54 protein-coding genes and 2 tRNA genes (2 of these 56 cut by a window edge) are annotated in these 54,683 nt (G+C 67.0%); 19 read left to right on the top strand and 37 right to left on the bottom strand.

Annotated elements, in window-relative coordinates:
- Nucleotides 1–2,922: the 5' portion of a formate dehydrogenase subunit alpha gene (locus EOHIBHHM_RS13525; RefSeq protein WP_497251423.1), read on the bottom strand. The gene continues 336 nt to the left of window position 1, outside the view; the window shows 2,922 of its 3,258 coding nt (coding positions 1–2,922); the start codon lies at nucleotides 2,920–2,922; its stop codon lies off the left edge, out of view.
- 238 nt (nucleotides 2,923–3,160) lie between these two features.
- Here EOHIBHHM_RS13525 and EOHIBHHM_RS13520 point away from each other — a divergent pair, with 238 nt between their 5' ends.
- Together EOHIBHHM_RS13520 and EOHIBHHM_RS13515 are read left to right on the top strand one after the other, a co-directional pair.
- Entirely contained in the window at nucleotides 3,161–5,281 is a 2,121-nt protein-coding gene (locus tag EOHIBHHM_RS13520) for a hydrogenase iron-sulfur subunit (RefSeq protein ID WP_497251421.1), read from the top strand.
- Entirely contained in the window at nucleotides 5,281–5,910 is a 630-nt protein-coding gene (locus tag EOHIBHHM_RS13515) for a TorD/DmsD family molecular chaperone (protein WP_497251419.1), read from the top strand. The genes EOHIBHHM_RS13520 and EOHIBHHM_RS13515 overlap by 1 nt, the downstream gene beginning before the upstream one ends.
- A gap of 12 nt (nucleotides 5,911–5,922) precedes the next feature.
- On the opposite strand, the gene EOHIBHHM_RS13510 is transcribed toward EOHIBHHM_RS13515, so the two are convergent.
- From EOHIBHHM_RS13510 to EOHIBHHM_RS13485, 6 genes are all read right to left on the bottom strand, one after another.
- Complete coding sequence (locus EOHIBHHM_RS13510; protein WP_497251417.1) at nucleotides 5,923–6,090, bottom strand: hypothetical protein; 168 nt, start codon at nucleotides 6,088–6,090, stop codon at nucleotides 5,923–5,925.
- 64 nt (nucleotides 6,091–6,154) lie between these two features.
- Nucleotides 6,155–6,493 (bottom strand): hypothetical protein, encoded by a 339-nt coding sequence (locus EOHIBHHM_RS13505; protein WP_497251415.1) that lies wholly within the window; start codon nucleotides 6,491–6,493, stop codon nucleotides 6,155–6,157.
- A complete protein-coding gene (locus tag EOHIBHHM_RS13500) occupies nucleotides 6,490–6,633 on the bottom strand; it encodes a hypothetical protein (protein WP_497251413.1) in 144 nt (47 codons plus the stop codon). Before EOHIBHHM_RS13500 ends, EOHIBHHM_RS13505 begins: the two co-directional genes overlap by 4 nt.
- 1 nt (nucleotide 6,634) lies before the next feature.
- Entirely contained in the window at nucleotides 6,635–6,895 is a 261-nt protein-coding gene (locus EOHIBHHM_RS13495; RefSeq protein ID WP_497251411.1) for a hypothetical protein, read from the bottom strand.
- 54 nt (nucleotides 6,896–6,949) lie between these two features.
- A complete protein-coding gene (locus EOHIBHHM_RS13490) occupies nucleotides 6,950–7,696 on the bottom strand; it encodes a DUF7124 domain-containing protein (RefSeq protein ID WP_497251409.1) in 747 nt (248 codons plus the stop codon).
- A complete protein-coding gene (locus EOHIBHHM_RS13485; RefSeq protein ID WP_497251407.1) occupies nucleotides 7,689–9,497 on the bottom strand; it encodes an aldehyde ferredoxin oxidoreductase family protein in 1,809 nt (602 codons plus the stop codon). Before EOHIBHHM_RS13485 ends, EOHIBHHM_RS13490 begins: the two co-directional genes overlap by 8 nt.
- Nucleotides 9,498–10,078: 581 nt before the next feature.
- Here EOHIBHHM_RS13485 and EOHIBHHM_RS13480 point away from each other — a divergent pair.
- A complete protein-coding gene (locus tag EOHIBHHM_RS13480) occupies nucleotides 10,079–10,249 on the top strand; it encodes a hypothetical protein (protein WP_497251405.1) in 171 nt (56 codons plus the stop codon).
- Nucleotides 10,250–10,252: 3 nt separating this feature from the next.
- Entirely contained in the window at nucleotides 10,253–10,453 is a 201-nt protein-coding gene (locus EOHIBHHM_RS13475) for a hypothetical protein (RefSeq protein ID WP_497251403.1), read from the top strand.
- Nucleotides 10,454–10,645: 192 nt separating this feature from the next.
- Here the strand turns inward: EOHIBHHM_RS13475 and EOHIBHHM_RS13470 are convergent.
- The 5 genes from EOHIBHHM_RS13470 to EOHIBHHM_RS13450 all read right to left on the bottom strand — a co-directional run bounded on the left by EOHIBHHM_RS13470 (nucleotide 10,646) and on the right by EOHIBHHM_RS13450 (nucleotide 13,033).
- Nucleotides 10,646–10,720, bottom strand: a tRNA-Val gene (locus EOHIBHHM_RS13470).
- Nucleotides 10,721–10,768: 48 nt separating this feature from the next.
- On the bottom strand, nucleotides 10,769–11,029 hold the full coding sequence (locus EOHIBHHM_RS13465; RefSeq protein WP_497251401.1) for a DUF7553 family protein: 261 nt from the start codon (nucleotides 11,027–11,029) through the stop codon (nucleotides 10,769–10,771).
- A 241-nt stretch (nucleotides 11,030–11,270) separates the two neighbouring features.
- Nucleotides 11,271–11,804, bottom strand: a complete 534-nt coding sequence (locus EOHIBHHM_RS13460) for a cob(I)yrinic acid a,c-diamide adenosyltransferase (RefSeq protein WP_497251399.1) — start codon at nucleotides 11,802–11,804, stop codon at nucleotides 11,271–11,273.
- Nucleotides 11,801–12,040 (bottom strand): glutaredoxin family protein, encoded by a 240-nt coding sequence (locus EOHIBHHM_RS13455; protein ID WP_497251397.1) that lies wholly within the window; start codon nucleotides 12,038–12,040, stop codon nucleotides 11,801–11,803. Before EOHIBHHM_RS13455 ends, EOHIBHHM_RS13460 begins: the two co-directional genes overlap by 4 nt.
- Nucleotides 12,041–12,097: 57 nt before the next feature.
- The gene (locus EOHIBHHM_RS13450) at nucleotides 12,098–13,033 is read right to left on the bottom strand and encodes a DMT family transporter (protein ID WP_497251395.1); all 936 of its coding nucleotides are present in this window, start codon (nucleotides 13,031–13,033) and stop codon (nucleotides 12,098–12,100) included.
- A gap of 236 nt (nucleotides 13,034–13,269) precedes the next feature.
- On the opposite strand from EOHIBHHM_RS13450, the gene EOHIBHHM_RS13445 reads away from it, so the two are divergent.
- Nucleotides 13,270–13,434 (top strand): DUF7838 family putative zinc beta-ribbon protein, encoded by a 165-nt coding sequence (locus EOHIBHHM_RS13445; RefSeq protein WP_170864765.1) that lies wholly within the window; start codon nucleotides 13,270–13,272, stop codon nucleotides 13,432–13,434.
- Between the two features lie 418 nt (nucleotides 13,435–13,852).
- On the opposite strand, the gene EOHIBHHM_RS13440 is transcribed toward EOHIBHHM_RS13445, so the two are convergent.
- From EOHIBHHM_RS13440 to gcvT, 10 genes are all read right to left on the bottom strand, one after another.
- Nucleotides 13,853–14,710 carry a DUF58 domain-containing protein gene (locus tag EOHIBHHM_RS13440; protein WP_497251393.1) on the bottom strand — a complete coding sequence of 286 codons (858 nt, stop codon included), beginning with the start codon at nucleotides 14,708–14,710 and terminating at the stop codon, nucleotides 13,853–13,855.
- The gene (locus EOHIBHHM_RS13435) at nucleotides 14,707–15,690 is read right to left on the bottom strand and encodes an AAA family ATPase (protein ID WP_497251391.1); all 984 of its coding nucleotides are present in this window, start codon (nucleotides 15,688–15,690) and stop codon (nucleotides 14,707–14,709) included. Before EOHIBHHM_RS13435 ends, EOHIBHHM_RS13440 begins: the two co-directional genes overlap by 4 nt.
- Nucleotides 15,683–16,594: a DUF7502 family protein gene (locus EOHIBHHM_RS13430; protein WP_497251389.1), complete on the bottom strand. Its 912-nt coding sequence runs from the start codon at nucleotides 16,592–16,594 to the stop codon at nucleotides 15,683–15,685. Before EOHIBHHM_RS13430 ends, EOHIBHHM_RS13435 begins: the two co-directional genes overlap by 8 nt.
- Nucleotides 16,591–17,187, bottom strand: coding sequence for a chromosome partitioning protein (locus EOHIBHHM_RS13425; protein ID WP_497251387.1), 597 nt, complete (start codon nucleotides 17,185–17,187; stop codon nucleotides 16,591–16,593). The genes EOHIBHHM_RS13430 and EOHIBHHM_RS13425 overlap by 4 nt, the downstream gene beginning before the upstream one ends.
- Nucleotides 17,184–19,574, bottom strand: a complete 2,391-nt coding sequence (locus EOHIBHHM_RS13420) for a VWA domain-containing protein (protein ID WP_497251385.1) — start codon at nucleotides 19,572–19,574, stop codon at nucleotides 17,184–17,186. The genes EOHIBHHM_RS13425 and EOHIBHHM_RS13420 overlap by 4 nt, the downstream gene beginning before the upstream one ends.
- Nucleotides 19,574–21,373, bottom strand: coding sequence for a DUF7408 domain-containing protein (locus EOHIBHHM_RS13415; RefSeq protein WP_497251383.1), 1,800 nt, complete (start codon nucleotides 21,371–21,373; stop codon nucleotides 19,574–19,576). The genes EOHIBHHM_RS13420 and EOHIBHHM_RS13415 overlap by 1 nt, the downstream gene beginning before the upstream one ends.
- Nucleotides 21,374–21,511: 138 nt before the next feature.
- On the bottom strand, nucleotides 21,512–22,930 hold the full coding sequence (gene gcvPB, locus EOHIBHHM_RS13410) for an aminomethyl-transferring glycine dehydrogenase subunit GcvPB (RefSeq protein WP_497251381.1): 1,419 nt from the start codon (nucleotides 22,928–22,930) through the stop codon (nucleotides 21,512–21,514).
- Nucleotides 22,931–24,262 (bottom strand): aminomethyl-transferring glycine dehydrogenase subunit GcvPA, encoded by a 1,332-nt coding sequence (gene gcvPA, locus EOHIBHHM_RS13405; protein ID WP_497251379.1) that lies wholly within the window; start codon nucleotides 24,260–24,262, stop codon nucleotides 22,931–22,933. It lies immediately after the preceding gene.
- A complete protein-coding gene (gene gcvH / locus EOHIBHHM_RS13400; RefSeq protein WP_497251377.1) occupies nucleotides 24,259–24,642 on the bottom strand; it encodes a glycine cleavage system protein GcvH in 384 nt (127 codons plus the stop codon). The genes gcvPA and gcvH overlap by 4 nt, the downstream gene beginning before the upstream one ends.
- Nucleotides 24,639–25,757 (bottom strand): glycine cleavage system aminomethyltransferase GcvT, encoded by a 1,119-nt coding sequence (gcvT, locus tag EOHIBHHM_RS13395; protein WP_497251375.1) that lies wholly within the window; start codon nucleotides 25,755–25,757, stop codon nucleotides 24,639–24,641. The genes gcvH and gcvT overlap by 4 nt, the downstream gene beginning before the upstream one ends.
- 482 nt (nucleotides 25,758–26,239) lie before the next feature.
- Here gcvT and tuf point away from each other — a divergent pair, with 482 nt between their 5' ends.
- Nucleotides 26,240–27,505, top strand: coding sequence for a translation elongation factor EF-1 subunit alpha (gene tuf, locus EOHIBHHM_RS13390; protein ID WP_497251373.1), 1,266 nt, complete (start codon nucleotides 26,240–26,242; stop codon nucleotides 27,503–27,505).
- A 220-nt stretch (nucleotides 27,506–27,725) separates the two neighbouring features.
- Here tuf and EOHIBHHM_RS13385 read toward each other — a convergent pair whose 3' ends face one another.
- Nucleotides 27,726–29,474 carry a cation:proton antiporter gene (locus EOHIBHHM_RS13385; protein ID WP_497251371.1) on the bottom strand — a complete coding sequence of 583 codons (1,749 nt, stop codon included), beginning with the start codon at nucleotides 29,472–29,474 and terminating at the stop codon, nucleotides 27,726–27,728.
- A gap of 330 nt (nucleotides 29,475–29,804) precedes the next feature.
- Nucleotides 29,805–31,391, bottom strand: a complete 1,587-nt coding sequence (locus EOHIBHHM_RS13380) for a S8 family serine peptidase (RefSeq protein ID WP_497251369.1) — start codon at nucleotides 31,389–31,391, stop codon at nucleotides 29,805–29,807.
- Nucleotides 31,392–31,554: 163 nt separating this feature from the next.
- On the opposite strand from EOHIBHHM_RS13380, the gene EOHIBHHM_RS13375 reads away from it, so the two are divergent.
- A complete protein-coding gene (locus tag EOHIBHHM_RS13375) occupies nucleotides 31,555–32,010 on the top strand; it encodes an NYN domain-containing protein (RefSeq protein ID WP_497251367.1) in 456 nt (151 codons plus the stop codon).
- A 122-nt stretch (nucleotides 32,011–32,132) separates the two neighbouring features.
- Here EOHIBHHM_RS13375 and EOHIBHHM_RS13370 read toward each other — a convergent pair whose 3' ends face one another.
- The 4 genes from EOHIBHHM_RS13370 to EOHIBHHM_RS13355 all read right to left on the bottom strand — a co-directional run bounded on the left by EOHIBHHM_RS13370 (nucleotide 32,133) and on the right by EOHIBHHM_RS13355 (nucleotide 34,944).
- Nucleotides 32,133–33,029 carry an alpha/beta fold hydrolase gene (locus tag EOHIBHHM_RS13370; protein WP_497251365.1) on the bottom strand — a complete coding sequence of 299 codons (897 nt, stop codon included), beginning with the start codon at nucleotides 33,027–33,029 and terminating at the stop codon, nucleotides 32,133–32,135.
- A gap of 67 nt (nucleotides 33,030–33,096) precedes the next feature.
- Nucleotides 33,097–33,501, bottom strand: a complete 405-nt coding sequence (locus EOHIBHHM_RS13365; RefSeq protein ID WP_497251363.1) for a DUF4864 domain-containing protein — start codon at nucleotides 33,499–33,501, stop codon at nucleotides 33,097–33,099.
- 101 nt (nucleotides 33,502–33,602) lie between these two features.
- Complete coding sequence (locus tag EOHIBHHM_RS13360) at nucleotides 33,603–33,914, bottom strand: DUF7977 family protein (RefSeq protein WP_497251361.1); 312 nt, start codon at nucleotides 33,912–33,914, stop codon at nucleotides 33,603–33,605.
- Entirely contained in the window at nucleotides 33,904–34,944 is a 1,041-nt protein-coding gene (locus tag EOHIBHHM_RS13355; protein WP_497251359.1) for a zinc-binding dehydrogenase, read from the bottom strand. Before EOHIBHHM_RS13355 ends, EOHIBHHM_RS13360 begins: the two co-directional genes overlap by 11 nt.
- Nucleotides 34,945–35,084: 140 nt before the next feature.
- Between EOHIBHHM_RS13355 and EOHIBHHM_RS13350 the strand changes: the two genes are divergently transcribed.
- From EOHIBHHM_RS13350 to EOHIBHHM_RS13340, 3 genes are all read left to right on the top strand, one after another.
- Nucleotides 35,085–35,795 carry a MogA/MoaB family molybdenum cofactor biosynthesis protein gene (locus EOHIBHHM_RS13350; RefSeq protein ID WP_497251358.1) on the top strand — a complete coding sequence of 237 codons (711 nt, stop codon included), beginning with the start codon at nucleotides 35,085–35,087 and terminating at the stop codon, nucleotides 35,793–35,795.
- A 77-nt stretch (nucleotides 35,796–35,872) separates the two neighbouring features.
- The gene (gene ilvD, locus EOHIBHHM_RS13345; protein ID WP_497251356.1) at nucleotides 35,873–37,627 is read left to right on the top strand and encodes a dihydroxy-acid dehydratase; all 1,755 of its coding nucleotides are present in this window, start codon (nucleotides 35,873–35,875) and stop codon (nucleotides 37,625–37,627) included.
- 159 nt (nucleotides 37,628–37,786) lie between these two features.
- The gene (locus EOHIBHHM_RS13340; protein WP_497251354.1) at nucleotides 37,787–39,472 is read left to right on the top strand and encodes a potassium channel family protein; all 1,686 of its coding nucleotides are present in this window, start codon (nucleotides 37,787–37,789) and stop codon (nucleotides 39,470–39,472) included.
- A gap of 104 nt (nucleotides 39,473–39,576) precedes the next feature.
- Here EOHIBHHM_RS13340 and EOHIBHHM_RS13335 read toward each other — a convergent pair.
- The 4 genes from EOHIBHHM_RS13335 to EOHIBHHM_RS13320 all read right to left on the bottom strand — a co-directional run bounded on the left by EOHIBHHM_RS13335 (nucleotide 39,577) and on the right by EOHIBHHM_RS13320 (nucleotide 42,319).
- Nucleotides 39,577–39,647: transfer RNA gene (locus tag EOHIBHHM_RS13335), tRNA-Pro, on the bottom strand.
- A gap of 103 nt (nucleotides 39,648–39,750) precedes the next feature.
- Nucleotides 39,751–40,617 (bottom strand): RNA-guided pseudouridylation complex pseudouridine synthase subunit Cbf5, encoded by an 867-nt coding sequence (locus EOHIBHHM_RS13330; RefSeq protein ID WP_497251352.1) that lies wholly within the window; start codon nucleotides 40,615–40,617, stop codon nucleotides 39,751–39,753.
- 2 nt (nucleotides 40,618–40,619) lie between these two features.
- A complete protein-coding gene (gene cmk, locus EOHIBHHM_RS13325) occupies nucleotides 40,620–41,198 on the bottom strand; it encodes a (d)CMP kinase (RefSeq protein ID WP_497251350.1) in 579 nt (192 codons plus the stop codon).
- A gap of 200 nt (nucleotides 41,199–41,398) precedes the next feature.
- Entirely contained in the window at nucleotides 41,399–42,319 is a 921-nt protein-coding gene (locus EOHIBHHM_RS13320) for a DUF106 domain-containing protein (RefSeq protein WP_497251348.1), read from the bottom strand.
- Between the two features lie 455 nt (nucleotides 42,320–42,774).
- Between EOHIBHHM_RS13320 and EOHIBHHM_RS13315 the strand changes: the two genes are divergently transcribed.
- Complete coding sequence (locus tag EOHIBHHM_RS13315) at nucleotides 42,775–43,344, top strand: hypothetical protein (protein ID WP_497251346.1); 570 nt, start codon at nucleotides 42,775–42,777, stop codon at nucleotides 43,342–43,344.
- 258 nt (nucleotides 43,345–43,602) lie between these two features.
- Here EOHIBHHM_RS13315 and EOHIBHHM_RS13310 read toward each other — a convergent pair whose 3' ends face one another.
- Entirely contained in the window at nucleotides 43,603–44,229 is a 627-nt protein-coding gene (locus tag EOHIBHHM_RS13310; protein ID WP_497251344.1) for an adenylate kinase, read from the bottom strand.
- Nucleotides 44,230–44,469: 240 nt separating this feature from the next.
- Here EOHIBHHM_RS13310 and EOHIBHHM_RS13305 point away from each other — a divergent pair, with 240 nt between their 5' ends.
- The 7 genes from EOHIBHHM_RS13305 (at nucleotide 44,470) to EOHIBHHM_RS13275 (ending at nucleotide 50,174) form a co-directional block, all read left to right on the top strand.
- A complete protein-coding gene (locus tag EOHIBHHM_RS13305) occupies nucleotides 44,470–44,616 on the top strand; it encodes a hypothetical protein (protein ID WP_497251342.1) in 147 nt (48 codons plus the stop codon).
- Nucleotides 44,616–45,611 (top strand): YeiH family protein, encoded by a 996-nt coding sequence (locus EOHIBHHM_RS13300; RefSeq protein ID WP_497251340.1) that lies wholly within the window; start codon nucleotides 44,616–44,618, stop codon nucleotides 45,609–45,611. The genes EOHIBHHM_RS13305 and EOHIBHHM_RS13300 overlap by 1 nt, the downstream gene beginning before the upstream one ends.
- A 95-nt stretch (nucleotides 45,612–45,706) precedes the next feature.
- Nucleotides 45,707–46,120, top strand: a complete 414-nt coding sequence (locus tag EOHIBHHM_RS13295; protein ID WP_497251338.1) for a DUF7975 family protein — start codon at nucleotides 45,707–45,709, stop codon at nucleotides 46,118–46,120.
- A gap of 145 nt (nucleotides 46,121–46,265) precedes the next feature.
- Nucleotides 46,266–46,709, top strand: a complete 444-nt coding sequence (locus tag EOHIBHHM_RS13290; protein ID WP_497251336.1) for a universal stress protein — start codon at nucleotides 46,266–46,268, stop codon at nucleotides 46,707–46,709.
- A 52-nt stretch (nucleotides 46,710–46,761) separates the two neighbouring features.
- The gene (locus EOHIBHHM_RS13285) at nucleotides 46,762–48,972 is read left to right on the top strand and encodes an amino acid permease (protein ID WP_497251334.1); all 2,211 of its coding nucleotides are present in this window, start codon (nucleotides 46,762–46,764) and stop codon (nucleotides 48,970–48,972) included.
- Nucleotides 48,973–49,037: 65 nt separating this feature from the next.
- A complete protein-coding gene (locus EOHIBHHM_RS13280) occupies nucleotides 49,038–49,532 on the top strand; it encodes a hypothetical protein (RefSeq protein WP_497251332.1) in 495 nt (164 codons plus the stop codon).
- Between the two features lie 45 nt (nucleotides 49,533–49,577).
- Complete coding sequence (locus EOHIBHHM_RS13275; RefSeq protein ID WP_497251330.1) at nucleotides 49,578–50,174, top strand: hypothetical protein; 597 nt, start codon at nucleotides 49,578–49,580, stop codon at nucleotides 50,172–50,174.
- 16 nt (nucleotides 50,175–50,190) lie between these two features.
- Here EOHIBHHM_RS13275 and EOHIBHHM_RS13270 read toward each other — a convergent pair whose 3' ends face one another.
- Both EOHIBHHM_RS13270 and gatD read right to left on the bottom strand, forming a co-directional pair.
- Nucleotides 50,191–51,144 carry a GNAT family N-acetyltransferase gene (locus EOHIBHHM_RS13270; RefSeq protein ID WP_497251328.1) on the bottom strand — a complete coding sequence of 318 codons (954 nt, stop codon included), beginning with the start codon at nucleotides 51,142–51,144 and terminating at the stop codon, nucleotides 50,191–50,193.
- Nucleotides 51,135–52,379 carry a Glu-tRNA(Gln) amidotransferase subunit GatD gene (gene gatD, locus EOHIBHHM_RS13265; RefSeq protein WP_497251326.1) on the bottom strand — a complete coding sequence of 415 codons (1,245 nt, stop codon included), beginning with the start codon at nucleotides 52,377–52,379 and terminating at the stop codon, nucleotides 51,135–51,137. The genes EOHIBHHM_RS13270 and gatD overlap by 10 nt, the downstream gene beginning before the upstream one ends.
- 81 nt (nucleotides 52,380–52,460) lie before the next feature.
- Here gatD and EOHIBHHM_RS13260 point away from each other — a divergent pair, with 81 nt between their 5' ends.
- The gene (locus EOHIBHHM_RS13260) at nucleotides 52,461–52,979 is read left to right on the top strand and encodes a DUF8526 domain-containing protein (RefSeq protein WP_497251324.1); all 519 of its coding nucleotides are present in this window, start codon (nucleotides 52,461–52,463) and stop codon (nucleotides 52,977–52,979) included.
- A gap of 340 nt (nucleotides 52,980–53,319) precedes the next feature.
- On the opposite strand, the gene EOHIBHHM_RS13255 is transcribed toward EOHIBHHM_RS13260, so the two are convergent.
- Nucleotides 53,320–53,976 (bottom strand): ArsR/SmtB family transcription factor, encoded by a 657-nt coding sequence (locus tag EOHIBHHM_RS13255; RefSeq protein WP_497251322.1) that lies wholly within the window; start codon nucleotides 53,974–53,976, stop codon nucleotides 53,320–53,322.
- 65 nt (nucleotides 53,977–54,041) lie between these two features.
- Nucleotides 54,042–54,683 carry the 3' portion of a DUF7096 domain-containing protein gene (locus EOHIBHHM_RS13250; protein ID WP_497251320.1) on the bottom strand. It continues 711 nt past the right edge of the window, so only the last 642 of its 1,353 coding nucleotides appear in the window; its start codon lies beyond the right edge, outside the window — the gene reads right to left on this strand; the stop codon is at nucleotides 54,042–54,044.

Raw genomic sequence — 54,683 nt, 5'->3', positions numbered from 1 at the left:
CTCCTTCTCGTTGGGGCGGTGAGTCACCCGCGCCTTCACCAGTATCGACCCGCGGTCCGTCGTCGAGACGACGACGAGATCGCCGCCGTCGACGTCGAGATTGTCGGCCATCTTCGGGTGAATCTCCGCGTACATGTGCGGTTGGAGGTCGGCGGTGAAGATGTTCGACCGCGTCTCCGCCCCGCCACCCTGGTGTTCGACCTGTCGTCCGGAGGTGAGCACCGTGTTGACCTCCTGTTTGGTCGCCTTCGCGGTGGCCTCCTTCTGGACGACCGCGTTGTTCTGGTCGAGTCGGAAGAAGTTGGTCTGCTTCCCGTTGGCCGGCCACTGCTCGACGAGGTCGGGTCGCGGACTCTCGATCGGTTCGCGGTGGACCGGCACCGGGTCCATGAAGTTCCACGCGACGGCGCGCGCCCGGCCACGCCCGGTCGGGGCGTCCGGCTGCTTGTAGTCGTACTGCTGGTAGAACTCCTCGTCGTAGTTCGTCCCGTACTGCTCGTTCATCGCGACCGCCGTGTCGTAGACCGACTTCGTCGGATCGAGCGCGTACTTCATCGGGAGGCTCAGCGCGTCGGGGTTAGTGTAGTCCGGCGGCAGCGTCGTCGTGAACCCGGGATACTGGGGGACGCCGTGGATGGTACTGTCCCACCAGTCGGGTTCGTACGGGTCTCTGAGGAGGTTGAGTCCGTCCTCGCCCTCCTGGTCGACGGTCGCCTGCATCGGGTAGGGGTTGTCGGTCTTCATCTGTTCCCACTCGTCGGGGGTGGGGCCGTCGATGCCCCAGCGGGCGCGGAAGTCGTGCCCGCCCTCCCGTGGGTCCATGTCGTCGTTCCAGATGATCGGCGTCCCGGGGTGTCCCTCGCCCCAACACGGCCACGGGAGCTGCCAGTACTCGCCGGTGACCGGCAGCCCCTCCTCTTCGCACTTGGTCGTCTCCGGACTGAACGCGTAGTCGAACTCGCGTTGGCGCTCGAGTCGTTCGGGGTCCTGCTGGTAGCCGATGGTGCGGACCCCGAGGTTGACCTCGCGGAGCGCCTCCTGATACGTGGACTTCCCGTTGTAGATCTTCGACCCCGACCCCCAGTCGAAGTGCTCGCCGAAGCCGAGTCGGTCGGCGAGTTCCTGGATGATCTGCATGTCCGGGCGGGTGTTGCCCGACGGCGGCCGCACCGGGTCGCTCCACTGGACCGCCCGGTGGGAGTTCGTCAGCGAGCGGTGGTGCTCGTACTGGCTCGACGCCGAGAGCACGACCACGTTGTCGCGGTCCGGCATGACGCTCGCGACGGAGGGGAACAGGTCGACGATGACGACCAGGTCGAGGTTGTCCATCGCCTCCTTCATCTTGTCCATCTCGGAGATGGAGTTCGCCGAGTGTCCCCAGATGACGACCGCCTTTAGCTCGTTTTGCTGGTAGAGCTCCGAGTCGACGAGGCGGTCCTTCTTCGGGAGCGCGCCGTCGAACCAGCGAGCGACGGTCAGTCCGCTCTGGAACATCATCGACCGCTTACTCGGGAACGACTCGCCGGTCTGGTCGTTTCCGCCGGAGTTGGCGGACTCGGGGTTCCCCGCCTTCTTGTAGTCGACGTACGAGGTCTTCTGGCTGTACAGCTCCTTCGGCATCTTGTCGTACTCCTCGTACAGCTCGCGGAAGTCGACCGTCCCGCTCGTGTAGGGGCTCTTCGACCAGACGTCACACCAGTACTGCCACGACCCGGGCGACCCGACGGAGTAGTACCCCGGGAGGATGTGACTGGCCACGGCGAGGTCGGTCGCCCCCTGGACGTTGGCGTGTCCGCGCATCACCTGGAGGCCACCGCCCGACCGGGCGGCCGACCCCGACGCCAGCGACATCAGCGCGTACGAACGGATGTTCTGCGTCCCGTTGTTGTGCTGAGTGCCGCCCATCGCCCACTCGATCTGGACGTTCGGCTTGTTCTCGATGACGAGGTCGCCGAGCTCCTCGATCTGCTCGACGGACATCCAGGTGATGTCGGCGACCGTCTCCAGGTCGTAGTCGTCGAGCTCCTCGTCGACGTCCGGCCACCCCATGACGCGCTCGTCGAGCATCTCCTGGTCGAGCTCGCCCTGCTCGCGCAGATAGCGCATGAGCCCCATCATGAGCGCGACGTCCGTCCCGGGTCGCATCCGGTAGTAGTAGTCGGCGTGCGCCGACGTCTTGGTGAACCGGGGGTCGACCGAGACGATGGTGCCGCCGCGTCGCTGCCCCTCGAGGATGTGCTGCATCGCGATGGGGTGGGCCTCGGCGGGGTTCTGCCCGATGATGAGGTTGAGATCGAAGTTCCGGTAGTCGTTGATCGTCTGGGTCATCGCCCCGTACCCCCACGTGTTCGCCAGCCCGGCGACGGTCGTGGAGTGACAGATGCGCGCCTGGTGGTCGACGTTGTTCGTCCCGAAGAACGACGCGAGTTTGCGGAACGCGTAGGCCTCCTCGTTGGAGTGGTGGGCGCTCCCCATCCACATCACGCTGTCGGGGCCGTACTCCTCTTTGATACGGTTGAGTTCGCTCGCGACCTTCTCGTAGGCGTTGTCCCACGAGAGCTTGCGCCACGAGCCGTTCTGTTTCTCCATCGGATGTTTGAGCCGTCGCTCGGAGTGCTCGCTGCCGTAGATGGCAGCACCCTTCGAACAGAGCGACCCGTTGTTGACCGGATGTTCGTGCCACGGCTCCTGCCCGACGAACGCGTTGCCGTCACGTTCGGCCCGGAACCCACAGCCGACCGCACAGAAGTTACAGATGCTCTTCGTGAGTTCTGTGTCGGTGTCCTGTCCGTCTGCCTCTTCGTCGCTCGCCGCGAGTGCGTGCCCCGCGCCGCCACCACCGAGGGCGATCCCCCCTGCGAGGGCACTCGCCTTCATGAACGAGCGCCTGTCTAAGTCGAGTGAAACTGGTTCAGTGCTCATAGATTTACTTCCGCGCATTCCGGCTCCGCGAAGACGTCTCTGCTAACGCGTCCAACAGGAGGATAGATAATCAAAGTAGTGGCCGCCAAAATTCTTTACCGGCAATCGACGATTGTTACCGGCTGGAATTACCTGCTTATATATTGTAAAAAATATATTTAGTGTATCGCAAGAATATCTCGGCAGAACCGTAGCGTTACGCAAGCCCTTTGGCTGTGGTGGCGGTGAGAGACTTGCAATGAACGTCGGTGCATTCGTCTGTTCCTGTGGGGGGAGTTGTGAGCTCGATCTGGAGGGGGTCCGGGAGGGAGTTCGCGACGTCGAGGTAGTCGCCAGTTCGCGTCTCCTCTGTCAGGACGGGCTCGACGCGGTCGGCGCACTCGTCGACGAGTACGACCTCGACCAGCTGGTCGTGACGGCGACCGACGAGGGCTGCAAACGGCGGGTGCGGGCGCTCGCCGAGGAGAAGGGGCTCCATCCGGAGGCGACCGCCTTCGTCGACCACCGCGAACAGACCGACTGGGTCCACTCGGCGGCCGAGGCCACAGACAAAACCGCGCGACTCATCAACGCGACCACCGCCGGGCTGCAGGAGGAGGCGTCGAGTCGCTACGTCTCGCAGACCGCCGGCGATCGCGTCGCCGTCGTCGGCGACGCCGAGACTGCGGCCGCGCTCGCGGACACGGCCGACGTGACGCTCGTCGCGGACGGTCGGGAGTTCGCCGGCGTCTCCGGGCTCGAGGACGTCGACCTCGAACGCGGCCGCGTCGTCGGCGTCGGCGGCGAGTTCGGCGAGTTCACGCTCACGCTCAAGGCGCACGTCACGGAGGACTGCATCTCCTGTATGGAGTGCGTCGAACAGGGGCCCGACGGAGCAGTCACCGCCCGCCCGGTCGACATCGCGCCGGACGCGCCCGACGGCGAGTGGCTCGACTGCTGTCCGACCGACGCCATCGACACCGGCGGCGTTCGCCGGCAACTCGAGGTCGATCAGGTCGTCTACCCCGGTGCCTCGAAGGCGACCCGCGGCGGCCGGATCGGGTTCTACACCGGTCCCGTCGACGCCGGCACCGTCGCCAGCGTCGAACACCACCTCGGCGGCGTCGAGAAGCCGAAGTTCCTCGATCTGGAGATGGACGTCTGTGCGGCCGGCGAGTCGAGCCAGCAGGGGTGTACCGCCTGTACCGACGCCTGCCCGCACGACGCCGTCGACCGCCCCGCCGTCGACGAAGTCGAGTTCGACGAGGTGGCCTGCATGAACTGCGGGGCCTGCACGAGCTCCTGTCCGACCGGTGCCGTCCAGTTGCGCGAACCCTCCAACCGGCGGATCGCCCGCGAGGTGGAGGCGCTGCTCGACGCCGAAGAGAGCGGCAGCGGGTGGCTGTTCGACCGGGGACAGCAGGGGATCGAGACGCCCGTCGTCGCCTTCGTCTGCTCGGAGCACGCGGCCGACGCGCTCCGCGAGTACGGTCGACAGTCGGCCGTCGGCGACGACCTCTCGTACGCGCCGGTGCTCCCGGTCCGCGTCAACTGCACCGACACGGTGGGCGAAGCACACGTGATGCACGCGCTGGCCGCCGGTGCCGACGGGGTCGCCGTCGTCGGCTGCGGCTCGTCGTGTCTCCACTCCGGCCCGGACCCGAAGGCGGCGCTCGTCGAGCGACTCAACCGGGCGACGACCGACCTCGGTCTCGGCGAACGCGTCACCTTCCTCGCGCCAGAGGCGGGCGAACCGCAGGAGTTCGTCGCGGAACTCGACACGTTCGTCGACGACCTCGAGGCGACGTCTGTCCCGCCCGGTGAACACGAGTCGACCGGCGTCGTCCGCGACGAGAAACCGAACCCCGAGTACAACAACCACGACTGGGCGCTGGAGAGCGTCCGCGCCATCCTTGAGCACGTCGCCCCCGAACGCGACGTGATCCGCGGGCTGGAGAACTTCGGCCGGATGGAGGTCTCGGAGGCGTGCAACCTCACGCCGACCTGTTCGACGCTCTGTCCGACCGACGCCATCCGCCGGACCGACGACGGGAACCTGCAGTTCGACCACGAGGACTGCGTCAACTGCGGGCTGTGCGAGGAGGGCTGTCCCGAGACGGCGATCACGATGCACGACGGACTGGATCTCGGGCTCCTGCCGGAGAACCGCGACGGCGAGCGCTGGAGCACCGTCTACGAGGGCGAGATGCTCGAGTGCGTCCGCTGTGGGAAACCCTTTACCAGCCAGGGGTCCGCAGAGAAGGTGATGGACGACGTCGGTCACCTCGTCGACGGGATCGCCCCCGACAGCGACCACAGCATCTTCGAGTACTGCGCAGAGTGCCGTGCGACGCTCATGTTCGAGCAGGGGGGTCAGTGATGGACGACAGCGCCGTCTACGACGCGCGGACGGAACTCGTCGACTTCGTCGTCGAGGTGTTCTGGGACGTCCCCGACCGGCAGTTCGTCGACCGACTCCTCTCCGACGCGGTCGCCGTCCCGGACCAGCGCGTCAACGACGCCCTCGACGAGGGGTTCGACGCGCTCGGCGAGTTCGTCGAGACGAACCGCGGACGCGACCTCGACGACGTCCACGAGGAGCTAGAGGTCGAGTACACCCGCCTGTTCGTCGGTCCGCGCCCGCCGGTGTTGCCGCACGAGAGCTACTACCGCGAGGACACCGACTACCTCGGACAAGGGCTGGCGGACGTCGAGGCGAGTTACGCCGCCGCGGGGTGGAAACCGCCGGAGGACTACGCCGAGGAGAACGACTTCGTCGCGGTCGAACTCGCCTTCCTCCGGTGGATTATCGGCCGGCAGGCGACGGGCGCAGAAGAGGCGTTCGGCTACGAGCGGGTCTTCCTCGACGAGCATCTCACGGCGTGGGTCGACGACTTCGTCGACGACGTGCTCGCGGAGACCGACCACGACCTGTTCAGGGCGGCGGCGCTCGTCCTCCGCGGACTCGTCGAGTTCGAGGACGAACTCGTCGCGCAGATGGCGCGTTGAAAAGGGGTCCGACTACTCGTCTTCTGTTTCTGCTTCTGCTTCGTCTACGTCGTCGAAGGAGATGTCGCCGTCGACCTCGCCTTCGTTCACTTCGTGAGGACCGATCTTGTACTCCCAGATGTCGTGTCCCTTGTACGGTTCGACACCTTTCGGCCGCCACCCGGTGTCTTCGTGTCCCATGTCAGAACGCTCGGCTGCCGCTCCCTTAAGCCGTTGGGCCCGCGACTCCGAACCCGCCGGCGCGTCACTTCGGCTGGTCGGGCGGCCGGTGGAGGTCGGAGTCGAGGAACGTCCGCGAGAAGAGGTCGACGTAGAGCCGCATCGCCGTCTCCTCGTCGACGCCGGACTCGGCCGACTGGGCCGAAAGGAACCGCGCGAGGTCGTCGCTCGGTTCGTGTCGGATGACCTCGGCCTCGGCGTCGACCTCGAAGACGACCTCGTTCGCGCCGGAGGCCAGATGCTCGATCTCCAGCAGCGCCTGCTCGGCTTTCGCCTCCATGGCGTCCGTCTCGCTCATGAGGCGATCGTTGCCCCACTCGGCGGCCGCCTCGCGGAACCGGTCGGTGATGGGGATGCGGATCAAAACGTCACCCCCTCGCCCTCGAAGGCGACGGTCCAGAGCGTCCGCTCCTCGCAGGCGGGACACTCCATCTCGAACGACGATCGATCCATCGCGGTGAACCGTCCGAGCTGACCACACTCGGTGCACTCGAACTGCGTCACGCTACTCCTCCGGCGGCCACGTCTGTGGGCCAGGCCGTCGTTCACCCAGTTCGCCGAGCAGGACGACGAGCAGTCCGATCGAGACGGCGATGACGATCCCACCGACGAGACCTGCGACGGCCGTCTGCCCGGCGATCTCGCCGCCCCAGAGCGGTTGCATCGTCCCGACGATCTGCAGGGCGGTCAATCCGAGCCACCCGACCGCCCCGAGAACGGCGAACGGGAGCACGTTCGACTGGCTCACCGCGGTTCGAAAACTCATAGTCGGACCGTGACACGGCAGCGACCAAAAGCTTGTGGCACCCGCTCCGATTCGTCACTCGTCGACGAGCGGCCAGTCGGCCTTCGCGGCGGCGTCGACCACGTCGACGAACTCCCAGCCGGCCTCCTCGGCGATCCACGACTCGCCGTCGACGCCGACGACGACCATCCGGTCGGCGTAGAACATCGAGTGGCTGTTGACCTCCGCGAGTCGTTCCGCCGGCCCCATCCCGCCGCCGTTGAAGAAGTCCAGATCGAGTCGCTCGTCCCGCTGGAACTTGTTCAACACGTGGGCGGGCACCTCGCCGACGAGCCCGACGTAGTCGGTCCACGTCTCGGCGTCCGCGAGCGCCGCGTGGAGCATCTCGAGCCGCTGGACCGCCTCGTAGGTGAACGCCAGCGTCATCTCGGCGGTCGTCCCGCCGTACGGGTCGCCGTAGGGTGCCTCGCCGGGGTCGTCGCCGCGGTTCTGTGCGGCCACCCCACCGCCGCCGCCGGCGTCCATCGGGACGCCGACCGGCTTGTCGTCGTCGGCGCGGGGGACGCGTGGAGTCGCCGACCCGCTCGCCGCTCCGTCGCCCGCGTCCGGTTCACTTGGCGCGTTCGGTTCGCCCGCGAGTGGTTCGCTCGTCGCGTCCGTCCGGGCGGTCGCCGCGTCGTCGGTCTCTCCCCCACCGCTCTCGGCAGCCGGCTCCGATTCGGGCGCTCCCTCGCCCTTCCAGAACCAGTCGCCGCGGTTCGGTTCGGGTTCGTCGTCGTCGGTCGATACGTCGAGGTCGTCGAGGTCGATTCGGTCAGTCATCGGTAGGCTCCGTCGGTCGGGTGGTACGTGTCGGGTCGTCGTTACTCAGCGGCGTGTCGGCGTCGACGACGTCCGCGAGGTCGAGTCGGTCGACCGTCCGCGCCGTCGGGAGGCCGTCGCTGCCCCATCCGCGGGCGGCGTAGTAGGCGTCGAGCAACCGCTCGAACCCCTCGGGGTCGATGCGCCGACCGGCCGCCGGCCCCGTCTCCAGCGGCTGGCGGAACACGGCCGGCAGTTCGTCCTCCGCACGGGCGAACCCCTCGCGAGCGTTGAACAGACGGACGAGCGTCCAGATTCGTCGCCCGGCGTCTCGGAGCTCCGCCGGGTCGTACTCCGCGCCCACGGCGGCGAGCCACTCGCGGCCGAGGTCACTCCACAGCGTCTCGCCCGCGAAGTCGTCGGCGACGAGGCTCCAGAGCACCGACCGTGCGTTCTGCGCGGTGACGACCGCGCGGACGCGGTCGGCCGTCGTCCAGTCGTCGCGGGCGAACGCCTCGCGCTCGACGGGACGCGCCCGACGGTGACAGCCGCCGCGGTCGCTCGTCGCGTAGGCCAGCGCCATCGCCACGGCCCCGCGCGGGTCGTACGACGGGACGGCCATCGACTTCACCGTCGGGATGTACTCGCCGCCGAAGCGGTCGCTGGCGGCGTCGACGCCGTCGGCCAGCGCGTCGGCGACGGGGTCCGCCCGCTGGGCGATGCGTTCGATCAACGTGCGGGCCGCCTCGCCGTCGCCGAACGAGACGTCGGCGTCGATCCGGTCGGCGGCGCTGGCTCGGATGGCCCACGCGACGGCGTTGCCCGCGCTGATGACGTCGACCCCGAGTCGGTCGCAGGTCGCTCCGAGCGTCGCGACGACGTCGAAGTCGTCGATGCCGAGGCCCGCACCGAGCGTCATCGGGGCCGCACCGCGGGGGACGCTCTCGCCCTCGTCGGTGTCGACGCGGAACCCGCCGGGGACCGAGTCGTCGGCGTTCTCCCGCCCGACGGCAGCCTCGCGGGCCGCCTCGATGCCGATCCCGTCGAGTCCCCCGAACTGTCCGCCCTGCCATCCTTCGGTGGCGAGGACGCCGACCTCGTCGGCGAAGTCGACCGACTCCAGCGTCTCGCCCGCGGTGAGCCATCTGCCGGTGTCGCCGTCGGCGAACGCCGCGTCGTCGGCCTCGTGGAGTCGTTCGAGTTCCGGCGGCGTCTCCGGCGGCGCGTCGCGAGCGACGACGGCCTTCAACCGCTTGGCACCCATCACTGCGCCCGCCCCGCCGCGACCGGCGTGGTGATCACCCCCGTCGGAGGCGATCGTCGAGTACTCCACCAGTTGTTCCCCCGCGGGGCCGATGCACGCGACGGCCGCATCGGGGAACGCCGCGTCGGTCTCGACGGTGTCTGCTCCCCACACCTCGTCGGCCGGTTCGACGCGAGCGCCGCCGTCCTCGACGACGACGACCACCGGTTCGGTCGCTCGCCCCTCGACGAGGAGGCCGAGACTGTCTCCCAGCGACCCGGCCAGTCGCTCGGGGAACGTCCCACCGCTGTACGAGTCGAGGAACGCGCCCGTCAGCGGCGACTTCGTGATCGCGGCGTACCGGGTCTCGCCCGGGAGCGCTCCCGAGAGCGGTCCGAGCATGAACGCGAGTCGGTTGTGGGGGCCGAGGGGGTCGGCCCCGGCGGGGACGTCCTCGTAGAGGTAGCGTGCGCCCAGCCCCTTGCCGCCGACGTACTCGCGGAGCCACCGCTCCGGGACGGCTTCTTCGTGAACCGTCTGCGTACCGAGATCGATGTGGAGGAGAGACGACCGTCCCATTCACTCTCTGTTCCCGTCTCGGCCGGTTAAGGGTTACCGCCGTGAACCCTGTTGCCGGAGACGACGCCGTCACCCGCGGTCCGGCTTCGACTCCGATTCGACCGATAGTCGAGACTCCCACCAGTGAGGTCGCCTACTATCTATTTAGATATGTAGATACTTGCCTAAATAATTGCCTAACTAAATGTATGAGGACGAAGGAAAGACAAGCGTCCACTCTCGGCGAGATCTGCTGTTCGTTCGGCCACTCACTGCTCTGCGGCGAGCCGGGCCGTACCGCGACAGGTCTGTCGCCTCTCGCTCGTCGAGCGTTCTCTGGAGACTATACTGTGCATGATCACTCAGGGGTACGATTCAGGTCCGTCTCGGAGGACTATCTACAGGGAACACGTCGCACAGATTACCACCGCCTCTCGAAACCCATGTCAGAAACGCAGTCGTCACGCGGTGTCTCGCCGAGCGGTGATCGGTCCCTCGTCTGGCCTCGATACGCGGCCGCGGTCCCATCGAAGTTCGAACTGTCTTCGAATCCGTCTGATACGAGTGTTTATTACACATGAATAACACAAGGTAATACCAACATGAAATCGGGAACGTGCGACGACGTGTCACTGGACGGTCTCGTGACGTGTCCGCTCTGCAGGCACGACTACGACCGGCGAGAAGATCTCCGCGAACACCTCATGGTCGACCACCGAAAGAGCGCGGTCACCGACGAACTGCTCTCGCAACTCGGGGAACGCTCCCGATAACAAATGTCGAGTACACTGCGATACGACGCGACCGACAGAGACGCGACAGAAGACGACACGTCTCCGCCGCGAAACAGCGACGGCTACCACATCTGCTACCGCGAGTGCAAAGACGGGACGCCGTGTCGGCGGATCACCAACGTCCCGTGGCTGGCGTGCCACGTCCACTTCGGCCAACCGCCGATGCGACCGACGTCTGACTGAGCGGGTCGTCGCTTCGGTTTCGGTCGGACGCCCGGCTACTCCTTTAGCGTCGAGAGGACGAGTGGGTTGGGGCGGATTCGAACCTCGGTCACTCCGCTCGCTGGCGCTCGCTTCGTTCCCTGCTTCGAATCGTCTTCCCTACTTCGATTCCACGGACTCCTCGCTGCGCTCGTCGTTGCGAGGAATCAGAAGTGGGTTGGGGCGGATTCGAACCGCCGGCCTGCTCCGTGTGAAGGAGCCGTCATAACCTGGCTAGACCACCAACCCGGCAAACCATCGTACCCCGCTTCGACACTTAAGGGTTACCTTGTTCAGTCACTCGTTGGCGGCGACCGTGTTCCCACGGTACTCGTCGATGCGACCTTTGGCACCCTTCAGCGCGTCTTTCCCTCGCCCCTCTGCGCGTCGGAGCTCCTTCTGGACCTTCTCCATCCGCTTCGGTTCGGGCTCTCTCTCACGGCCGGTGGCCTTCCGGACCCGGTCGCCGACCGGAGCGAGTTCTTCGGCGACCCCCGACCGGAGGTGCGACCCCGCTCGTTTCAGGTAGTACCACGCGTCGCTGAAGTGACGGTTCATATTCGTCCTTAGGTAGACGACAGATATATTCCTTGCGGGCAGTTGTCATCCAGGCTGTTGGTTTTAGGCGGGCCTAAACCGACACGTTTATGCGTTAGATTAGGCTACCCTAAACCACGGTGTCACACGGAAGGTGTACACCGAGTCTGTCCCGACCCGGTTCGACCGTGGGCATCATCCGGTCCGAACGGGTCTCTTCTGAACCGACCTCACCGGACGAGACCGGACTCTGTCGGTCGCGTCAGTAGGTCGGCGTGTCTTCGCGCTGGCCGTCGCGCTTGTTGACCAACCGCGCGAGCGTAAAGAGCGCATCCGAGAGGCGGTTGAGGTAGGCGACGGTCAGTTCGTTGATCGACTCCTCTGCCGCGAGCGCGACGACGCGGCGCTCGGCACGACGCGAGACCGCTCGCGCGTGGTGGAGTTTCGCCCCCGCGTCGCTCCCACCGGGGAGGATGAACGACCGAAGTGCGTCGAGCTCCTCGTCGGCCTCGTCGATCCAGTCTTCGAGTTCGTCGACGTGCTCCTCGCGGATCTGTGGGTCGTCCTCGTCGGGTGAGGGGTTCGCGAGGTCCGCCTGGACGACGTGAAGTCGGTTCTGGATCCCCGTCAACTGCTCGTCGACGTCGTCGTAGCCGGTCGGTCGGACCGTTCCGACGAGCGCGTTCACCTCGTCGACGGTGCCGTACGCCTCAATCCGCGGGTTCGTCTTCGAGACGCGACTCATGTCGCGGAGGTCGGTCGACCCCGCGTCGCCGCGACCGGTGTAGATCGTCATGCGAGACTCGTCTCGACGTACTCGACGATCTTCTCGCTCTCGGCCATCGTCACGCCGCGGTCCTCGTCGACGAGCACCGGAACGCCGCGCTGACCGCTCACCCGTTTCACTTCGTCGCGTTCGGAGTGCAGCCCCTCGACCCACTCGGTCTCGTACTCGACGTCGTGCGCTTCGAGGGCGTCGTGGACCGTCTCACAGTACGGACAGCCATCGAGTGCGTACAGCGTGATGGACATACCTCCCGTTGGAACGGGTGGGGGAAGTAAGTTCGGCCAGCGGCGACCGGCCGGCGCTCACGCGTTCCGTTCGGGGCGGACGACCCGGTAGACGCGCCGAAGTTCCCGAACCAACGCGTCGAACTTCAACAGCGAGAACCCGACGAAGATGACGACGAAGCCGACGGCCGTGGTGACAGTCGGCGTCTCGCCGAGCGCCGCCCACCCGGCGAGCGCAGCGAAAAGCGGGATGACGTACTCGATGAGGCTCATCTCGATGGGGCCGATTGCGTCCAGAAGAGCGAAGTAGAGGAAAAACCCCATCGCGCCGGCGACGACACTCAGGTAGATCAGTGCCGCGATCGCGTCGAACGTCCACTGGGCGCTCGCGAACGACTCGGTCGGGAGTACCGCACTCGTCAAGTGGAGCAACCCCGCACCGACCAACATCATCCACGCCTGCAGCGCGAGCGCCGGCAGCGACGACTCGCCGTCGTGTGTCAGCACCGCTCCGACGGCGAACACCACTGCCGACCCCAACACGAGCCCCACACCCAACAGGTTCGCCGACAGCAGGTTCGACGGGTCCGGGTCGGCGATGACGACGACGCCGACGAACCCGAGGAGGACGCCGGCGACGCCGCTCGGTGACAGCCGTTCCGACGACGAGACCGTACGCGCCAGCGCCGGCGTGATGACCGGGATCAACCCCAAGAGGACAGCCGCGACCGCGCTCTGGACGTACTGCTGACCGGCGAAGAGAAGCGCGTGGTGGGCACCGATGAGCAGCGCTCCGCCGGTCGCGATCTGCCGCCAGTCCCTTCGCGACCGAGGCCACAGTCGGTCGTCTCGCACGGCTGCGACGCCGAACAGGACGACCGCAGCGAGGTCGAACCGGACCGCCGCAAAGAGCGCGGGCGGGAGGTAGTCGAGACCGACCTTCGTGACGACGAACGCCGACCCCCACACCAAAGAGAGCAACGAGAACAACGACGCGTTCCGATACCGTCTCATCACTCGAGCGTTCGCGTCGGAGGTGAATAGACTGTCTGTTCGCCTCGGCAGGACTCTGTATCGCACTCGAACGTTTATCGGTGCGGCCGGGGACGCTCGACGACTTGCGGGGTGGAGGCGTGACTCGCCGGGCGGAGGCGACTCGACGCGCACGGTGGAGCGGACTCGCTCTCTGAGACGACTGGAGGAACGGCCGAATCAACATCTTCAACATACCCCACGCCGGAGTTCGGGGTATGAGCTTAGAGATCGAACACGACTGCCCGGAGTGCGGAGGGTCCCAAGAGTTCTACCGTGCAGCGAGCACGACGGTCCACCTCGGCGAGAAGACGAAGTGGCGCTGCACCGAGTGTGACTACGGGTTCGTCCTCATCGACGACGTCGTCGACAGCTCCGCGTAGACCGTTCTCTTCCTTCGCTACGTGCAGTCATCTACCGACGAGCGACCCGTCTCTCCTCGTCCGACCCGTACACTCTATGCTACGATACGAAAGACCGAGATATCGAAGCGCGGCCAGCGGTCGTTTCGGTCCAAAATCGCTAGACGTCACTACCAACCGCGCGTCGCCGGCAACAGGTCGGCCTGGCACTCCCGACAGGTGACCAGACGACAGTGTTCGGTACACGTTCGAACCTCTCCGCAGAGTTCGCACTTCACTTCCGTGCCGTACCACTCACACGACGAGAGCGAGTCGTTCTGGTTTCCGGATCCGAGCATCTGTGGTGACGACTCGGGTCTCGGGGCACTTAGCGCCTTTTTCGAACGATCGTTGGCGATAGACGCCGAGTCCGGACAGTTCACGAGACGGGATACGGGGGCTAATCGACCCACACCGCACCGAACGAGTCGAAGAACTCCTCGCCGGTGTCGACGAGCGTGTGTTCGGCCCGGAACCGACGACAGCGCTCCTCGACCGCCGAGACGTGGGCGTCGAGCCGCTGGCGGTACGATCTGGTCCGCGTCCCGCCGAAGTACGTCCGAAGCGTCTCGGTCGTCTCCAGATCGCGGAACAGCGTGTCGCCGGTCGGGTCCGGACGGAGCTCGCGCGGCGACAGCACGGTACCGACGACGATGCCGCTCCGACCGAGGCCGGCGAGTCCGGCCTCGATGGCGTCCGGGTCGGCGAGACAGTCGCTCAGGACGACGACGAGCGACCGACTCCGGACGGTCGACCCGTAGCTGTCGAGTGCGGCCGCGAAGTCGCCCTCGCCGCCGGGTTCGACGTCGTTCAGGTGGTCGACGAGTCGGAGCAGTTCCCCTCGGTTCGACCGACCGGTGTCCAGCCGTTCGACCCGGTCGTCGAACAGCGAGAGCTGGAAGTCGTTGTTCTCCTCGGCGGTGAGGTAGGCGAAGCCGAGGCCGAGTTTGGCGGCGTACTCGAACTTGTACGCGTCGCCGTCGCCGTAGCCCATCGACCCGCTGGCGTCGACGAGCACGTGGACGGTCAGACTCCGCTCGGCCTCGAACTGCTTGACGAAGTACTCGCCCGTCCGGGCGAACAGTTTCCAGTCGACGAGACGGATGTCGTCGCCGGGGACGTACCGTCGGTAGTCGCTGAACGTGAGTCCCTCGCCGACGCTCTTCGAGCGTTGGTCGCCCTGCCGGACGGACGAACTCTGCCGTTTCAGCGCCGACCGGAACCGATCGAGTTCGTCGAGGAAGTCGGGGTCGATCATCCGTCGACGGACAGCGCGGCGATGGCGTCGTCGGGCGTCGTCCCCTCCCGTTCGGCGCGGAAGTCGACGAGGATCCGGTGGCGGAGGACGGCCGGTGCCATCGCCTCGACGTCCTCCCAACTGACGTGTGCGCGACCCCGGAGAAACGCCCGTGCCTTCGCGGCGAGGACGAGCGCCATGCTCGCCCGCGGACTCGCCCCGTACTCGATCGACGGCGCATCACGAGTCGCCCGGACGAGCGAGATGGCGCGGTCGCGGATGTCGCTCGCGATCGGCAGTTCACGGACGAGCGACTGCATCGTCTGGAGCTGCTGCCGCGAGACGACCTGCTCGACCGCTGGCGTCCCCGACCCCTCGGTGTAGAGGTCGACGATCCGCCGCTCCTCGTCGTACGAGGGGTAGTCGAGGACGATCTTCAGGAGGAACCGGTCGGTCTGTGCCTCCGGGAGCGGGTAGGTACCCTCCTGGTCGATGGGGTTCTGCGTCGCGAGGACGAAGAACGGCCGGGGTAACGCGTAGGTCTCGCCGGCGGCCGTCACCTGCTTCTCCTGCATCGCCTCGAGCAGCGCCGCCTGCGTCTTCGGCGTCGCGCGGTTGATCTCGTCGGCCAGCACGACGTTCGCGAACACCGGCCCCTCCTCGAAGACGAACTCCCGACCGTGCTCGGTCTCCCGGATGATCTCGGTGCCGGTGATGTCCGACGGCATCAGGTCCGGCGTGTTCTGGATGCGCGAGAAGGAGAGGTCGACCACCTCCGAGAGCGCCCGGATCATCGAAGTCTTGCCGAGCCCGGGGTTCGACTCCAAGAGGGCGTTGCCGTCACACAGCAGACAGACGAGCAGCTGCTCGATCACCGCCTCCTGGCCGACGATGCGCTTGCCGACCTCCGTGCGCACCCGGTCGAGTCGTTCCTGCAGTCGGTCGATCTGGTCGTCGGTCGCCGCCATCGCGTCGCCGTTGGTCTGTGGATTGTCAGGCATTGGTCTCGTTGCGTAGTTCGAGGTTGTAGTCGCGGATCAGTTCGGAGTCTTCCAGTCGTTCTGCGGCGCTGAAGCCGGCCTGCTGGCTCTCGACGTCGCCCGAGGGGACGCCACCAGCGTCGTACGACGAGGCACCGCCGGGCGGCGCGTCGCCCTCGCCGGCCCCCGAGATGCGGGCGTCGATCTCGTTGTCGCCCGCCGAGACGTTCTCGGCCGCGCCGAGCACCTCGCTGCCGTCTCGCAGCCCGTCGTACGAGGGGTCAGCCTCGCTGTCCGCCGCAGAGTCACCGCCGCCGAGATCGAGGTCGACGACGGCGATCTGGATGCTGGCGACGCTCAACGCCAGCACGACGACGAGCGTGAGCGACAGTCGTCGGAGGTCGACGAGGTCGACGCTGGAGGTCTCCCTGAGACGGGCGAGCACCTCGGCGTACAGCACGCGAGCCATCCGCGAGTCGCGGTCGGCGGCGACGGCGTCGCGGGCGGTCCGCAGCAGCTCGCGGACCGACGGGTTCGCCGCCTCGAACTGCTCGACGATCGGACGGCGACGTCTGACCGCGAACTCGACGCCGCCGACGAGCAGGCCGACGGCGACGGCGACGAGCGTCGTCCCGGGGAGCGTGACGTCCACGAGCGGCCCGAGCGGCCACTCCGTCCCGACGAGGTGAAACGCGAGGTTCACGAGCAGCGTCGCGAGCGCGGCGTCGACGACGCCGTAGACGACCGCGATCTTGAGCCCCTCTCGCCGGATCTCGCGGAGCGCCTCGGCGACCGCCGTGCGCGACGACTGCGCTCCCCCGAGACGTTCGCCGCCCGTCGCGGTGGCGGAGCCGGTGACGGCCGTCCGGGTTCCGGCCGCCGTCGACGTCCCGGCGGCCCCGGACGCGTCCGACCCGCCGTTCATGTCGAACACTCCTGGGGCCGCTCGCCCTCGATGGAGCCACAGACGCTCCCGAGCGCCGACTCCAACTCGTCGACGCGCGACTCGAGTCGGTCGACCTCTGCGGCGAGTTCGTCGCGCTCCTCGGCGACTGCGTCCCGTTCGTCTTCGAGCGTCTCGACGCGCGACGCCAACTCCTCCCGTTCGCTCGACGCGGCGTCACGCTCCTCGCGCGCCGCCTCGAGTTCGGCTTCGGCCTCGTCGAGTTCCGCCTCCGTCTCCTCTAGCTCCGACTGCGTCGCCGACAGCTCGTTGATCGTCTCGCTGAGCTGTTTCTCGGTGCCCTCCAGTTCGTTCGACACCTGGCCGACGTCGCCCTGCGTGCTCTCCAGCGTCTCGTTGGCCGTCTCGAGGCGGTCTCGCGCCTCGCTGAGGTTCGCCTCGGTCGCAGACAGCTCCTGTCGTAGCTCTCGGTTCTCCGTGCGGAGCTGTTCGTTCTGGTCGTCGAGTCGGTCCGTCGAGTGCTGGTAGAACAGCGACGCTCCGGCGGTCCCCGCGACCGCGAGGACGACGAAGACGACGAGCGCGAGGTTGATCGATCGCCCGAGATAGCTCACGTGAGACCACTCTCGTTGGTCGTGTGGTTGGTGTAGACTCTCATACGTCGTGTTATTACTTCGATCAGGTAGACCCCCAGTCCGACGACGAGGAACAGCCAGTCCCAGGTGCGTTCGACGTCGCGGACGCGGGTCGACTGCTCCCGCGCGAACGCCGCGATCGCTGCGGCGTCGCCCGGACCGAACTGCCGCCCGTCCGTCGCTCGGACGAGTTCGGACAGCTCCCGACTCTGTCCGAAGGCGGCGTACTCCGAACGGTAGTTGACCGCGTACGACGCGCCGAACAGCGACCCGTACCCCGCCTCCGACGGCGTCACCGTCGCCTGGTAGGTGTCGGGGGCGACCTGCCGAAGCGACACGTCGTCGCTCGCGGGTGCCTCGGGGCCACGGTAGGTGACCGTCGTCGACTGTCCGACGCGCGTGTCGGTCGCCTCGGCGACGCCGGTCGCCTTCCGCTCGGGGTCGCCGACGACGTAGTTGGTCGACTTCGTCAGCAGCAGCGAGTCGGGTTCCGTCAACAACCCGTCGAGCGTCCCCTGGTCGTCGTAGGCGGTGATGGTGGCGACGCGGCCGAGACCGTACCGCCACGAGGCGACTGCCGGCTTACCGGAACTCGACGCGACGAGGTAGTCCGCGCCGCTCCGGACCGACACGTCGTTGTTCTTCGGCGGGTCCGCCGTCAGTTCGACGCCCGACGTGACGAAGGAGTCGCGGTCGACGACGGTCAACGCGTTGCCCTCGTAGCGTCGCGAGGACCCCCCGAACAGCAGGCGCAGGCGGTCGGTGTCGGTCGCGCGGAAGTAGCTCCCGCCGGACGCCTCGGCGATCCGCTGGAGGTGTGCCTCGTTGGGGTTGCCGGTGCCGACGGCGACGATACGGACGCCGCGCTCGCCGAGTCGTTTGGCGGCCGCCGCCGCCGGCCCGACCGACCCACGGCCGTCGCTGACGAGGATGATCGAGCCGCGTTCGTCGCCGAGCAGCTCCTCGGCCCCCAGGATGCCTCCGGCGATGTCGGTGCCGCCGCCGCTCTCCAGTCGACGGATGCGGTCGGCCACCTCCTCGCGGTTCTCGGAGAGGGGAGCGAGGTCGGCCACCTCGTAGGCGTTGTGGTTGAACCCGACGACGCCGACGGCGTTCTCGTCGCCCAGCTGCTCCAGCGCGTCGAGGGAGACGGCCTTCTGGACGCGCATCCCGTTTTTCGAACTGCCGGAGACGTCGATCGCGAGCACGAGGTTCGTGCTCCCGCCGACGCTCTCGCCCATCGTCACCGGCAGCATCGACGCCACCGACGACCCCTCGTAGCCGCCGTTCTCGAAGGAGTTGTCGCCGCCGACCATCAACAGCCCGCCGCCGTCGATGACGAACTTCTGGAGGCTGTCGACGTCGCCGATCCCCTCGGCGGGGACGTCCTGGACGACGACCGCGTAGTAGGGGCTGAGGTCCTCGGGGACCGACTCGACGCGCTCGACGTCGTAGAGCTCCTCCAGATAGCGACCGAACGGGTAGTCCTGCTTGGCGACGTAGAGGAGCTTCGGTTGTTCGACGACGCGGACGGTCTTTCGGAAGACGTCGTTCTCGGCGACGCCGTCGCCGGACTCGATCTGTGCGGTGATCCGGTGTGAGCCGGTCTCCTCGAAGCTGTGAGAGAACTCGACGCGACCCGCCTCCGCCACCGACCGCTCGAGCACCGTCTCGTCGTCGACGGTGACGACCAGCCGAGTCTCGTCGTCGAGGTTCACGCCGTCGACGCCGACGACGAAGCTGTTGTCGACGCCGGCGCTGGTCTTCGCGGGACCGGAGACGGAGACGGAGCGTTCGGTCCGCCGCGGGGCGAGTCGCACCGACGCCACCGTCGCGTTCAGCGACGTGGCGAGTTCGCCGGCGTCGGCGAGGCTCCGCCCCTCCGTCACCTGGCCGTCGCTGACGACGACCACTGTCCCGTTCTCCCGGAGGTTCGCGGCGATCCCGTCGCCGAGCGGCGAGCGCGTCCCCTGGCCGATGGTGGCCGTCGTCACCGGGACGCCCTCCGCCTCGATGGCCTCGGCGAGACGGTCGCCCGCGTCCGGCAGCACGTCCATGCTCTCGGAGTCGTCGACGAGCAGCGTCACCCGCGGGTCGCCAGTCGTCTGTGACCGCTCGACGGTGTAGGGACCGGCGGCGGCGACGACGAGACAGCAGACGACGAGCACTCGCGAGACGGTCAGCAGTCGACGACTGCGCGCCGTCGCCGTCCCCGTCGCGTCCCGGTAGACGAGTGCCCACACCGCGAGCAGACCGAGCGGCACCGCGAGCAACAGCAGCGGTCTCGCGACTCCGACGGTGACGCCGTCGACGACGATTTCCCACGCGTCGAACAGCCCCGACTGGAGCGCGGTGAGCGCCAACATCACAGATCACCCCGCCGACGGAGATAGCCGAGTTCGACCATCGACACCGTCAGTCCCGCGAGGACGACCCACTCGGTGACTGGGTCGGGGACGCGCCGTTCCTCCTCGCGACCGCCGGCGACGCCGTCGTCGCGCGACTCCAACGGATCGGCGACGACGGCCGACTCGGTCTCGCTGGTCAACGAGACGCCGTACCGACGGTCGCCAACCTCGTAGAACCCCGCCCGGTCGAGTCGGAGCGCGCGTGTGGTCACCGCCCCGTTCGGCGTCGTCACGGTCGTCTCGTTCGCGAACCGAAGGACGTCGCCGGCCGGGCGGTTCAGCGTCGGCAGCGGGTCGCGGCCGGCGAGGTGGAACACCGCGCGTTTCCAGAACACGGGATACTGGTAGTTGTGCTTGAACGACGAGCTATCCTCGACGTAGCCGTAGTAGAGCACGCGCCCGCCGTTCCGCTCGGCGGTCGCGATCAGCGGCGACCCGTCGGCGAGCCCGACGAGCGTCCGGGTGCCCTCCTTCGGGCGGGCGGCGAACGCCACCTCGGGCGGCGGGAAGTTGACGTCGCGGGTGAGTTCGTCGCCCGCGACGCCGCCGACGGAGGTGACGTTGGCCGACTCGCCGACCTCGACGGGGAGCAGCTGGGAGTAGCGGTTCGGCATCCCCTCTTGGGCCTGGAGGACGACGCCGCCGCCTCGCTTCAGCGCCTGTTTGCCGTCGTCGACGTTCCCCTGGAGCAGTCGCCCCGACTCGACGTTGCTGTAGACGACGACGTCGTACGGCTCCTCGACGTTCGCCGGCGGCGAGCGCACCGTCAGGTTCACCTCGGGGACGACCGAGAGCGCCGTCGCGAGGTACTTGTTGCGGTCGTTCGTCAGGAGCAACACGTCGACGGTCGCCTCCTCGGGGGCGGCGACGGCGACGGCGTCGTCGGTGGCGAAGGAGTCGCCCGGCGTCAACTCGGCGGTGCCGCCGCCGGTCGGAATCGGGAGCGTCACGGTCGTCACGTCGCCGGCGCCGAGCGCGAGCGTCCGCCGCTGGTCGCCGAACGTGAGCGTCCGTTCGACCTCGCGGTCGGCGTAGTTCTTCACCGTCAGGGTCACCTCTGCACCGCCGAACGACCGGTCGACGATGCCGACGTTGTCGTCGCCGCCGCCGGCGAACTGCCGCAGGTCGACGAGGAGACCGCGGGCCCGGGCCGACTCGACGGCCTCTTCCCACCCGCTCTCGTCGGCGAAGTCGCTGAGGACGACGACGCGAGCGCCGTCGCCGGCGACGGCCGCCGCCTGCGCGATGCCGTCGCGGAGGTCGCCTTCGACGTCGGTGACCGCGAGCTCGCCGAGCGTCCGTCGCGCCTCGCCGGGCGTCCCGTCCCGGACGGCCATCTCGCCCTCGCGACCGACGAAGACGACCGACGTCGTGCTGGTCGTCTCCCGGCGGGCGGCGGCGACGGCTCGGTCGAACCGAGTCGCGTCGCCGTCGACGGTCGCCATGCTCGCGCTGCCGTCGACGACGAGCACCGTCTCCTCGACCGTCTCCGACTCCGAGACGAGCGTGTACGGCGTCGCCAGCGACGTCGCCAGCAGGATCAACACCGCCAGTTGGAGCAGCATGAGGAGGCTGCGACTGAGTCGCTGGAGGACGGGGTTCGACGCGTCCTCGCCTCGCTGTTCGCGCAGGAAACGCAGCGTCGGGAGGTCGATCTCCCTGGGGTCGGGACGGATGAGATACAGCAGGACGACGGGAACCGTCGTCAGGAGCGCGAGGAGCGCCACCGGAGAGAGGAAGATTCCGTCGAGGACCATAGTCTGTTTTCACGACGCGTCTCCATATGACGTTTGCGCAACAGTATGCCGAAAACGACTGTCTTAGAGTCCGTAACTTACGGTATAGAGAAAAACGCGATGTAGAGAAAAGAGAGAACGCGGTCGCGTGAGCGGTCGCTACTCGGCGTCGTCAAGCGCGTGCCACGACAGCCGCGGGTTGCGCGCGGCGCTCACCTGGTCGATGCGGCGAGCGGTCGTGCGCTCGGGGGCGGCGGCGAGCGTCTCGTCGTCCTCGCCGTGGGCGGCGTTGAACGCGGCCGCCAGGTCGTCGAGCGTCTCGCGGTTCTCGACTTCAGTTGGTTCAGTCAGCATCGCCTCCGGCACCATCTCGGGCCACTTCGTCGTCGGCGGGTGGACGCCGTAGTCCAACATCCGCTTTGCGACGTCGGCGGCGTCCTGGTCGCCTGCCGTCGCGGCGAACTCGTGGTGGAACGGGCCGTAGGGGATGTCGTACTCGATCTGTGAGCCGAGGTAGTTGGCGTTGAGCACGGCCTTCGCGCTCGCGTCCGCGAGTCCCTCGTCGCCGAGACGGGCGATGTAGGCGTAGGCCTTCACGAGCACCAGCCAGTTCCCGTAGAAGCCGTGGACCTTCCCGATCGACCGCTCGGGGTCGAACAGTTCGAAGCCGCCGTCGTTCCGTCGGACCTGCGGTCGCGGGAGGAACTCGGCGAGCTCCTCGACGACGCCGACTGGCCCCGCTCCGGGGCCGCCGCCGCCGTGGGGCGTCGCGAACGTCTTGTGGACGTTGTAGTGCATGATGTCGAACCCCATGTCGCCGGGGCGCGCCCGCCCCAGGAGCGCGTTGAGGTTCGCGCCGTCGTAGTAGAGCAGGCCACCGGCGTCGTGGACGATCTCGGCGATCTCGGTGATGTCGCGCTCGAACAGGCCGACCGTGTTCGGGTTGGTCAGCATGAGCGCGGCGGTGTCCTCGCCGACGGCGGCCTCCAGTGCGTCGAGGTCGACGCGCCCGTCCTCGCCGGAGGGGAGTTCGACCACGTCGTAGCCGGCCATCGCCGCCGTCGCGAAGTTGGTGCCGTGGGCGCTGGCGGGGATGACGACCTCGCTGCGGTCGTTCCCCTGTGCCTCGTGGTACGCCTTCGCGACCAGGATGCCCGTGAACTCGCCTGCGGCACCCGCCGGCGGCTGGAGCGTCACCGCGTCCATCCCGCCGATGCGAGCGAGGTAGTCCTGCAGGTGATAGAGCATCGCCAGCGTCCCCTGCATCGACCGCTCCGACCGGTCGGGGTGGACGGCCGCGTTCGGGTCGGCGGCGACGTCCTCGGTGAACTTCGGGTTGTACTTCATCGTACAGCTGCCGAGCGGGTAGGGCCCCGTCTCGACGCCGTAGTTCATCTGCGAGAGTCGCGTGTAGTGTCGCGCCAACTCGGGTTCGGAGAGCTCGGGCAGCTCCAGCGAGTCGCGGGTCAACTCCTCCGGGAGCGGCGAGTCGTCGCCGATCTCCACCTGCGTGCTGTCCTTCTCCGAGAGGAGCGGTTCGTACTCGCCGTTCTGCGTGAATCGTGCTTGGTCGTACATTCAGGCCACCTCCTCGCACGCCATGACCAGCGCGTCCGCGCGGTCGGCGTTCACGTCCGTCACGCACACCTGTATCTCGTGTTCGCCGACGACGTGGACGGCGAACCCCTCCGATTCGAGGTCGGCGGCGACCGCGGCCGCCGGTTGGTCGGTGTGAGCGACGAACTCCCGGAAGTGATGGCGGTCGTGGACGGGTGCCTGCACGCCCGACACCTCGTCGAGTTTCGCCGCGAGTGCCTGCGCGTCGCGGACGCAGTCCTCCGCGAGGTCGACGAGTCCGGACGGACCGAGCGACGCCGCGTGGATGGCCGCGCGGAGCGCGACCCACGCCTGGTTCGTACAGATGTTGCTCGTCGCGCGTTCCTTGCGGATGTGCTGTTCGCGCGTCTGGAGGGTGAGCGTGTACGCACGCCGGTCGCTCGCGTCCTCGCTGACGCCGACGAGTCGCCCCGGCACCTGCCGGAGGTACTCCTCGCGCGTGGCGAACAGGCCGAGACCCATGCCGAAACTCGTCGGCATTCCTAACGCGTCTGCCTCGCCGACGACGACGTCGGCACCGACGCTCGCCGGTTCCTGCAACAGCGAGAGCGCGACGACGTCCGACCCGAGACAGAACAGTGCGTCGTGTTCGTGGGCGAGGTCGCCGATATCCGACAGTCGCTCCTCGATGGCTCCCCGGACGGTCGGGTTCTCGGCGTACACCAGCACGGTGTCGTCGTCGACGGCGTCTGCGAGCGCGTCGACGTCGACGTTGCCGTCGTCCATCGGATACGTCTCGAGCGTGAGGTCGGTGCCGCCGACGTAGTTCTCGACGACGTCACGCTTGCCCGCCCGCAGCGACTCGGGGAGGAGTACGGTGGTCCCGGAGACCTGTCGAACTCGGTCGGCGAGTCGAGCGGCCTCGGCGATCCCCGTCGCCGCGTCGTACATCGAACAGTTGGCGACCGGCAGCCCCGTCAGTTCGACCAGCATCGACTGGTACTCGAAGAGCGCCTGCAGGAACCCCTGCGTGATCTCGGGTTGGTACTGCGTGTAGCTGGTGAGGAACTCCGAACGCAGCGAGAGGTGGTCGACGAGTGAGGGGACGTAGTGGCTGTAGTGGCCCCGACCGAGGAACTCCGTCAGGTCGTCGTTCTTGGCGAACAGCCGTGAGAGTTCGCCTCGGAGGTCGCGCTCGCCGCGCGCCTCGATGCCGAACTCGCCGGTGAAGGCGACGTCGTCGGGGATGTCGAACAGCGCCTCCTCGCTGTCGACGCCGACGGCCTCGAGCATCGCGGTCGTCTCGTCCGCTGTGTGGGGGGCGTACGGGCTCCCCCGTTCGTGTCGCGTCATTCGATCTGCTCGCGGTACTCCTCGGGGGACAGCAGGTCGTCGAACGCTCCCCCGTCGCTCAGTTCGACTTCGAGCATCCAGCCGTCGCCGAACGGGTCGGTGTTGACGAGTTCGGGCTGGTCGAACAGCGCCTCGTTGACGGCGGTGACCGTCCCCGAGACCGGACTGTAGAGGTCCGAGACGGCTTTGATCGACTCGACGACGCCGAACTCCTCGCCGCCGGTCACCTCGTCGCCCTCGTCGGGGAGTTCGACGAAGACGACGTCGCCGAGTTCGTCCTGGGCGAAGTCGGTGATGCCGATGCGGACGGTGTCGTCGTCCGTGCTCGTCCACTCGTGCGATTCCATGTAACGCAGGTCGTCAGGTACTTCGAAGCTCATTGGTTCAGAAATGGGGTTTCGGTTACTTTCGCGCGCTTTGCTCGGCCGCGGACCACGACGTCGACGCGCGTGCCGGGGTCCGCGTACTCGACCGGGAGATAGCCCAACGCGATCGGTTCTTCGAGCGTCGGACTCATTGTCCCACTCGTGACGTGGCCGACGACGTGGCCCTCCTCGTCGGTGACGTCGTAGCCGTGTCGGGGGACGCCCCGGTCGAGCAGTTTCAGCCCGACGAACGTGTCTTCGACGCCCGCCTCCTGCACCGCGGCGAGTGCGTCACGGCCGACGAACTCGGTGTCGAGGGCGACGGTGAAGCCGACGTCCGCCTCGTACGGGTTCCGTGGCTCCGACTCGGGGTCGAAATCCTGCCCGGAGAGCAGAAACCCCATCTCGATGCGGAGCGTGTCGCGTGCGCCGAGGCCACAGGGCTGACAGTCGAAGGCACTCCAGACGTTCTCGGCGGCGTCCCACGGACAGAGCACCTCGAACCCGTCCTCGCCGGTGTAGCCGGTTCGTGCGACGAGCGAGCGTGCACCCTCGATCTCGGCCCACGTCGCCCGGAACTTCGAGAGCTCGAGGACGTCCTCGGCGGCGTCACCAGTGGCGTCGCCGACGAGATCCGGCGAGTCTGGCCCTTGGATCGCGAACATCGCCCACTCGTCGGTGACGTTCTCGACGATCGCATCGAGCTCCCACTCGTCGCGGAACGTCGTCCATCGGCGGTGCATCTCCTCGTCGTGGCCCGCGTTCGGGACGAAGAGATACGTCGGGTCGTCCGCCTCGGTGTGCTCGCCGTCGAGCGGCAACCGATAGACGACCGTGTCGTCGAGGATGATCCCCTCGTCGTCCGTGATGGTCGAATACTGTGAGTCGCCGGGGTCGAGTCGAGTCACGTCGTTGGAGGTGAGTCGCTGCATCAGCGCGGTCGCGTCCGGTCCGGACACCCGGATCTCGCTCATGTGCGAGACGTCGAAGATGCCCGCCGAATCGCGGACCGCGGTGTGCTCCTCGCGGATGGAGTCGAACTCCACCGGCATATCCCACCCGCCGAACTCCGTGAACTTCGCCCCGCGACCGTCGTGTACTGCTCGCAACGGCGGCTTGCGAAGGGCCATATCTCTGCGTTGGTTCGGGGGAAGTAATGCTTTGGTATCTCGGACGATTGTGAAGGAGGCGTTGTACACGTGAGTGTATACTATCCCGTTTACAGCGGCCCACATGGGCGAGTTCGTGTCAATTATTGCGCTCCCCTTGCACGAACGCGCATACGAGACTGCGTCACAGACCCTGTAATCCGACCGCAACGACTGACGTCGTGCATAGCTTTAATACGGCTCGGCTGGTAGTATTTACTATGATTGTTGCAAACTCTTCTACGCACGCTCACGACGACGCCGACGCCACCGACGCCGCTCGCCGCACGGCTCACTTCGCCGAGATGACGCGAGCGATGCAGCACTAGTAACCGAGAGCGCGGTGGGTGAACAGCCCGAACCGTTCGGAAACACGGAGAGTCGGGGAACCTGTTATCGAGGGAACCGTTTTGTCCTCTCGCTTCGTAACACTCTCGTTAGGCGTCTCAGCGCCAGTGACTCATATGGCAGACAAACCACACCAGAATCTCGCGATCATCGGACACGTCGACCACGGGAAGAGCACACTCGTCGGTCGACTCCTGTTCGAGACGGGATCGGTCCCGGAACACGTAATCGAGCAGCACCGCGAAGAGGCCGAAGAGAAGGGCAAGGGCGGCTTCGAGTTCGCCTACGTCATGGACAACCTCGCCGAGGAGCGCGAGCGCGGGGTGACCATCGACATCGCCCACCAGCGGTTCGACACGGACAAGTACTACTTCACCATCGTCGACACGCCGGGGCACCGCGACTTCGTGAAGAACATGATTACGGGCGCGAGTCAGGCGGACCACGCCATCCTCGTCGTCGCCGCCGACGACGGGGTCGCCCCGCAGACTCGCGAGCACGTGTTCCTCTCGCGCACGCTCGGTATCGAGACGCTCATCATCGCCATCAACAAGATGGACGTCGTCGACTACAGCGAGGACACCTACACGGAGGTCAAAGAGGAGGTCCAACAGCTCCTGAAGCAGGTGCGGTTCGACTCCGACGACGCGCGGTTCATCCCGATCTCCGCGTTCGAGGGTGACAACGTCTCGGAACACTCCGACAACATGTCGTGGTTCGACGGCCCGACCATCCTCGAGGCGCTCAACGACCTCCCGGAGATGTCGCCGCCGACGGACGCGCCGCTCCGCGTCCCCATCCAGGACGTCTACACCATCTCCGGCATCGGGACGGTGCCGGTCGGCCGCGTCGAGACGGGCATCCTCAAGACCGGGATGAACGTCTCGTTCCAGCCGTCTGGGTCCGGTGGCGAGGTCAAGACCATCGAGATGCACCACGAGGAGGTCCCCGAGGCGGGCCCCGGCGACAACGTCGGGTTCAACGTCCGCGGCGTCGGCAAGGACGACATCCGCCGTGGCGACGTCTGTGGACCGGCCGACGACCCGCCGAAGGTCGCCGAGACGTTCCAAGCGCAGATCGTCGTGATGCAACACCCGTCGGTGATCACCGCGGGTTACACGCCGGTCATCCACGCTCACACCGCGCAGGTCGCCTGTACCTTCGAGTCCATCGACCAGAAGATCGACCCGAAGACGGGCGAGGTCGCCGAGGAGAACCCGGACTTCATCAAGGCCGGTGACGCCGCCGTCGTCACCCTGCGCCCACAGAAGCCGCTGAGCATCGAACCCTCCTCGGAGATCCCGGAGCTCGGCTCCTTCGCCATCCGCGACATGGGACAGACCATCGCCGCGGGGAAGGTGCTCGAAGTCCACGAGAAGTAAGCGCCCCAATGCAACCCCGAGCTTTTTGCATCATCGCCGAGAGCGGCTGCGCCGTCCCTGAGTCGGGGCGAGAGTTCAAATACGGTGACGGCGCCATCGACGACGTGACCTGACGCACGCCGCGGGGCGGGTCGCGACTGTACGGCACGCCGCCTCGCGTGTCCGACGCCGTGCCGTCTGTCAGCCCCAGCGGAGTCGGCCACCGAGACGACGCCGGCGACTACTCCTCCGCCGGTGTGTCGTCTGATTCGACGGCGACGTCGGCCGACAGTCCGAACTCCGCGGCGCGCTGTCGCCACGACTCCGTGTAGCCCTCGTCTCGCTTGTGGACGGTGCTCTCGCCGGACTGGATGCGATCAAGCTTGAGGTCGGCCTCCTCGATGAGCCGTTCGCCGATCTCGCTGGAGACGACGCCCGAGCGCATCGCGTCCATGATTGCGCCCTTCTCCCGCTGGAGCACCCGGCGTTCGCCCATCAGCACCTGCTCGTGACGGAGTTCGGGGTTGTTCTGTAGCAGCGTCGCGATCGCCTCGTCGAGGTCGGACTTCTCGCGGCCGTACTCGGCTTCGAAGTCCTCGAGCACGTCGCTCGGGATCTCCCCGCTCGCGTGGAGTCGGTCGGCGGCGTCGAGTGCGGCGTCCACCGCGCGGGCGCGGCCGACGAGCAGTTCGTACAGCTGCTCGGCGTCGGTCCGCGTGACGATTCCCAGCCGGGACAGCAGTCGCCCCATCGTCAACCCCTGGACGACCAGCGAGAAGGCGGCGACGCCGAACACCATCGCCTTCAGTTCCGTCGTCGGTACGCCCGGCGGGGCCTCGGTCTGAAGACCGAGTACGAGCGCGATCGGGATCGAGGCGTGGAGACCTCCCCAGACCATGACGTGCTGATACGACCGGGGAACGGTCACGTGGCTGCGGAGGTTGAGGAGCGCCGTCAGCGGGTAGACGATCGCTGCCCGCGCGAGGACGACGAGGACGATACCGGCGACGATGAGCTGCCAGTGCTGGACGAGTTGGTGGATAGGCGTACCGACGCCGATGGCGACGAAGATGAACGTGTTGACGAGGAAGGCGGCCGTCTCCCACGTGTTGAACACCGACACTTTCGTCCGGGGACTCATCGCGTACTCCGCACCCTGGTTGCCGATGAACAGCCCCGCCGCGACGGTGGCGATGACGCCCGAGACGTGCAGATAGTGCTCTGCGAGGATGAAACTCCCGTAGGCGAGCACGATCGTCAGGACGATCTCAGTCATCTGCTCGTCGAGGTTCACCATCACGCTGTAGATCGCGTAGCCGGCGACGAGACCGACGACGAGGCCACCGAGGCTCACGACGACGAGTTCGGCGACGACTTCCGCCGCTCGTCCCGGTTCGAGTAGGACGGTGGGACTCACTCCGTCGTGCAACAGCGCGAGCAGCGTCGAGAAGACGACGACGCCGACGCCGTCGTTGATGAGGCTCTCGCCCTCGACGAGCACCGACAGTCGGTCGGGCGCACCCAACTCCTCGAACAGCGCGAGGACGGAGACGGGGTCGGTCGGGAGCACCATCGACGCGAACAGCAACGAGACGAGCAGCGTGTAGTCGAACGCGTACGTCCCGACGAACCCGAGGAGCGTCACCGAGATGAGCAGCCCCGGTACCGCGAGAGTCAGAATGGGAACGAGATTCCGCCGGAATCGTTCGAGGTCGGTCGTCGCCGCCCCCTCGAACAGCAGCGCGGGCAACAGCACGAGCAGGATGAGGTCGTGTGAGAGCTTGAGCTCCTGGACGAACAGCTGTTCGACGACGCCGACGTCGTAGACGGCGACGACGATCGACACTCCCAACCCCGCGAGCAGGAGGGCGATCGTGTATGGGAACCGTCCGACTTTGGCGACGAGCGTCCCGACCGCACTCGCGATGAGAAACACCGAGAGCAGGAGGATGAGCGAGTCGACGACGGCGGTCCCGGCCTCGGCAGCCATTACAACTGGCCTCTCGGGACGGAGCGGCGTCGTGTGATCGGCGTCGACTCGTTTCGTTCTGGGACGTCGACCCGACTCTCGTCAGTCGGTCGGAGTCGCTGTCGCGTACCGGCCGAACGGTCGTTCGACGTCACCCGTCTCGGACACGAACTCATTGTCGACGGCGACTCTCGGCGCGTGGAAAAGTCCACGGGCCAACCGGAAACGGATGTCGCTCCCACCGAACGAACTGGCTGCTTCCGTGGACGCCGCTCGCGGTCGAACGGCGGCAGAAGAGGATGACAGCGTCGCGGGGACCGTGGTTGACAGTGTCTGTGGTCGGCCGGGTCGTTACTTGTACTCCGTGATCGTCAGGTCGTAGGAGCCGCTGCCCGAGTACGAGTCGACGTCGACCTGCATCGCCGTCGAGTCGTCGGGGTTGTCGATGGTGATCGACTCTTGGCTGTTCGTGGTGTAGGAGGCGTAGTCGTAGTTGCTCGGCGACGCGTTCGTCGTCGTCCCCGTGTTGACGTAGAGGTCGAAGTCGGCGTCGCTCGGACCGTCGAGTTCGACGACGACCTTGCTCGGCCCGCTGTAGCTCCACGAGTACGAGTAGTCGTCGTAGTCGTAGGAACTGGAGAGCGACCCCGAGGCCGTGGCGGTCGTCGAGTCACCCGACCCGCCGTCGCCACCGTCGCCACCGTCACCGCTGCCCGGTTCGGTACCGACCGCGTTCGCGGCGTCGACGCGACCGCTCCCCTGTTTGTCGCTGGAGAGTCCGACGTCGACGGCAGTCGCCTTGAGATGGTCGCGGAGTTCGGTGTTCGTCAGGTCCCACTGAGCGAGTGCGAGTCCGGCGACGCCGGAGACGACCGGCGTCGCCATCGACGTCCCCGAGAGCTGTTCGTAGGAGCCGCGGGCCTCGGTCGTCGTCGCGAGGACGTTCGTCCCGGGTGCGGCGAGTTCGACGGAACTGCCGTACTGCGAGTAGGAGGCGAGCGTCTCGTCGGGATCGAGCGCCGAGACGGCGAGACACTCGCTGTACGCGGCGGGGTACGAGACGCTGCTGGAGCCGTCGTTGCCCGCGGCGGCGACGACGAGCGCGCCGTTGTTCGTCGCGTAGGAGACGGCGTTCTTCATCGTACTGGTGTACCCCCCGCCGCCGAGCGAGAGGTTGATGACGTCGGCACCCTGGTCTGCGGCCCACTCGATGGCGTCGGCGATGTCGGCGGTCGACCCGCTGCCGCCCTCGTCGAGCGCGCGCCCGTTGATCAGCGAGGAGTTGCTGATGCCCGCGGTTCCGGTGCTGTTGTCGGTGACGCCGCCCGCGATCCCCGAGACGTGCGTCCCGTGGTACTCATCGGAGGGAACGTCCGGATACGGGTCGCTGTCGTCGTCGGCGAAGTCGTAGCCGGGGTTCGACGCGAAGTTCCCCGAGAGGTCCGGGTGGTCGTACTGTGCACCGGTGTCGACGACTGCGACGGTGACCGACGAAGAGCCGAGCGTCGTATCCCACGCCGTGTCGGCGTTTACCTGCTGCGGCGCGTACTGGTCACCGAAGCGCGGGTCGTTCGGCGTCAACAACGTCTGGTGCGTCGCGTTCTGCTCGGCGTACTTGACGCGGTCTTTCTTGGTGACGGCGTCGATGAAGTTCTCGCGGGCGGTGTCGGACGCCTGCGAGGGGAACTTCACGGCGACGTAGCTCAGCGTCTTGTTCTCGTGGACGATCCGCGCGTTGCCGGGGACCGCGCTCTCGACGACGTCCGAGGGACTGTCCCGTCCCTGTGCGACGCCGACGAGGATCTCGTCTTCTTTCGGGCCGGGGTTCCGACCGGGCGTCGCCGACGCGACGCCACCGAACGCGCCGGCGAGGCCGAGCGCGCTCGTCGCCTGAAGGAACCGCCTTCGCTTCACATGTGGGGTGCCATCTTCTGACATGATGCGACCTGTACTGCAGACCGTCTACATTTATATTTTTTCTTTCTTTCTTGGATATAATATTTCACATTATCTGAGCCGATTTCTGAAACGTAGGGGGCAGATGCGCGATCGATCGGTGTGAAATCAGCAACGATATTGGTCCCCACCGACTTTCGACGGTATGGACGTGCTGGACGGTCGTTCCGACGACGCCCGTGGCCACCGCGAAGGGGTGGCGCTGTTCGTCGACGGGCCGAACATCCTCCGAGACGAGTTCGACGTCGACCTTGACGACGTGCGCGAGGCTGCGAAGGAGGCGGGCCGACTCGTGGCCATCCGCCTCTACGTCGACGAACACGCCACGCCCGGCCTGATCCAGGCGGCCGAAGCCCGTGGCTACGAGGTCGTCGTGACGAGCGGGGACGTCGACGTGAAACTCGCCGTCGACGCGACCCGCGTCGCCGTCGAAGGCCGTGCGGAGACGTTCGCCATCGCCTCTCGCGACACCGACTTCAAGCCGGTGCTGGAGGTCGCAAACGCCTACGGAATGCGGACGTTCGCAATCGCACCCGGTACCCACGGTCGGTCGGACGCGCTGCGGAACTCCGCCACCGAGAGCGTCACGCTCGGCGAGTGAGCGTTCAGGAGAGCGGACCGCACTCTATCGTCGTCGAGACAGTCCGTCAGTTACGCTCGTTCTTTAGGGCGGGGGATGTCAACTTACGACAATGAACACTTCCTCGTCGACCCCACGAACGGTCACTCTGCGAAGAACTCGAGGAGCGCCTCCGCGACGCGGACAGGTTCCTCGTGGTGGACCCAGTGGGTCGCGTCCTCACAGCGCAGGAGTCGGCCGTCGTCACACAGGTCGACGCTCTCGCGGGCCATCGACTTCCGGAGGAACCGGTCGCGTTCACCCCAGACGACGAGCGTCGGTACCGTCACTCGCGTCCGTCGCGGCCGGGGGCGACTGCGGACGATAGCCCGATACCAGTTGAGCATCGCACGGAACGCGCCGGGTCGGTTCCACGCCTCCCGATACCGCTCGAAGTCGGCGACGGTGAACGTCCCCGGGAGGCTCGTCCGGCGCATCGTCCGGACGAGCGGCTGCCAGCCGTGGACTCGCGAGACCAGTTCGGGGACGACCGGCAGTTGAAAGAAGAGAACGTACCAACTCCGGAGGCGCTGGTCCCAGTGGCGGCGCATCGTTCGGTCGAACACGTGAGGGTGCGGAACGTTGACGACGCAGAGTTTCTCGACCCGGTCGGGGTGGTGGAGAGCGACCCACCACGCGACCGCCGCCCCCCAGTCGTGGCCGACGAGGTACGCACTCTCTGCACCGAGGGCGTCGACGAGACCGACGACGTCGGCGGCGAGTTCGTCGAGGTGGTAGGCGTCGACGCCGTCGGGTTTGTCGCTGAGGTTGTAGCCGCGCTGGTCGGGGACGACGACGCGGTAGCCTGCGTTCGACAGCGGTCGCAGGAGGTCGTGCCAGCCGTACCAGAACTCGGGGAACCCGTGGAGGAGGACGACGAGCGGCCCGTCTTCCGGTCCGGCCTGGACGGTGTGCAGTCTGACGCCGTTGGTCTCGACGTACACCGACTCGCCCGGCTCTTCGGCCGGATAGCCCTCGGGAGTGGCGGTCTCGACGTTCATCGCTACCAGTGCGCACCCGGCGGTATTAGCGGTTGCGTGCGGTGGCGTCGGACGTCGGTCGCGGAGGCTACGCGATGCGGACGACCGCCTCGGTGAGCCAGCAGTCGGCGAACTTCCCTGCTGGCTGACGGGCGAGGCGGAACTCGTAGACGGTCTCGTGGCCGTCGGCGTCGACGACGGTCACCTCCTGGCGGGCGTCGTCGCCGTACCGTTCGACGGGAGTCGTCCCGACGCGGTCGAAGTCGACGAGCGGTGCGTAGCGCTCGTTCCTGAGGACCTTCGAGAAGCGAGCAAACGGACCGACCACGCGCCGGACGGCGGGTGAGGCGAAGACGAACGCGGTCTCGATGCCGCTGTCGGGATACGGGTCGTCGTTGGCGCGGAGGGCGTCGAGTTGGAGTTCGACCACCGTTTCGGGCGAGAGCGACGGCGTCGGGCGGGGCAACCCGTGGTTGACGTACTGTTCGTTCACGTACTGTGGTACGTCGTGGCAGGGCATATACTTGTTTCCCCTGCTCGGCAGTTACGCACTACCTACCGTCAATCTTCGTCGGAAGCAGTGACGCACTCGGCTCAGTCGCGGCCGTTGGTCGCCGCCGTCATCGTCCAGACGGCCGTCAGACCGAGCACGAGCGCCGGGAGCATCGGGAGCGCGAGGAACGCCGCGACGTACGGGATGCCGAACGACGCCGGGATGCCCGGAAAGAGGTAGATGCTCCCGGGGACGACGAGAAACGAGAGGACGACGACGGCGACGAGCAGCCACCCCTGTCGGCCGAACCCGCCTTCGGCCGCCGACGCGTCGCTGGCCGGTTCCTCGGGGCCGTCGGGGCGGTGGACGTAGCCGCCGTCAGTTCTCCCGTCGCGGTCGGTCTCAGAGCTCACTATCGGGGATTACGACCACTTTACCAAAGCCCTCACGGTTCTCGATCATCTCGTGGGCGCGGTCGGCCTCGCTCATCGGTACCGTCTCGCGGATGCGGGGTTCGAAGGTGCCGTCCCAGACGAGTTCGAGCACGTCGTCGACCTGTCCGGGCGTCGCCATCGTCGACCCGATGACCGACAGCTGGTTCCAGAAGATGCGGTTGAGACCCGCATCGGGGTTCGGTCCGGTCGTCGCGCCGCAGGTGACGACGCGACCGCCCTTCGCGAGACTCTTCAGCGAGTCCTGGTACGTCGCCTCGCCGACGTGGTCGACGACGACGTCGACGCCGCGCTTGCCGGTCAGCTCTTTGATCTCCTCGGCGAAGTCGTCGTCTTCGTAGTTGATGACGTGATCCGCGCCGCAGTCGCGGGCGTACTCGAGTTTCTCCTCGGTCGAGGCCGTCGCGAACACCTCCGCGCCGGCGTAGTCGGCGATCTGGACCGCGGCGTGACCGACGCCGCCCGAGGCACCGAGCACGAGCACCTTCTCGCCGGCCTCGAGCTCGGCGCGATCGATCAGCATCCGCCAGGCGGTCTGGAAGACGAGCGACGCCGACCCCGCGATCTCCCAGTCGACGTGGTCCGGCACCGGGACGAGATTGTCTTCCGGGACGGTCGCCTGCTCGGCGTGGACGCCGCGGACGTGTTCGCCGATGATGTGGAAGCGGACACAGAGCGACGGATCGCCGTCGCGACAGAACTCACACTGTCCGCAGGCGACGCCGGCGCTGACCGCGACGTGGTCGCCCTCCTCGAAGCGGGTGACGTCCTCGCCGACGGCCTCGACGACGCCCGCGGCGTCGCTGCCGGGGATGTGCGGCATGTCGAGGTCGACGCCCGGCAGCCCCTTCCGCGTCCAGATGTCGAGGTGGTTCAACGCGCCGGCCTTGACGTCGACGAGTACCTCGTCGCGGTCCGGTTCGGGGTCGTCGAACTCGTCGTAAGTCAACACGTCGCGGTCGCCGTGCTCCGAGAACTGAACAGCCTTCATCGTGGTTCGTGCGACCATCCGGAGATGTAAAACTGTGAGCTTTCGTGGACTGTCTTGCTCATAGTTCGTCACCTGTCGAAAGTGCGGAGCGGAAGTGAACGACGTGGTGATTTTTCCGCTCACGTTGCGAAGCGGCAGTCATGAGCGAGGACCCGCTCCGCGGACGCGACGAGCACGAACTGGACGGCGACCACGAACAGGACGATCACACCCACGAGGACGCCGACGCTCACGACGACGACGCCCACGGGGACGACCACGGCCACGCCCACGGGGACGACCACGGCAAGACGCACGACGAGGAACACGGCCACCACCACCACGACGTCGACACCGTCCGGTACGCCGTCGTCACCATCTCTTCCTCCCGGTCGCTCGACGACGATCCCGCCGGCGACGCCATCGAGGCCGCCGTCGAGGCCAACGACGACGACGTCACGGTGCGCAACCTCCTGCCCGACGACTACGACAAGGTGCAGGGCGAGGTGCACAACCTGGTCGGCCGCGACGACGTCGACGTCGTCGTCACGGCGGGCGGGACGGGCGTCACGCCCGACGACGTCACCGTCGAAGCGGCGGAACCGCTGTTCGAGAAGACGCTCCCGGGATTCGGGGAACTCTTCCGCCGACTCTCCTACGACGAGATCGGGACGCGCGTCGTCGGGACGCGGGCGGTCGGCGGCGTCGTCGACGGGGTCACGGTGTTCTGTCTGCCCGGCAGCGAGAACGCGGCGCGACTGGGTGCCGAGGAGATCATCGTCCCCGAAGGGAGCCATCTGGTCGGGTTGGCACAGCGCGACGAGGACGAGTCGGACGGCGAGAGCGACGTGAGTAACGGCGACGAGGAGTAGTTCGAGGGCTCGCCCGATTCGACAGCAATCCTTGTCGTGTCGCGTCCCTTTATCAGCCTCGACCGCAACTCCCGAGCATGAGCAATCAGCAGCCGCCCGAGCGGGAGGAGGAAGACCCCTTCGCGGGCGAGAAGGACCCGCGACTCCGCAGTTCGGAAGTGACACAGGGTGCAGAGCGCGCTCCCCACCGCGCGATGTTCCGCGCGATGGGGTTCGACGACGAGGACCTCTCCTCGCCGATGGTCGGCATCGCCAACCCCGCCGCCGACATCACGCCGTGTAACGTCCACCTCGACGACGTCGCGCAGGCGGCCATCGACGGCGTCGACGACAACGGCGGGATGCCGATCGAGTTCGGTACCATCACCATCTCCGACGCCATCTCGATGGGGACCGAGGGGATGAAGGCCTCGCTCATCTCGCGGGAGGTCATCGCCGACTCCGTCGAACTCGTCGCCTTCGGCGAGCGGATGGACGCACTCGTCACGGTCGCCGGCTGTGACAAGAATTTGCCAGGCATGATGATGGCCGCCATCCGGACGGACCTCCCCTCCGTCTTCCTCTACGGCGGTTCTATCATGCCCGGCCAACACGAGGGTCGCGACGTGACCGTCCAGAACGTCTTCGAGGGCGTCGGCACCTACGCGGAGGGGAAGATGAGCGCCGACGAACTCGACGACCTGGAGCGACACGCCTGCCCCGGTGCGGGCTCCTGCGGCGGGATGTTCACCGCGAACACGATGGCCTCCATCTCCGAGGCGCTCGGCCTCGCACCACTGGGCTCCGCCTCTCCGCCCGCCGAGTCCGAAGAACGCTACGACGTGGCCCGCCGCGCCGGCGAGGCCGTCCTCGAAGCCGTCGAGAACGACCTGCGCCCCTCGGACATCCTGACGAAGGAGTCCTTCGAGAACGCCATCGCCATCCAGGTCGCCATCGGCGGGTCGACGAACGCCGTCCTCCACCTGCTCGCGCTCGCCGCCGAAGCCGACATCGACCTCTCCATCGAGGAGTTCGACAAGATCTCCCGCCGGACGCCGAAGATCGCGAACCTCCAGCCCGGCGGCACGAAGGTGATGAACGACCTCCACGAGGAGGGCGGGCTCCCGGTCGTCGTCCGTCGACTGGTCGACGCCGGCCTGTTCCACGGTGACGCGATGACGGTCACCGGCCGCACGATCAGCGAGGAGCTCGAACAGCTCGACCTGCCCGACGACGAGGACGTCTCGGGCGAGTTCATCTACACCGTCGACGACCCGTACCAGGAAGAGGGGGCGATCAAGATCCTCACCGGCAACCTCGCACCCGACGGTGCCGTGCTGAAAGTGACTGGCGACGACGCGTTCCACCACACCGGCCCCGCCCGCGTCTTCGAGGGCGAGGAGGACGCGATGCGCTACGTCCAGGAGGGCCACATCGAGTCGGGCGACGTCATCTGTATCCGCAACGAGGGACCGAAAGGCGGTCCCGGAATGCGCGAGATGTTAGGCGTCACCGCCGCCGTCGTCGGTCAGGGTCACGAGGACGACGTGGCGCTGCTGACCGACGGGCGGTTCTCCGGTGCGACCCGCGGGCCGATGGTCGGCCACGTCGCGCCCGAGGCGGCCGTCGGCGGTCCCATCGCCCTGCTCGAAGACGGCGACGAGGTGACCGTCGACATCCCGGAACGCGAACTGTCGGTCGACCTCTCCGAGGAGGAACTCGACGCACGGAGAGACGACTGGGAGCCGCGTGACCCGCCGTACACGTCCGGCGTCCTCGCGAAGTACGCGAACGACTTCGGCTCCGCCGCCAACGGCGCGGTGACGAACCCCGGCGCGAAGCAGCGAGACTGAACTGCGGTCTTTTTCATCCAGGCCTTCGCGGCGTCGCCGCGAAGACACGTTTTGCGAGGGCGCGAGCGGAGCGAGCAACGGCTGACAGAGAGAGTCGACGGCGTCCTGCACGGTTCGGAGCCAGAGCACTAATCCGTCTGACGGCGAAGGAGTAACTAGATGAGTTCAAGTCGTCCTGGTTCTCCGCTTGAACAACAGCTCAAACGTCTCTCGTCTGTCGAGTCGCTCGGCGACCTCTCGGAGCGACAGTGGAAGGTCCTGAAGTTCATCCTCGTCTTGGTCGCGATCATCCTCGTCTACACCCTCGTCTATCAGGCCGGGATGGCCCGATTCGAGGGTGAAGAACGGTCGTTCGTTCGGTCGCTCCAGACCGTCATCAACACGTTGACTACCACGGGATACGGGGGTAGCGCCCCGTGGCTATCGGACGCAATGAATGCGTTGCTCATCTGGTATCAGATCTCCGGCGTCATCATGGGTTTCGTCACCCTCCGCATCCTCATCATCCCGCTGTTCGAGCGTGCGCCGGTTATCCTCGACGAGCGGTTGACCGCCAAGGACGGCCACGTCGTCGTCTGTGAGTACGGACGCGGCAAGGACGTCCTGCTCGACGAACTGCAGGAGTCCGACGTCGAGTACGTCCTCGTCGACTCCGACGAGGAGGAGGCGCTGGAACTCTCGAACCGCGACTACCAGGTGATCGACGGTGACCCGACGAGGACCGAGACGCTGCAGCGGGCGTCGGTCGAAGACGCCGGACTCGTCGTCGTCGACGCCCGAAACCGGAACGCGAGCATCGTGCTCACCGCCCGCCAGCTGAACGAGGACGCGCGCATCGTCTGTCTCACGGAGACGCCACACCGACGCGAGGCACTCGAGCGAGTCGGCGCGGACCGCGTCGTCTGTCTCCCGGCGCTCATCGGACAGCGACTGGCCGAGAAGGCCTCGGTCACGTTCGACTCCGAGACCGCGCCGGACGTGATCGGCGACGGCCCCGTCGTCCGCGAGTTGCTCGTCCGCCGCGGCGGCCCGCTGCACGGTGAGTCGGTGGGGAAGACCGCCATCGCCTCGAACCCGGAGCTGACGGTCGTCGCCGCCTGGATCGACGGCGAGCTCCGACTGCCGCCACGCGAGCAGGACGTGCTCACGTCCAACGCGACGCTCGTCGTCGTCGGCCCCGAGGAGGCGTTCGACGCGATACGGACGCAGGTGACGGGGATCCGGTCGCCACGCACGCACTCGAACGTCGTCGTCGCCGGTCTCGGCGAGGCGGGTCGGTCGGTGGTCGACAGCCTCCCCGAGGAGGTGGACGTGACGACGCTCGACGTCGACGAGTCGACCGACGCGGACGTCGTCGGCGACGCCAGCGAGACGGCGGTGCTCTCGGAGGCCGGCGTCGAGGACGCGACGGCACTCGTCGTCGCCGTCGACGACGACGACACGGCGCTGTTGACGGCTGCCGTCGGGCGCTCGATGACCGACGACATCGAGATCCTGACGCGGATGACCGAAGACGAGAACGTCTCGAAGGCGTTCGACGCGGGCGCGGACTACGCGCTCTCCGAACAGCGGACGACCGCCCGGATGATCGCGAGCGAGCTCTACCGGGACCGCATCTTCCACCCGATCGGGCAGGTCCGGTTCGTAGAGTTCGACGGCAAGCCGTTCGTGGGGCGAACGCTCGGCGACGAGAGTCAGCGACTCGAACGGGGCGTCGTCCTCGTCGGCCTCCGACGCGACGGCGCGTTCTACACCGCCGCCGACACCGACATCTCGGCGGGCGACACCATCGTCGTCGCCGGCACCGACGAACGACTGCGAGAACTCGAACACGAGATGCAGTAGCGGGGAGGATGCTTCGCTCGGAATCGACTCTGTTCGGTCACGAGAAAGTGAGATCGCGAAGACTCGCACCGCTCGTCTCCGTGTTCCGTTTCGTTCCGCAAAAGTGGGACCGCCGAGATTCGAACTCAGGTCCTACCGACCCCATCGGCAGAGGATACCACTACCCTACGGTCCCGCTATGTCTGCTGTTTTTCCGCATTACAGGCGACGGTCGACTGTCGTTTAACACCTTCGCTTCAGTCGCGTGCGCGAGAGTGGGTGTCATCCTCCGAGCGGGCTCAGACCAGCACGCGTTCGAGACGGACGACCTCACCGCTGTCGGCGTCGGGATCACCGACGAGCCTGCCGAGACAGACGACGGCGGCGTCGGGGGTGTAACAGGCGACGAGCGCGTCGCGGGCAGCGTCGTCCTCGACGTCGATGACGCCGGGGGCGTAGACCTGCGCGCCGTGGGCGACCTGCTCGGCCGCACTCGGGGCGATCGTCACGCTCGGCAGGTGTGTCAGACTCCGCTCCGCGGGCGCGACGACCTCGCGCAGCGGCCCCTCGTCGCCTTCGTCGGCGAACGCGAGCGCGTCGGCGAAGTCGTGGAGCGTCACGAGGTCGGTGTCGTCGAACGGGTCGGTCCGCGTCCGGCGGAGGTGGCCCATGTGGCCGCCGGTGCCGAGCGCCAGTCCGATGTCGTGACAGAGCTTTCGGACGTAGGTGCCGCTCTCGCAGCCGATCCGGAGCAGCACCTTCCGGTCGCGGACTTCGAGCACGTCCAGATCGTAGACCGTCCGGGTCCGGAGTCGCCGGGAGACGGCGCTCTTGCGCGGCGGTTTCTGATACAGCTCGCCCTCGAACTCGGCGACGACGGATTCGAGGTCCGTCGGTGCGGGCCCGTGGAGTTCGAGCACGGCGACGTACTCCTTCGCTCCTTCGAGGAAGACCTGCGCGAGTCGAGTGGCGTCGCCGAGGAGGATCGGGAGACAGCCGGTCACCTTGGGGTCGAGCGTGCCCGCGTGGGCGGCCTGCTCGACGCCGGCGAGGTCGCGGACCCACCCGGAGACCTGGTGGGCCGAGGGACCCGGTGGCTTGTCGAGGTTCAGGACCCCGAAGTGCAGCAGTTCGTCGACGTCGCGGTCCGCGGGCGGGCCTCGCATGGTCAGAAGTCGTAGACGACGCCCTCGACGGGTGCCTTCCCCTCGTCGGTGTCGGGGTCGTAGGAGTCGATGGCCATCGTGAGCATTCCGAGGACGCCCTCGGGACTCCAGCGGGCCGTGTTGTAGACGATGTCGTAGATGCCACGGTCGCCGATCTCGATGTTGTAGTACTCCATGTAGCGTTTGGCCTCGCTCATCTCGCGGCGTTTGGTCTCCTCGCGGGCGACCTCGACGTCCTTGCCCTCCCGGTCGGCGATGCGCTCGGCGCGGATGTTGATCGGCGCGTCGAGCCAGATGCGGATGTCGGCCTCGTCGGCCGCCAGCCAACCGGCGAGTCGCGACTCCAGCAGCACGTCGTCGCGCTCCCGGGCGATCTCGTAGAGTCGTCGGTCGAGATCACGGTCGATCTGGTCGTCCTCCTCGGCGAGTTCGTTGAACTCGACCGGAGAGTAACCGCGCTCGGCGGCGAGTTCGCGGAAGATGTCGCCACCGCTGATATGTTCGAGTCCGAACGCTTCGGCCAGTCCGGCCGCAGTCGTGCTCTTCCCACTTCCCGGCGGGCCAGAGACGGTCAGTAACATACCGACATTCTGTCGGTGCTCCTCAAAACGGTTGCCGTTACGGACGCGCGTGTCGTGTGCGGACGAACCACGCACAAACCGGACCGCTCCGTGGCAGTAGAGGCGTTTGCAACGGAAACCCGCTCTCGACGAGCGGCGCCGAGTAGTGACGACCCGTGGTCGACGACGGAGAGAGTCGGAAAGAAGAACCGCGGAGGGAGTTAGCTCGTCGACGGCGTCGTGCTGATGTTCAGCCCCTTGCGGATGATCTGGGTGAACGCCATCGAGCAGAGGAAGTACCAGATGATCCACGTCTGGATGGGACCGAGCACCTTGTCGGTCCACGCGACCTCACCCGCGAACGGGAGGATGAGGTTCTGTAGTTCCACGTGGACCGGGTTGCCGCCGATGCCGATGGCCCAGTACATCCACAGGAACACCGGGATGGTGAGGAACATGATCCACACCATCGGGCGGAACTGCTCTTTGAACATCCCCATCTGGTCGCCCATCGCCTCCATCTGCTCCTCCTGGATGGCTTCGAGCGCAGCGTCGTCACCGCGTTCCTGGGCGTCCTTCCGGCGCTGCTGGATGTCCTTCATCCGCTCTTGGTACGCGCCCATCTTCTCCATGTTCATCAGGTTCGCCTGCAGGAGCGTCGAGTACAGCCCTGTACCGAGCGCGAGCACCATCACGACGGCGTAGAACGGCAGCAGTTCGGCTAGCGGACCGAGCAGGACGTCCATCGCGCCGCCGATGACGTCGCGGACGCTCTTGACCGAGTAGCCGAGAAAGAGCCCGACCGTCACGAGGGCCGCACCCTTGTCGTACTTCGACCACGTCGTCCCCTCGACGTCGTCGACGCCGGACGAACTCGTCGCGCTCGCAGCACTCGCCGTCGAGTCGTCGCTCTCGAGCGCGTTGCGGGTCGCCTCGGGGTCGGCCAGCGCGAACCCCTCGTCGCCGTCGACGAGGACGCCCTTCTCGATGAGTCGACCCCACTGTCCGCTCGAGATGTCGTCTTTCACGTCGACCCACTTGACCTCGCCGTCCTCCGAGCGGGCGAGGACGGTTTCGATGGCCCCTCGCATCTCCGGATCGTTGGAGACGAGCGACCGAACCTTCGATTCGATACGTGCCATTACCTCTCCGTTGGCAACCACCGTTTATCAAGCTTTTACTCTGCGATTCCGCCCATGGCGCTTCGAGACAGAGGTTGGCTCTCCTCAGCGACGACACGGAGCGTGCGGCAACGACGCCGACAGAGTCGCTTCGAACACCGTTCTGTCGTCGACTGTTCCGACGGAAGACTGTCGCCTTCGGACTCTCTTTTCGGTACGACACTCTGTTTTGTCGGTCACTTATCTCGGACTGTTTCGCGAGCCGGCTCCCAGAAGGTGACTGTTAATCGAGTGACTGCGTCCCCGTCGGTCACGAGACGGGGCAGACAGTCCGCCGAAACCGATACTCGCTCCGAATCGGACTGTCGACAGACACGTCCTATTCCTCGTATTAATTTAGTTTGTAGATTGAGATGAGTAACTAAGCGGTAATTCGTCGATACTCTCTCGTCGGGAATCCCCCGGCTGACGTACCAATGGTAAGCAAACACACAAGACAGCTACTCGTCGTGTTCGTCGTCGCAACCATCGCCCTCAGCGGTCTCGCGGGGGTCGCAGCGGCACACGACAAGTACGACAAGCACGACAGAGACAAAGATAAAGACAAGAAGAACGACGCCGAGCAACGGCAGCAGAGTTTCGCGAGTGCGTGGGCGAAACAGGTCGGCTACAAGAACGACCTCGATCAGACGCAGAAGAGCGCACAGGCGCAACTCCTCCGGCAGCAGGGCAAGTACAACAAGGCTGACCAGTACCAGCAGAACGCCCAAGCGCAGTGGGCCGCGCAGTACGGCAAGCACAACGACGCCGACCAGAAGCAGTCGAACAGCCAGTCCCAGCAGGCCACTCAGAAGGGCAAGTACAACGACGTCGACCAGACGCAGAAGAGCGCACAGGTGCAACTCGCCCAGCAGGACGGCAAGCACAACGACGTCGACCAGAAGCAGTCCAACAGTCAGTCCCAGCAATCCAGCCAGACGGGCTACAAGAACTCCGCCAGCCAGACGCAGTCCAGCAGCCAGACGCAGGTCGCCGTCCAGGGCTGAGCCTCACAGACTCGCCTCTCCGCTCCGATCGGTCGCCGACCGCCCTCTCCCCGGTATCCGAGCGACGCAGTCGGACCGATCTGGAGGGGGACGACTCTCTCGTATTTTCGCACTCGTCTCGTCGCCGCCGAGCCTCGACTGCTCGTCTCCGTCGAGCGTGACGCCCTCACGACAGCAGTCGCTCACGAGCGCTGTGACCGGAGGGGAGATCGACTCCCCGATTAGTGAAGGACGGCTCTTCTTGACCGACCGTCTCGCCTAGCTACGCAGTTCCGAGGCGAGGCGGTCGAACACGTCGTCCGGGGTACCCTCACCTTCGATCTCGACGAGCGTCCCCTCCTCGCGGTAGTGTTCGACGACGGGTTCGGTGTTCTCGTGGTAGACGCGGAGCCGTTCGCGGACGGTCTCCTCGGTGTCGTCGTCACGCTGGGTGAGTTCCGCACCGCACTCGTCGCAGACGCCCTCCTCCTCGGGCTGGTCGAACTCGACGTGGTAGGTCGCACCACAGTCCGGACAGACGCGACGGCCGGTGAGTCGACGGACGAGCTCCTCCTCGTCGACGTCGAGGTAGAACACGTAGTCGAGGTCCGTCACGCTGTCGAGATACTCGACCTGCGACAGGTTCCGCGGGTAGCCGTCGAGCACGTAGCCGTCGGCGTCCTCGAGCGCCGTCTCGACGATCTCGTTGACGACGGGGTCGGGGACGAGTTCGCCCTCGTCCATGTACGAAGCGGGCGTCCCGTGTTCGGTCTCCATGTGCTTGTTCTCCCGAAGCGCGTCACCCGTCGTGACGTGTTCGAGGTCGAACTCGGCGGCGAGTCGCTTGCTCTGCGTCCCTTTGCCTGCACCCGGCGGTCCGAGCAGGAGCACGTGTTCGTCGCTCATACGTTACCCGTCCCGCTCCGGGGTTAAAATCTTGTAGAAACACGCGGGTTTGTCGTGGACTCCACGCGTCGCACGCAGCGGCCGACAATCAGGAACTCCTTTCCGGTTTCTCGCCGGGAGACCGTTCGGTGAGGGCGCTCGTTCGGCACGGTCGCTTTTGGTTACGGCAACATCGTCTGCTACCCGTGACGGAGAGCGACAGTTTCAACTCCGGGCTTCTCCTCGCCCGAGATAGCTGCCATGGTGGACGACGTACTTCGGTCGCCCCGAGACGCCGAACTGGTCGAGTCGGTCGCGAGCTACTGGGTCTCTCTCGACCGCGGATGGCGAGCGACGGCGCTCGGTCTCACGGTCGTCGCGGTTCACGCGCTGCTGCAGGTCGCCTGATGGCGAGGACCACCCTGGGTGAGGTCGCCCCCGGCGTGGCGGTGTTGGCGGTGCTGGCCGTCGCCGCACACGTCCTCGCCGGTGTGACTCCGGGAGTGAGCGCCCTCATCGTCGCCGTCGCGCTCGGCGCGCTCGTCGCCAACGCCGTCGGCACCCCCGACTGGGCGTCCGACGGTGTCGCGACGGGATCGCTGTTTCTCGAGGTCGGGATCGTCCTCCTCGGCGCGAGCGTGTCGCTCGCCGAGATCCGCGCGTCGGGACCGCTGGTCGTGTTGCTCGTCGTCCTCACTGTGGGCGCCGGCGTCGTCGGCGTCGAACTGCTCGCGCGGCGGGGGTTCGGACTCCGAGACAAGATGGCGTCGTTGCTGGCGGCGGGGTCGAGCATCTGCGGCGTCTCGGCGGCCGCGGCCGTCGCCGGCACCATCGACGCCGACGGCGACCAACTGACGCACGTCGTCGCGACCGTCTTGCTCTTCGACGCGGCGACGCTCCTCGTCTTCCCCGTCGCCGGCGACCTGCTCGCGCTGTCCGGCAAGCAGTTCGGCGTCTGGGCCGGACTGAGCATGTTCTCGACCGGCCCGGTCGCCGCCGCCGGGTTCGCGCACTCCCCGGTGGCCGGTCGCTGGGCGACGGTGACGAAGCTCACCCGCAACTCGCTTCTGGGCGTCGTCGCCGTCGGCTACGCGGCCCGGTACGCCACGGACGAGGGGACGTCGGACACGAAGCTCCGACAGATCTGGACGGAGTTCCCGAAGTTCCTCGTCGGCTTCCTCGTCGTCGCCGCCGTCGCCAACACCGGCGCGCTCTCGTCGGCGACGCTGGCCTCCATCGACACCGTCGCCGACTGGCTCTTCACGCTCGCGTTCGTCGGTCTCGGCTTCGACATCCAGCTGGCGAAGATGCGCGACACGGGACTGACGCCGGTGCTCGTCGTCCTCGTCCATCTCCTCGGGGTGAGCGCACTCACGCTCGTCGCCGTGACGACGCTGTTCTGACGCCGAGATCGGGGGCGTCGTCGGCAACTCGGAGTCGTCGCCGCGACGTCGCCCTCGTCGCCCCGCTTTTTATCCCCGCCCGCGTAGCCGGAGGCATGACGAGATTCGAAGCCGACACGCCGGCCGAACGTCGGAAGCTGTTCGCCGACGGCATCGTCGCCCACCGCAACCGCAGCAGCGCCTACCTCACGATCGAAGCCGACCCCGACCCGGAGCTCGACGGCACCGACGACGACGGCGACCCGCTGCCGACCGCGTGGGTCCAGTTCTCGGAGCAGACGTTCAACCTCGACGTCACCGACGACGAGTTGGACCGACTGAAGGCGATGCTCGAGGAGTTCCCCGAGTTCCGCATCGACCAGCTGGAGAGCCCCGAGACCGCCGAGGGGACGAACGTCCGCGTCTCCGCCCGCTCGGACGCCAACCGCCTCGCAGGGTTCGTCGACCGGCTGTTCCAGGAGGTCTACGGTCGAGACGAGCACTATCGCGCGTGGGTCGTCGCGCTCTGAGAGCGTCACGAACGTTCGTTATGTTGGTCGGCGCGAGGGGAACGAACTAAGCCCGACGCCGCCAAAGCGACTCGTATGAATCTGGTACGAGGAACGACACAGACGTGTCTAAACCGTGCGTTCGTCGCGTCCTGCCCGTCCGGGGGTGGCGTCCATGGTTAGATCGCTCTTCGACGCACCGCTCGTCCCCGTCGCCAACGAGGACGACGCCATCGCGACGTGTACGGCGACGTTGCCGCACGTCGCGGACGCCGGGGGACGGATGCTCGTCGTCCACGTCGTCGAGAAGGCCGGCGGCGCGCCCGACAAGGCGTCGGTCGAACAGCGAGAGGAACTGGCGGAAGAGCTGTTCGAGGAAGTGCGCGACCGGGCCGCCGAGGCCGGCGTCGACGTCGAGACGCGACTGCTGTACGGAACCGACGTCGGCGAGACGATCCTCGACGCCGCACGCGACGAGGACGCCAGCGCCATCGTGTTCACGCCACGGGAGGGCAAGAAGTGGTGGGACATCTTCGGCCACGAGGCGCGCGACACGCTCGTCGACGACAGCGACCGACCGGTCGTCGTGCTGCCGGGTGCTGACGAATGAGTGACGACTGTTCTCCGCCACTCCGGGCGGTCACCACGAGAGGTGACTCGCGATGAGTGACGAAGAACTCGCCAAAGACCTCGGCCCCCTCGCCGCGTTGACCATCGGCGTCGGGACGATGATCGGGGCCGGTATCTTCGTCCTCCCCGGTGTCGCCGTCGCGGAGGCGGGACCGCTCGCGGCCGGTGCGTTCGTCCTCGGCGGGGCGATCGCGCTCATGACCGCGCTCTCGGCGAGCGAGTTGGGGACGGCGATGCCCAAATCTGGTGGCGCGTACTACTACATCAACCACGCGCTCGGGCCGCTTTTCGGTTCGGTCGCGGGCTGGGCCAACTGGCTCGGGCTCGCGTTCGCCTCGGCGTTCTACATGTTCGGCTTCGGTCAGTACGTGACACAGTTCGCACCGGTACCCGGCGTACTCGGTCTCTCGCCAGCGAAGGTCGTCGCACTCGCAGGTGCGGCGCTGTTCATCGGCATCAACTACGTCGGTGCGAAAGAGACCGGGAAGCTCCAGAACGTCATCGTCATCACGCTGGTCGCTATCCTCGGCGTGTTCACCTTCGTCGGTGCGCTGAACGCCAACCTCGAGACGCTCCGACCGTTCACGCCGTACGGGACCGACCCACTTCTGCCCGTGACGGGGCTCATCTTCGTCTCCTATCTCGGTTTCGTCCAGATCACCTCCGTCGCAGAGGAGATCAAAGACCCCGGACGCAACCTCCCGCGGGCGGTCATCGGCAGCGTCCTCATCGTGACGACGATCTATGCGCTCGTCCTCCTCGTCGTGCTCGCGGCCGTCGACAACAGCGTCGTCGCCAACAACGACACCGCCGTCGTCGACGTCGCCCGCATCCTCCTCGGACCGGTGGGCGCAGTCGCACTCCTCTTCGGCGGACTGCTCGCCACTGCGTCGAGCGCGAACGCCTCGATCCTCGCCTCTTCGCGCATCAACTTCGCGATGGGCCGGGACAAGATCGTCACGCCCGAACTCAACGAGATCCACCCCCGGTTCGGCACGCCGTACCGCTCGATCGCGTTGACCGGTGCGTTCATCCTCGCGTTCATCGTCTTCGGCGATCTGCAGCTGCTCTCGAACACGGGGAGTGCGCTCCACCTCGTCATCTACGGACTGCTGAACGTCGCGCTCATCGTGATGCGCGTGGCCGACCCCGAAGACTACCAGCCCGACTACACGATCCCGTTCTACCCCGTGTTGCCGATCCTCGGGGCGATCATCTCCTTCGCGCTCGTCGCGTACATCGACCCGTTCGTCATCGGTATCACTGCCGTCCTCGCCGGATTCGCGGTGCTCTGGTACCTGTTCTACGCCCGCGGGAAGACGGAGAAGCAGGGGATCCTCGGACAGTACGTCCTCTCGCGACGGGAGAAGATGCCTGACTCGGCCGTCTCGGCGGCCTCGTCGGTGCAACCCGACGGCGGGAAGTACCGCGTGATGGTGCCGCTGGCCAACCCCGAGAGCGAGAAGGACCTCATCACGCTCGCCAGCGCCGTCGCCAAGCAGCGTAGCGGGACGGTCGTCGCGGTCAACATCGAGCAGGTGCCGGACCAGACCGCCCTCTCGGCCGCCCGCGACCAGGGCGACCACGAGGCGGCCCACCGGATCCTCGAACAGGCCCGGGCGGACGCTGAGACGTTCGACGTGCCGGTCGAGACGCACACCATCCTCTCACACCGGTCGTTCGAGGAGGTGTTCGACGCTGCCCGCACCTACGAGGCCGACATGACTGTCATGGGTTGGGGGCCCGACTCCCACGGGTCGCCCGGCCGCGCGGAGACGGCCATCGACGAACTCGCCCACGACCTGCCGTGTGACTTCCTCGTGTTGAAGGACCGCGGCTTCGACGCCAGCGAGATCCTCCTCCCGACGGCGGGCGGTCCGGACTCGGATCTCTCGGCCGCCGTCGCGAAGATCCTCCAGGACGAGTACGGCGCTCGCGTGACGCTGCTGCACGTCGCCGACGACAAGGAGGAGGGGATGGCGTTCCTCGAGACGTGGGCCGCCGAGCGCGATCTCGACGACGCCACGCTCGTCGTCGACACCGGCGACGTCGAGAAGTCGATCGAACGCCACGCCGCCGAGGCGTCGATGCTCGTCATCGGCGCGACCGAACGCGGCCTGCTCTCGCGGCTCGTCGGCGGGGCACTCGTCCTCGACGTGCTCTACGACGTCGACTGCTCGGTGCTGCTCGCCGAGAAGAAACGCGAACGGAGCCTGCGGGACCGACTGTTCGGGTCGCGCTGAGCCGGTCTTGGAGTCAGTCTAACAACACTTTTCTCGTCACTCTCACTCTCTTCGGGCGAACGTCTATGCCCTCCACTCCCTCGTTCACAGCAATCCGCACTCTCTTCTGGGGCCAGCCCCGAGACCGGCGACGCCACTGGTGGCTGTTCGTCGGCTGGTACGTGCTCGCGATGCTCGCGCTGTTCGCGCTGTTCTTCCTCTTCGACCGAGTACTCGCGCCGGTCGTCGGCGAAGGGGTCGGCGACTACCTGTACTCGCCCGTCCTCCCGGTGGCACTGTTCTACTCGCCGCCGTTCGTCTCGGTAGCCAGTGCGTACCGCGACGGCGGACTGGCGACCAGTCTCGTCGTCGGCGTCGCTCCGTCGCTTGTGTTCGGCGCAGTCGTCAGTCTCGACGTCGCCGTTCGGTTTCTCGTCACCGGCGAGTACGTCACCCGAGGGGACGCCCCGCTGTGGGGACTGATGCTCATGTTCGGACTGCTCGGACTGGCCGGGTCGCTCGCGGGGTTCGTCGTCGGGACGGTCGGCCGCGTCGCTGTCCGGCGAGTCATGTCACGGTGACGGCGGGAGAAAACATATATCGAATCACGGAGACGTCCGTCCCGTATGCCCTCCTCGTTCACCCGCAGAGCACTGCTCGCGTCGGTCTCCGGCACAGTCGCTGGCGGTCTCGCCGGCTGTACGGCGACGTCGCCCGCGGGTACGGCCGACGGCGACACGCCTTCCGCCGACCCGTCCGACACCTCCCTCACCGCCGACTCTCGCTCGTCCTCGCCGTCGACGCGGACCCGGACGCGCACGCCGATGCCGGACGTCCTCCACTCGACGTTCTACGTCGAGAACCACGAGCAAACGGACCACTGCGTCACGCTCTCCGTGACCCACGCCGAGACCGGCGAGTCGGTGGTGGACGGGACGTGGGAAGTCGACGCCGACCAGGCGCTGGAGTTCGCGCACGTCGCCACTCGCGACGCGAGCGACGACGTGCGCGACGCCTACGAGGTCCGCGCCGAACTGGAGACGGGACAGACGCTCTCGGAGACGTGGGAACTGCGGTCGTGTCCGCCCGAGTACGGCTACGACCGCGACGGTGCGGTGGTGCTGAAGGAGGGCGAGCTCTCGCTGTGGGCCAACGCGTGCGACGCCATCGCCGTCGGCTACGAACTGCCAGTCGTCGTCGACCCGCAGGAAGGCTGCGACTGAGCCGACCGTCCGGTCGTCAGTCGTCGGCGGCGTCGAACCGATCTCTCGTCAGGTCCGCGGCCATCACGAAGTCCGGTTCGTCCGAGACGGTGACTCGTGAGGCGGCGACGTCGCTGACCCACCGTACCGACTCGGGGATCAGGACGCGCGTCCGGTCGGCGCCGACGCTCGCGGCGTCGCGAGCGAGCGCCGAGAAGAGCGACCGACAGGCGTCGAGGTCGGCCCACGCGCCGACGGCGTACTCGGCCCACGTCACCTCGTCGCCCTCGTCGTTCGGGCGGTCGTAGACGCGGTTGCGGTAGGAGAACCCGCGCGTGCCGTCGTCGCCGACGACGAACAGTCGGTCCTCGTCGGCAGCGTCGCGGAGGTTCTCGCGCGTCAACTCGGAGACGGCCCACGACTCCTCGCCGTCGAGTGCGAGTCCTCGCAGGTCGTCGCGGGCGTCGCTGGCGCTCCAGAACGCCCACGCGGCGTCGGCCTCGTCGCCGACGTCGAGTGTGGGAGTGGCGTCCGGGTCGGGCGTCGGCATCGCCCAGCGGAACTCCGTGCAGGGGTCGAACCCGGCCGCTCGCGACCCGCCGAGACCGGCGACGTTCCACGAGAACACCATGTTGCGCGCGACGGTGGCACCCTGCTTGCGCGCCCAGCGGAGCGCCGCGTCGTTGATTCTCGTGGAGAGACCCTCGCCGCGGTAGTCGGGATCGACGCGCATCCCCTGGGCCCACGCCTCGTGTTCCGAGAGGACGACCGCCTGCACGATGGCGGCGACGGCGCGTTCGCCGCGCTCGTCGCCTCCTGCTTCGACGACGAACGTCCGCTGGTCGTCGCCGTCGCCCGCGATCCACTGCTGGAAGATCCGCGGGATGTAGTCGCTCCCCTCGCGGTCGCTCCAGGTGTCCTCGGTGAAGGCGACGACCGCCGCCTCGTCGGCGGGGCGGGCCTGCCTGACCTCGAACGCCGTCACGTCCACGGACGGGACTGCTCGGTCAACTCGCCCGCCAGCGAACGCTGCATCACGCCCGCCGCGTCGTCGGTGTTCGCGATGGCCCACATCAGTTTCACCTTCGCCGTCTCGGGGAGCGTGTCACCGGCCTCGACGACGCCGGCGTCCAGCAGGTCGCGACCCGTGTCGTAGACGCGGTCGCAGACGCGACCTTCGAGACACTGGCTGGTCATGGCGACGATCGCGCCGTCGTCGACGAGTTCCTCGATGCGCGGGATGAGGTCGGTGTGGACGTGGCCGAGGCCGGTCCCCTCGACGACGACGCCGGACTTCCCGTCGAGGTAGTCCCACGCCGCGGGGTCCATCCCCGGCGTGAACTTGACGAGTTCGACGTCGTCGGCGAGGCCGGCAGCGAGATCGAGCGGTCCGGCACCGCGTTCGGCGTGGTCACGGCGGAAGGTGACCTCTTCGGTGTCGTAGTCGACCTCGCCGAGCGGTTTCGCGCCGACCGTCTCGAAGGCGTCGCGCCGGGAGGTGTGGTTCTTGCGGACGCGCGTCCCCTCGTGGAGCGCACAGACGTCGTCGGACTCCGAAGCGTGCATGCAGACCAGCACCTCCGCGGCGTCGCTCTTGGCGGCTTCGACCGCGCAGACGGCGTTCATCACGTTGTCCGAGGAGGGACGGTCCGCCGAGCGCTGACTGCCCGTGAAGACGACGGGGACGGGCGTGTCGAGCATGAACGACAGCGCGGCCGCCGAGTACTGCATCGTGTCGGTGCCGTGCATGACGACGACGCCGTCTGCGCCCTCCTCGATCTCCTCGTGGACGGCCTCCGCGAGGTCCTGCCAGATGGCGGGCGTCATGTTCTCCGAGAGGATGTTGGCGACGACGCGGCCGCGGTAGTTGGCGCGGCCGGCGAGGTCCGGGACGGCCCGGAGGACGTCCTCGGCGTCGAACCGGGCGGTGACGGCACCGGTCCGGTAGTCGACGGTGGAGGCGATGGTACCACCGGTCGAGATGAGTGAGATGGTGGGAAGGTCGTCGTCGAACTCGACGACGGAACTGTCTTCGCCCTCGCCCTCTTCGCCGACGTCGTGCACGTCGCTCTCGAGTAGCTCGACGTCGGCACCGTCGCGCTCGATACCGACGTTGTAGCCGCCGTCGCGCTTGACGACGAGGTAGTCGGCCGTCGTCGAGGGCATCAGTACGCCTTCGTTCGTGACGCCCGCACGCTCGACGCGGACGCGATCCCCTGGGTTCATACTCGCAGGTTCCGCGGGACCGGACTTCAATCCATTCGTTCGGGGGAAGAGCCATACGCTCGGCGAACGTCACCCTCCCCTATGCAGCGCAGCACCGACGTCGAGCGCTCGGAGTCGACGCTCGACGACTCGCTCGCCACGTCCCGCGGCGACGCCGACACCGATGTCGACGCCGACGAGTCACGGTCCGGCGGTGGTCGACTCGCCGGCGCGAGACGCCGCGTCGGCCGCCTGTTCTCGATCAAGGTGTTCCTCGGGACGCTCCTGCTCGCCGTCGTCGGGATGGCGCTCGGGAGCGCCATCCCGCTGGTCGGGATCGTCGGCCGGTTCGTCGGTCTGTTCGGCGCGGGCTTTCTCGTCGGCCTCCTCGCCACGCACCGACGGTATCTCGAGGTCGGCGCGGCCGGCGGCGTCGCCTCCGGACTCGGCATCGTCCTGAGTACACTCGGTTCTGCGTTCCTCCCGGTCGCCGCCGACCTGCTCGCACGATACGGGGTCGCACTCGCCGGCGGCGGTGCCGTCGCGGGAGTGCTCGTCGTCCTCCTCGGTCACTACTTCGGGCGGGACCTCCGCGACGGTCTGACCCGAGACGTCGTCTAGCGATCGCAGCACAGAGAGGATCGACCCCAGTCGCGGCGCCGCGAGACAGCCGTCGCTCGCCGTCGAACTGACACCAGAAGTCGTAGACACCCGTTGGGGGTGTCCACGAACCGGAATGCCACAGTCCAGCACTCTGCGAGAGTGTTACTGGACTGCATCAGACAGTTGGTCGGTGATGAACTTAACGACGATACCTAATGAGTTAGTGTGTCGTGTTGTCGCACCGTGTGTAGTCGCTCGGCGGCCCTATTGACGGCTGATCGCCCGCACGACGACCGTTCGCGTGCTCGACGTCGGGCGCGTTCGCCGCCAGTTCGGTCCCGCGTGGTCGCCGGCGCGTTCAACTGATCGACCACCTGTCGCTGTGACGCGTGACGAGTCCGTTGTCGGCCAGCCGAGAGAGCGCCTCTTCGACGACCTCCTCTGCGGCTTCGACCTCGCGACTGATACTCGACGTCGTATCCGTCCCGGTCGCGATGGCCGCGAGCAGTTCGGCGTAGAACCGACTGTCCGCGTCGGCACCGATCGTCTCGTTCAGACGGTCGAGCACCTGCGTCATCCGTCCGTGGACCCACCGCTGAGCCAGCGACAGTTCGTTCTCCAGCTCCTCGAGTTGACCAAGTTCGCTCGCGAGTTCGGCGACGGAGTCGGAGTCGTCACCGACGGTCACGTCGAGCGTGACGTGGGGGCAACGTCCCGTCATGTCGAGGCTCGGACTCGCCGGATACGCGCTCTTGGCACCGAACCCGTACGGCGAGACGTTTACCTCCAGTCGCAGGTTTCGGGAGATGTGAAAGTACTTGCGCCGCTGGTCGTCGGTTCGCGACTCGACGAGACCGGCCTCCTCGAGCTTCCGGAGGTGGTCGATGACGGCTTTCGGGCTCACACCGAGATACTCGCTGATCTCCGTCACGTAACAGGGCTTGTGCGAGAGCAGCCGGAGGATGCGCCGGCGATTCTCGTTTCCGAGGAGATCGAGCAGTACCGCGGAGTCCATATGGACTCAGATAAGCTACGGGAACTCAAAAGGCTGACTCACCGACGGCGTGATGCAGACGTGGGTCAGAGATGCGCCAACGCACTCGGCGGACCGTTCGAATCGTTTGACCCACCGCCGTTCGCGTCGTCGCTGTTGTTGCCGTTCGCGTCGTCGTCGCTTTCGCCGTCTACGCCACCGTTCCCGGCGTCGCCGTCACCGTCGCCGCTGGTGGCGTTGTCGCTGTCGTTGCCAGCGGCGTCGGAACCACTCGTACCGTCGTCGCGATCACTTCCGTTCGTCTCGTCCGCCGCTCCGTCGGAGTTCCCGGGACCGCCGCCGGTAGTGGCCGGGCTGTCGGTGCTCTCACCCCTGTCCTCGGTGTCGCTAGAGCTCTGACCGCCTTCCTTGCCCTCTTCTGGCTCTCCTTCGCTCCCCTCCGGTCCGCTTCCGTTACCGGGGTTCTGGTCGTCAGTCTGCGGTCCGTTTCCCTGTCCAGGGTTCTGCTGATCGGTCTTAGGGTCGTTTCCCTGATCAGGACTCTGGTCGTCAGTCTGTGGTCCGTTTCCCTGTCCAGGGTTCTGGTCGTCAGTCTGTGGTCCGTTTCCCTGTCCAGGGTTCTGGTCGTCAGTCTGTGGTCCGTTTCCCTGTCCAGGGTTCTGGTCGTCAGTCTGTGGTCCGTTTCCCTGACCGGGGCTTTGGTCGTCAGTCTGCGGTCCGTTTCCCTG

Source organism: Halogranum roseipondis (genome assembly GCF_059695585.1).
This window is presented reverse-complemented; position numbering and strand designations above follow the sequence as displayed.

Excerpts from the sequence above, each read along its gene's own strand:
- EOHIBHHM_RS13480 (WP_497251405.1), top strand. The coding sequence starts at position 10,079 with ATGAAATCGGGAACGTGCGACGACGTGTCACTGGACGGTCTCGTGACG.
- EOHIBHHM_RS13315 (WP_497251346.1), top strand. The coding sequence starts at position 42,775 with ATGGTAAGCAAACACACAAGACAGCTACTCGTCGTGTTCGTCGTCGCA.
- EOHIBHHM_RS13275 (WP_497251330.1), top strand. The coding sequence starts at position 49,578 with ATGCCCTCCTCGTTCACCCGCAGAGCACTGCTCGCGTCGGTCTCCGGC.
- EOHIBHHM_RS13460 (WP_497251399.1), bottom strand. The coding sequence starts at position 11,804 with ATGACGATCTACACCGGTCGCGGCGACGCGGGGTCGACCGACCTCCGC.
- gcvH (WP_497251377.1), bottom strand. The coding sequence starts at position 24,642 with ATGAGCTTCGAAGTACCTGACGACCTGCGTTACATGGAATCGCACGAG.
- EOHIBHHM_RS13350 (WP_497251358.1), top strand. The coding sequence starts at position 35,085 with ATGAGCGAGGACCCGCTCCGCGGACGCGACGAGCACGAACTGGACGGC.
- EOHIBHHM_RS13520 (WP_497251421.1), top strand. The coding sequence starts at position 3,161 with ATGAACGTCGGTGCATTCGTCTGTTCCTGTGGGGGGAGTTGTGAGCTC.
- tuf (WP_497251373.1), top strand. The coding sequence starts at position 26,240 with ATGGCAGACAAACCACACCAGAATCTCGCGATCATCGGACACGTCGAC.
- ilvD (WP_497251356.1), top strand. The coding sequence starts at position 35,873 with ATGAGCAATCAGCAGCCGCCCGAGCGGGAGGAGGAAGACCCCTTCGCG.
- EOHIBHHM_RS13455 (WP_497251397.1), bottom strand. The coding sequence starts at position 12,040 with ATGTCCATCACGCTGTACGCACTCGATGGCTGTCCGTACTGTGAGACG.
- EOHIBHHM_RS13260 (WP_497251324.1), top strand. The coding sequence starts at position 52,461 with ATGCAGCGCAGCACCGACGTCGAGCGCTCGGAGTCGACGCTCGACGAC.
- EOHIBHHM_RS13280 (WP_497251332.1), top strand. The coding sequence starts at position 49,038 with ATGCCCTCCACTCCCTCGTTCACAGCAATCCGCACTCTCTTCTGGGGC.
- gcvPA (WP_497251379.1), bottom strand. The coding sequence starts at position 24,262 with ATGACGCGACACGAACGGGGGAGCCCGTACGCCCCCCACACAGCGGAC.
- EOHIBHHM_RS13475 (WP_497251403.1), top strand. The coding sequence starts at position 10,253 with ATGTCGAGTACACTGCGATACGACGCGACCGACAGAGACGCGACAGAA.
- EOHIBHHM_RS13380 (WP_497251369.1), bottom strand. The coding sequence starts at position 31,391 with ATGTCAGAAGATGGCACCCCACATGTGAAGCGAAGGCGGTTCCTTCAG.
- EOHIBHHM_RS13515 (WP_497251419.1), top strand. The coding sequence starts at position 5,281 with ATGGACGACAGCGCCGTCTACGACGCGCGGACGGAACTCGTCGACTTC.
- EOHIBHHM_RS13295 (WP_497251338.1), top strand. The coding sequence starts at position 45,707 with ATGACGAGATTCGAAGCCGACACGCCGGCCGAACGTCGGAAGCTGTTC.
- EOHIBHHM_RS13430 (WP_497251389.1), bottom strand. The coding sequence starts at position 16,594 with ATGAACGGCGGGTCGGACGCGTCCGGGGCCGCCGGGACGTCGACGGCG.
- EOHIBHHM_RS13415 (WP_497251383.1), bottom strand. The coding sequence starts at position 21,373 with ATGGTCCTCGACGGAATCTTCCTCTCTCCGGTGGCGCTCCTCGCGCTC.
- EOHIBHHM_RS13490 (WP_497251409.1), bottom strand. The coding sequence starts at position 7,696 with ATGACTGACCGAATCGACCTCGACGACCTCGACGTATCGACCGACGAC.
- EOHIBHHM_RS13330 (WP_497251352.1), bottom strand. The coding sequence starts at position 40,617 with ATGCGAGGCCCGCCCGCGGACCGCGACGTCGACGAACTGCTGCACTTC.
- EOHIBHHM_RS13465 (WP_497251401.1), bottom strand. The coding sequence starts at position 11,029 with ATGAACCGTCACTTCAGCGACGCGTGGTACTACCTGAAACGAGCGGGG.
- EOHIBHHM_RS13370 (WP_497251365.1), bottom strand. The coding sequence starts at position 33,029 with ATGAACGTCGAGACCGCCACTCCCGAGGGCTATCCGGCCGAAGAGCCG.
- EOHIBHHM_RS13375 (WP_497251367.1), top strand. The coding sequence starts at position 31,555 with ATGGACGTGCTGGACGGTCGTTCCGACGACGCCCGTGGCCACCGCGAA.
- EOHIBHHM_RS13420 (WP_497251385.1), bottom strand. The coding sequence starts at position 19,574 with ATGTTGGCGCTCACCGCGCTCCAGTCGGGGCTGTTCGACGCGTGGGAA.
- EOHIBHHM_RS13450 (WP_497251395.1), bottom strand. The coding sequence starts at position 13,033 with ATGAGACGGTATCGGAACGCGTCGTTGTTCTCGTTGCTCTCTTTGGTG.
- gcvPB (WP_497251381.1), bottom strand. The coding sequence starts at position 22,930 with ATGTACGACCAAGCACGATTCACGCAGAACGGCGAGTACGAACCGCTC.
- cmk (WP_497251350.1), bottom strand. The coding sequence starts at position 41,198 with ATGTTACTGACCGTCTCTGGCCCGCCGGGAAGTGGGAAGAGCACGACT.
- EOHIBHHM_RS13510 (WP_497251417.1), bottom strand. The coding sequence starts at position 6,090 with ATGGGACACGAAGACACCGGGTGGCGGCCGAAAGGTGTCGAACCGTAC.
- EOHIBHHM_RS13445 (WP_170864765.1), top strand. The coding sequence starts at position 13,270 with ATGAGCTTAGAGATCGAACACGACTGCCCGGAGTGCGGAGGGTCCCAA.
- gcvT (WP_497251375.1), bottom strand. The coding sequence starts at position 25,757 with ATGGCCCTTCGCAAGCCGCCGTTGCGAGCAGTACACGACGGTCGCGGG.
- EOHIBHHM_RS13340 (WP_497251354.1), top strand. The coding sequence starts at position 37,787 with ATGAGTTCAAGTCGTCCTGGTTCTCCGCTTGAACAACAGCTCAAACGT.
- EOHIBHHM_RS13495 (WP_497251411.1), bottom strand. The coding sequence starts at position 6,895 with ATGAGTTTTCGAACCGCGGTGAGCCAGTCGAACGTGCTCCCGTTCGCC.
- EOHIBHHM_RS13285 (WP_497251334.1), top strand. The coding sequence starts at position 46,762 with ATGAGTGACGAAGAACTCGCCAAAGACCTCGGCCCCCTCGCCGCGTTG.
- EOHIBHHM_RS13485 (WP_497251407.1), bottom strand. The coding sequence starts at position 9,497 with ATGGGACGGTCGTCTCTCCTCCACATCGATCTCGGTACGCAGACGGTT.
- EOHIBHHM_RS13305 (WP_497251342.1), top strand. The coding sequence starts at position 44,470 with ATGGTGGACGACGTACTTCGGTCGCCCCGAGACGCCGAACTGGTCGAG.
- EOHIBHHM_RS13385 (WP_497251371.1), bottom strand. The coding sequence starts at position 29,474 with ATGGCTGCCGAGGCCGGGACCGCCGTCGTCGACTCGCTCATCCTCCTG.
- EOHIBHHM_RS13310 (WP_497251344.1), bottom strand. The coding sequence starts at position 44,229 with ATGAGCGACGAACACGTGCTCCTGCTCGGACCGCCGGGTGCAGGCAAA.
- EOHIBHHM_RS13435 (WP_497251391.1), bottom strand. The coding sequence starts at position 15,690 with ATGCCTGACAATCCACAGACCAACGGCGACGCGATGGCGGCGACCGAC.
- EOHIBHHM_RS13255 (WP_497251322.1), bottom strand. The coding sequence starts at position 53,976 with ATGGACTCCGCGGTACTGCTCGATCTCCTCGGAAACGAGAATCGCCGG.
- gatD (WP_497251326.1), bottom strand. The coding sequence starts at position 52,379 with ATGAACCCAGGGGATCGCGTCCGCGTCGAGCGTGCGGGCGTCACGAAC.
- EOHIBHHM_RS13355 (WP_497251359.1), bottom strand. The coding sequence starts at position 34,944 with ATGAAGGCTGTTCAGTTCTCGGAGCACGGCGACCGCGACGTGTTGACT.
- EOHIBHHM_RS13440 (WP_497251393.1), bottom strand. The coding sequence starts at position 14,710 with ATGATCGACCCCGACTTCCTCGACGAACTCGATCGGTTCCGGTCGGCG.
- EOHIBHHM_RS13320 (WP_497251348.1), bottom strand. The coding sequence starts at position 42,319 with ATGGCACGTATCGAATCGAAGGTTCGGTCGCTCGTCTCCAACGATCCG.
- EOHIBHHM_RS13300 (WP_497251340.1), top strand. The coding sequence starts at position 44,616 with ATGGCGAGGACCACCCTGGGTGAGGTCGCCCCCGGCGTGGCGGTGTTG.